Below are 57,671 nucleotides of genomic sequence, written 5' to 3' on the forward strand. Positions count from 1 at the left end.
ATCGGGATCCGCCCGGTCGACTTTATGCAGTATTCCGAAGCACAAATTAATGACCTGCTGGAGACGTCACGGGAAAAGAGTGTGGCCATAAAGCAGAGCGCCTCGGAGCAGGAACTGCCGGGATGGGCCAACAGCCTGTATGATGTGACTCCTGAGCTGGCCTCGCAAAAAAGTGATTAGATCTTAGAATTATTGATTTTTTGAATGACCGATTAATTCAATAACTCAACAACTCAAAAATTATACCAATGGCAACACCAATATCAGAAGATCAAATCGCGGAAGCTCTTTCCGATCTCGATGGATGGAGCCATGAGGACGACAAATTAAAAAAGAATTTTACATTTGATAATTTCCGGGACGCGATCGCTTTTATCAATCGCATCGCATTTGAAGCGGAGGAGCAGACACATCACCCGGAGCTTTTCAATGTTTACAACAGTGTTGGCATCGCACTGAGTACACATGATGCTGGTGGCAAAGTCACCGAAAAAGATCTGAAACTGGCAAAAACTATAGAGTCACTGTATAACGCGTAAAAGCACATGGATTACCTACACGATCTGAGCGTATTTCTTCCAGGGATAATTGTCGCATTGGCGGGATTAGTCGCCGTGCTGATCGATGCCTATAAAAATGATCATGAGGCTATATTTGGCCTGTCTGTTTTTTCAATACTGGCAGCACTGGTGGTCTCTGCCATAGACATGTTCGGACCTGCTGGAGAAGCGTTTTCCGGCATGATTGTCTACGGAGGAACAGCCGCGTTTGGTAATACCGTGGTGCTGCTGGGCACGCTGTTTTGCGTGTTGATATCCAAAGAATATCTGGAAGCGGTCGACCACAATTACGGGGAAGTGTATGCCCTTGTGCTTTTTGCGACCTCCGGCATGCTCGGGCTTGCCAGTGCCAATGATCTGATCATGATTTTTGTCGGATTAGAGACCATGTCGATCTGCCTCTATATTCTGGCCGGAATTATCAATGAAGAGAAAATGGGAGCTGAGGCAGCGCTCAAATATTTTCTGCTGGGGGCATTTTCTACCGGTTTTCTACTCTACGGAATGGCGCTTCTGTATGGCGCCACCGGCACGACCAATCTGCCAGGTATTGCGGGGGCGGCCAGCAGCGATCTTCTTTTCCTTGCCGGGGCGGGACTGTTGTTGGTAGGTTTCTTTTTCAAAATTTCTGCGGTGCCTTTTCACATGTGGACGCCCGACGTCTACCAGGGCACCCCAACCACACTCACGGCTTATTTTGCAACGGCTTCCAAGTCGGCAACGTTTGTAGCGCTGATACTGGTTCTTTCCCGGATGCTCCCGGATAGTGCGGCCAGCTGGTCGGAACTGATTTCTGTCATTGCCATCATAACGATGATTCTGGGAAATATTATTGCGCTGGTTCAGGACAACATCAAGAGGATGCTTGCGTACTCGAGTATCGCCCACGCGGGATATTTGATGGTGGGACTAGCAGCCGGCACGGCGGGGGGATACAGTGCGGTTTTGTACTACCTGCTGGCATATACACTGATGAACGTGGGAGCATTTGGAGTAGTGGCATTCTATGAGCGCCAAAAAGGATTGGATTTCAACGATATAAACAATTATGCGGGCCTGGGATTCAAACGTCCCGCCATGGGAGTCATGCTTTCTATCTTCCTTTTTTCACTTGCCGGAATTCCACCCTTTGTAGGATTTGTAGGCAAGTACCAGGTATTTGCCGCTGCTGTCAACGCTGACTTGATTGGCCTGGCAATTGTCGGGGTGCTGGCCAGTGCAGCCAGTATTTACTACTACTTGCGCCCGATGGTGTACCTGTACATGAGAGAGCCCCACAAGGATGTTCCGCTTGTTCAGGCCGGTTGGCTGTTTAAAGGCAGCCTGATTGTACTGGCTTTTCTCACCATCTATTTTGGAATTGCACCTGGAGGACTTTCAGAACTGTTGAGTTCCTATTATGCTGAAGACTGGGCCGCGTTTATACGATAAAGGCAGAGCCTTAGAAACCTCCTCTTTTTCTGTCTGTCATTATATTATATATTATCGAGGGATAAGTCGTGCAGCTACGCTTTACCGCATATCGATGTTACCTCTAGGATGTGGTTTATTCCACATATTGTAACACGGTTCTGCTTTTGTTTATCCTCTCAGCCACTGCCGCTTTCATTCCGTGGAAAAATCCGACCGACAATCATTTATAACGATAGACGAGTACCGGGTTCAGTATTTGAATTATTCAATATGATGTCACTAAAGCAGGCATCGCCATTGTAACTCCCAAATTGATTAAAACCCGGAAAAAAGGAGATATAGTGATATCTGCACAGATGGGCTGGGAGGAGATCGTCAATGCAGGAAGGTTTTCGTTACATAGTTGATATTCGAAAAAAGGTGGGTGTCAGCTATCCTGAAATATCGCAATTGTCTCTGCGCAGCAGACTTCACCGGAAGTCGACATTATGATGCCTGAATTACCGTCCCTTTACTGAGCCCTGAAATTGCCGGTTACATCCACTTTGACGGGGATTCCTTCTATTTCCGCAGGTAGCTGGTTTCTGATTCGCTCTTCATCGGCGCTTACAGATATAATGATACCGATGGTGTCCCCGTCAACCAGGCCGATGCCTACAGCAGTGACCCCGTCGATGGCCAGCCATTCTTTTTCATATTTTTGCTTTATATTACGGGCTTTTGGGTAGTCCGGCATGGGAATACGTACGAATGAAATTCAGTGTGCAGAATAATATAGCACATTTTCCAAAAAATCCGGGTAATCTGCGGAGGGAAGTGTCAGGGCAGCGTTACATCCAGGCTATTGAATACATTGTCAATTCGATTGATGATTGTGGAGGTATCGCTCCCGGCAAAGAGTAATCCTACAAGGTTATTTTCGTTGTCGAGGACCGCAGACCCGCTGTCTCCGCCCTGGCTCATTGAGCCGGCCACAAGCTGATCCACAAATGTGGCTACTTTGTTGGCCCCATAGTTGACACGGGCCGTCACATCCACCTGCTGGATGGTTCCAGTGGTGAATCCCGTGGTTCTACCACTCTTTTTAATCTCCATTCCCAGTTCAGCTTCCCGGGTGCCGGCAATCGTTCCGATCTGAAGTATTTCGTTCTCCAGGTCCGAGGGGGTCAGGGGCTCTGCTATAGCGGCATCCACCAGGTTTTCCGTTGTCTGCACCCGGTATGGACGCATACGCACCGAGCTGCCGATGGTTGAGGCGATGCTGTTCAGAACTGAAGCGATCATGTTGGAGGTAAAACAGCCTGGAGACGATCCATTTTCGCCCTCTCCGTCAAAGCTGATCGGCACAAATTCGCTCAACTTTGCTATCTGGTCCTGTGGATTTTGACCGCCGTCATACGGACCTGGTTGAAGAATCGCGTCCCCGATGTCGGCTTCATTGCTGTTTGCGAGCACGTGGTTGTTGGAAAGAATATAAATGGTATCGTCTTTTTTGACCAGGCAGCCCAGCGTGCCGGCCGTAATATCGAAATGCCCTATACTTACCCCACCGGGCGCAGGTCGGAATCTTCCCTTCGGATCCTGACGCGCCACGAAGGGACCTGACGGGAGCACGTCCGTCGGAATACCATGGATAGCCGCGGGAATCAGGTCTTTTTGGGTCAGTCTTTTCTTGGGCTTTTTTAGTTCCACTGAACAAATAATGCTGAGCTCCTCGGTCTGGCGACCGTTGGTCACTTTATACCCAATACCGGTCGCTACAACATTGGGTTTGCTCATCAGCTCAGAACGCCGACTGTTTAGCGTTTCACGAATATCCTCGAAACCTGAACCCATAGTACCTTTTGGTGGGAAAAAGATTAACCTGTCTCTATTGAAAGGTACTTAAGAAAACAATAATATTCATAACAAAGTTTTTTTAAGTATTTGTTTTGTATTGATTTATAAATAGTCCCTGCAAAAAGAATTGTACTAGTAAAAATGAGGTCAACCGGGCAGGATAAGATTGCAGGAACGTTCCGGCCCCTGAGCAGTATATATCGTTAGCTGCAGTCGGCAACGTATCTCCCTGTTCATCGGACCGAGATAGTGTTCAGTGTTTTCGGGGAGTGAAAAATTTGGATTTATGGGATTGGATTTCCCCCCAAAAAGCTCTATTTTTGCCTGCCTGTTCGTTAAAGCTGGCGCTATGTGGCAGCTTTTATGAATATGAATCGATCTTTGAAAGCAACAGTAACCTGCTGGTCGGCAAAAAGCCAGATCGGCTGTTTTCAATGAAAACAACCAAAGGAAAATAATCAATGAGCAGAGAATACTACGAACTAACCTATATTATAAATCCCGTACTGGAGGACGATCAATTTAGCGGGATCGTCAACAAGTTTACCGACTTTATTCGTGATAATGAGGGCGAAATCGATGAAGTCGATGAGTGGGGAATCCGAAAATTTGAGTACGAGATGGATGGTAAAAACAGCGGGTATTACGTTAATGCCTACTTTACCGCGCCCGGAACACTGATTGAGAAACTGGAAAGGCAGCTTCGCCTGGATGATAATGTGATACGGTATCTTACCTTGAAATATGACGCCAAGATGTTACGTCACCGCGATCAGCAGCGCAAGGGGACGGTTCCCAACGTATTTGCACATGAAGAAGAGGAAGAAGAGGAAAATTAACAAGAATTCAGTCACGGATACATCAAATTTCGCTGGAATGTGTTTGTGACCGCTTAAATACAAGATATCTACAATTATGATTAAGAATCCATCACATCCGAAGAAAGGCCAGATACGAACACGGGAATGCAAGTTTTCAAAAGCTGGTCTCGAATATATTGATTACAAAGATACGGAATTGCTACAGCGTTTTATGAATGACCAGGGCAAAATTCTGCCTCGTCGCGTGACGGGGACCAGTGCCAAGTATCAGCGCCAGTTGGCTACCGCCATCAAACGGGCCCGCTTTCTTGGGTTGATTCCATATGTAGCAGAGAACCTCAGATAAACAAAAGGATTTTTATCTATGCCTAAACAGATGAAGTTGATTTTAAAAGAAGATGTGGAGAAGCTGGGCGATGCCGGTGAGGTAGTGGAAGTAAAACCCGGGTACGGCCGAAATTATTTGATCCCACAGGGAAAAGCGGAAATCGCAACTCCGGGTGCGCTCAAGCAGCTGCAGCTGATCAAGGAAAAAGCCGAACGCCGTGCTGAACTCACAATCGAGAAGGCGCAGGAGATGGCTGAAAGGCTTGAAACGACATCAGTCACTATTCCTGTTACAGTAGGGGAAGACGAAAAGATCCACGGTTCCGTTACTACACAAGATGTCGCCGATGCACTGGCGGAACGCGATATTGAAATTGACAAGCGTAAGATATCGCTCGATCAGGACATCAAGACGCTTGGCGAATACACGGCTACCATAAACTTGATTAGTGAAATAAAGCCACAAATTAAGGTTTGGGTAGTCAAGGAGTAACATGTGGTGTTATAATTAATAACACTGATCTTGAATGACTACCATGAAAAACAGCTTACTTTCTTTTGCAATGGGGATCGCACTGCTGGTGTTGTCCCCATTTTGTGTTCAGGGGCAGATGCTCGACCCGGTCTCGTTCGAGGTGGTCCAGAGTCCTGAAACGGTAAAGGCCGGCGAGGTTTTCGAGGTCACCGTACAAACGAAAATCGAGGGAAACTGGCATCTCTACTCCATAAATAACGATCCGGATGCCGGACCCTATCCCACCCAGTTCTCCTCGGCCAACAGCGCGCTCGCGATAGCGGGAGAGGTCAGCGAGACGGAACCCTCGATCGAGTATGACCCCAATTTCGATACCGAACTTGGGTGGCATACCTCGGAAGCGACTTTCACCATCCCGCTGGCATTCAAGGAGGGGATCAGTGGTTCTTCCATGATAGACCTGGAGGTACTGTACCAGGTGTGTGACGACAAGGCATGCCTGCCGCCCAAGACGAAGTCGATTACACAGGGCATTTCAATAGCCGGAGTCGCATCTCAGCCCTACGATGGATTTGAGGAATCCGGGGAAACAGCAGAGCGTGCGGAGGAAGAAGCGGATTCCGAACCTGCCACAGGCAGTGGGGGAAAGGAGGGGGAGATTCAACCCGACACCAGCGGTTACACCGGTGGGGGATTTGTCTCTTTTCTGTGGATTGCACTGACTGCGGGATTTGCAGCCCTGTTGACGCCCTGCGTCTTCCCGATGATTCCCTTGACCGTCTCTTTTTTCTCCAAACAGAATGAAGGAAATAACAAGCGGGCGGTGGGACAGGCCTTGCTTTTTGGGATAGCGATTGTGGCCACTTTTACTTTACTGGGCGCACTGTTGTCGGTACTGATCGGGGCCTCCGGGGCAAACCAGTTTGCCGCAAATCCCTGGGTAAATCTTTTTATCGGTATTATACTCATCGTGTTTGCAATGAGCCTGCTCGGTATGTTTGAACTGCGCCTGCCCTACCAGCTTACCAACTGGCTCAATCAAAAGAGCAATGAAAGTTCGGGCATACTGGGTGTACTCTTTATGGCGCTGACGATCAGTGCGGTTTCATTTTCGTGCACCGCCCCGTTTGTGGGAGGAGTACTGGCCGCTACCACGGGCGGGGAGTGGTTCTACCCGATCATAGGGATGATGGGCTTCTCAGCAGCTTTTGCCTCCCCCTTTGTGCTTTTCGCACTTTTTCCCCGATGGCTTGAATCGCTCCCCCAAAGCGGTTCCTGGATGAACGTGGTAAAAGTGTTGCTCGGTTTTATAGAACTGGCTGCTGCGGTCAAGTTTATTTCTAATGCAGACCTGGTCTGGCAGTGGGGGCTTGTCTCGCGGCCGCTCGCTATTGCGGCATGGATTACGATATTTTTCCTTGCCGGGCTATATGTCATCGGAACCTATTCTTTAAAACATGAAAAAAAACCGGAACAGATCGGTACCGGCCGGTTGATGGTGGCGATTCCGTTATTCCTGTTCAGCTTTTATTTGATTCCGGGACTGCTCGGAGCCTCGCTTGGTATCTGGGACGCCTGGCTGCCCCCAAAACAGGCAACGGACGTAAGCGTGGTGAGTTCCATCGCACAGAGAGGAGGGGGGGGAGGCGGCATTGAATCGAATATGGAGGAGTGGTCCGACAGCTATGAAGCTTCCCTTGAAAAGGCCAAACAGACCGGGCAACCCATTTTCATCGATTTCACGGGGTATACCTGCACCAACTGCCGGGCCATGGAGACCAATGTCTTTCCGCTGAAAGAAATTCAAAAACGATTTGCAAAAATGGAAAAAGTTCGGCTTTATACGGATGATGGGACTGACGGGCCGGAAAACCAGCAATTTCAATTTAAATTGACGGGAACAGTTGCCCTGCCGACGTATGCCATAGTTGACCCCTACACAGGTAAAGTGCTGGATCAACTCATAGGCTACACTCAGAAAGACAAGTTCAGGCAATTCCTTGATGATGGGTTAAACCGATTCGACCCGGAATCAACCGGATCCACAGCCCTGGCTGACTAGTTGAATTGTAAATCCTTTTTAACATCTCAATTTATCTAAATTAGTAAGCTTGTTATTTTGACATTTAAATCAAAATGATCTATAATTTTGCATCTTTGTAAGCCCGTAAACTTTAAATTTAATAATATATAATTGGAGTAATCGTATGACATCGTCAATAGCTCTCTTACTGCTTCAAGCTGGAGCTGATCAAGGCTTTTTCAATGTAATTGTTCAAAGGTTCAACGAAGGTGGTACTTTCATGTGGCCGGTACTGGTCGCACTAATTTTGGGTTTGGCCATATTCCTTGAGCGCATTATTACTTTGAACCTCGCAGATATTGATACCCGAAAATTCATCGTTAATGTTCAGGAGGCACTACAAGAAGGTGGCGTTCCTGCCGCAAAAGAACTGTGTGCCGAAACCCGAGGCCCTATTGCTTCAGTATTCCAGGCAGGTTTGATGCGTGTCGATGAAGGAATCGAAGCTGCCGAAAAAGGTATTTCCGCCTATGGCTCTATCGAAATGAGTTTTCTGGAGCGTGGGCTTGTGTGGCTCTCACTGTTTATCGCAATTGCTCCGCTGCTCGGCTTTACCGGTACCGTTGTGGGTATGATTGAGGCGTTCGATGCCATTGAGCAGGCGGGCGACATCTCTCCGAGTTTGGTTGCCGGTGGTATTAAAACGGCACTGTTGACCACTGCTGCCGGCCTTATTGCAGGTATTATTCTGCAGGTGGGGTACAACTACTGCGTTTCAAAAATTGACCGTCTTATTGCAGAAATGGAAGAGAGTTCAATTACGCTTATTGACTCTATTGTTGCTCTGAAAGAAGGCGAGCAAATTATTGATACCAGTGGTGAAGGAACAGCTGACGCTGAATAATAATCTGCACCTTTAAAAGTTGAAGGAATAGAGATATGACTAGTGTAATAGGAATAGGAATCGCAATCGGGCTCATCGGTATTGGAGTTCTTGCGATGATAGTAGCCGGTATTAAAAGCTTGACCACAGGCAAGCAGGACGTTAAAAGAATTGTCACAATTCTTGTTCCCTTCGCTGTCTTCGGCATTGTGTTCGGAGTGGCAGGGGATCTGACCGATGCAGCAATTGGTACAATGCTGTTTATGCTTGCCGCCATGGTACTCTTCATGCTACTTACCGGGTTGCGTAGCACATTTAATTTATAAACTCAGCGGATAGCTATGATTAACAAGAAAAGACAACGGGAAGAGCCGGAACTTGGTGGTGCGGGAATGTCGGATATCGCTTTTCTTCTGCTGATATTTTTCCTGCTGGTAACCACGATCGATGTCGATACGGGTATCGGGCTTGTACTGCCTCCGGAACCGGAGCAGGATCAGGAACCGCCTCCCATTAAAGAGCGTAACATGCTCAAGATTCTGGTAAATGCCCAGGGAATGGTTCTACTCGATGAGGAACCGACCTCACTGCCAGAGGTGAAGGACCGGGTGAAGGAGTTTATTGACAATAACGGGCAGGACCCGGATTTGTCAGAATCTCCCGATAAGGCGATTGTCTCGATTAAAACGGACAGGCAAACCCCGTATTCGGTCTACATAGATATGCTTGACGAAGTCATGGGGGCTTATAAAGAGCTCAGGGACCTGGCTGCGCAAGATCGTTACGGAACCACCTATGACGCTCTCGAGGATGAGAGCGAGGCCAAACAGCAGATACGGGATCTGTATCCAAAGAAAATTTCAATCGCAGAGCCAGATCAAGGGTAAGGAAAATCTATTATGGCACATTTTCAGAAAAAATCTGCAAATACCAAGCAGGAGATACCTACATCGGCCATGCCGGACATCGTATTCATGTTGCTTATCTTTTTTATGGTGACTACGGTGTTGCGTGAGGTAACTCTGCAGGTTCAGGTAGATTTTACTCAGGCAGAGAATATTGAGAAAATCGAACAGAAACGACTGGTCAGTTATATCTACATAGGGCCGGAGAAACTGTCCGGAAACCGATTAGGTGAGACAAAAGTACAGATCGATGACTCCATTATTGAAGATTTGGGAGCTATCCGAAACCTCATGTACGATAAGCTGCAAGAGCAGCCCAGACTTATCGTATCTTTGCGGGTTGATGAAGATTCTGAATTCGGTATCGTCACCGATGTCGAGCAGGAGCTCAGGAAAGCAGGTACACTGCGTATCAACTACTCGACTCACCGGGAAGAATAAGAAGAATAAACTGATTAATACTAACTTTAAGTATAAAGGCAGTGCACAATTGTTGTGCCTGCCTTTTTTATTTTAAAAACTATTGCCAGTGGATAAGGAAAATTTCCGAAGTATCGAACAAATTGGACGGCACAGGTTAATCCGGGAACTCGCTGAACAGACTTCGTTCCGCAATGAAAGAGTGATCAAGGGTATCGGGGATGACGCAGCCGTACTGGAGCAGACGAGCAGCTACGCAGGACTACTTAGTTCCGAAACTTTTCTGGAGGGAGTCAACTTTGATCTTACCTATACCCCCCTGCACCACCTGGGATATAAAGTGATTACGGCCGCCGTAAGTGATATTTACGCGATGAATGGGATTCCGGAAGCCGTACTGGTGAACCTGGGATTACCCAACAAGCTTTCGGTGGACATGATTGATGAAATATACCGTGGAATGGATGCGGCTGCCCATGATTATGAGGTTGAAATAGCTGGCGGTGATCTGACCGCATCACACCAGATTTTGGCTCTTTCAATTACGGCTCACGGTCGCGCTGAAAAGGAAAATTTGATATATCGCTCTGGCGCCAGGATCGATCAGGCGGTGTGTGTCACCGGTGATCTGGGGGGAGCAATTGCCGGGCTCAGAATTTTGATGCGTGAAAAGAAATACTGGGAGGAGCACGGGCAAGATCAGTTTCAGCCGGATCTCGGGGATTATGAATATGTAGTAAAACGGCAGCTGGTTCCCGGTGCACGACGAGACTTCATTGATACCATTGCTGAGCTCAATCTACAACCCACGGCGATGATCGATCTTACCCAGGGGTTGGTAAGTGACCTTCATCAGCTGACGGAAGCCTCAAAAGTGGGGGCTCACATCTACCAGGCGGCCCTGCCAATTGCAATAGAAACGCGACATGTGGCAGATGAAATGAAGGAGGATGTGGACAAGTACGCACTATACGGAGGGGAAGACTTTGAACTGCTGTTTACAATACCGGAAGACCAAGTGGAACAGCTGGCCGCGGAATTCGAGGATTTTGTTGTGATCGGCAAAGTGACACGCAAAGAAGAGGGAGTAAAGATGCAACGGCAGGATGGAGAATTAATATCATTTGAGGAAGAATAGCACTAATTTAAAAATCATGGCTATCCCAATATACTAAACCGGCTGCCGTTATTGGTACCGCAGATGGAATTCAAGCATAATGACGGTACATAGAAACACTTAAAAGTGGTATATTGATTTAAATTTGCAGATCTAAAAATTGAGTAGTAGTAAATGTCTGATAATTCTGATAAAAAAAATAGTAGTCCAACCGACCTGAAGGATAAATTGAAGGGTAATAACAACTCTCCCAAATTTTCTATCTGGATATACCTGTTAGTACTGCTGGTACTGTTCGGCATCCAGTTTTATTTTATGAGTCCGCAGCCGGGAAGCCGGATTATTTACAGTGAGTTTCTCGAGTATGTCGAGAAGGGATATGTTGAAAAAATTACGATTACCAACGGTACCCAGATTAGGGGACAATACACGGAAAAAGCGATCCAGGACGGAATCGTAAATCCTCCCGAACAGGAGCAGGACTGGCAGCTGACGGGTGAAAGTGGACAACCCGCCTTTACTACCACCATGCTTGAGGGAGACCAGATCCGTTCGGTGCTGGATGCGAATAATGTAGAGTATGACGTCCGAATCGAAGAGGACTGGTTCAGCGGCATCCTGATCTGGTTGATTCCCATCGGTCTGGCGATAGCCTTCTGGATCTTTATTTTCCGGCGGATGAATCCTGGCCAGCAGGTACTGAATATCGGCAAAAACAAGGCCTCACTATACGATAAGCAGAGTGAGAACCAGGTCTCCTTCAAGGATGTAGCCGGTCTGCAGGAGGCTAAAGCTGAGGTGGAAGAAGTGGTGGAATTCCTGAAAAATCCCCAAAAGTTCACAAAACTTGGTGGCACTCTTCCCAAAGGGGTCTTGCTGGTCGGCCCTCCCGGTACCGGGAAAACACTTCTTGCCAAGGCAACAGCGGGTGAGGCAGATGTACCGTTCTTTAGCCTCAGCGGCTCTGATTTTGTTGAGATGTTCGTTGGAGTAGGTGCGGCCCGCGTGCGTGACCTGTTCAAGCAGGCCAAAGAAAAAGCGCCCTGCATCATCTTTATTGATGAAATTGATGCCATCGGCCGAAGCCGGGGTCGGGGCATGGCGATGGGTTCCAACGATGAGCGGGAAAACACCCTGAACCAGCTTCTGAGCGAGATGGACGGCTTTAATTCCGATAAAGGGGTGATTATCATGGCGGCGACCAACCGACCGGATGTGCTGGATACCGCATTGTTGCGACCCGGAAGATTTGACCGCCAAATCCTGATTGACAAACCGGATCTCAACGGTAGGGTGCAGGTTCTTGAAGTGCACTCCCGGAACCTGAAGCTATCGGACGATATCGACCTGAAACTGCTGGCATCCCAGACTCCAGGATTTGCAGGAGCTGAGCTGGCCAACCTCTGCAACGAAGCCGCACTCCTGGCGGCCCGAAGAGGCAAGGAATCGGTGGAGATGGTCGATTTTCAGGATTCCATTGAGCGTGTAATTGCAGGACTTGAGAAAAAGAACAAGTTGATCAGTCCCGAAGAACGCCGTATCGTGGCCTATCACGAAGCCGGACACGCCATCGTGGGCTGGTACCTCGAGCACACCGATCCGGTGCTGAAGGTGAGCATTGTGCCAAGAGGGCTTGCTGCCCTGGGTTATACCCTGCAGACTCCCCTGGAAGATCGCTACCTGATGACCACCGAGGAGCTGGACGACAAAATTTGTGCACTGCTCGGGGGACGTGTGGCTGAAGAGCTCACATTTGGAAAAATATCCACCGGGGCACAAAATGATCTCGAGCGGATTACCAATATGTCGTTTGCCATGGTAGCTGAGTACGGGATGAGCGAGGAGCTGGGGTATATATCGCTCAAGGATTCGCAAAATCCTGAAAACAGTTACGGGTTCAACAAAAAATATTCCGAGCAAACCGCAGAACGTATCGATGAGGCGGTTCACAAGATAATACGCACAAACTACGAGCGTACTAAGAAACTCTTGACAAAGCACAAGGACAAGCTGGAAAAAATGGCGAAAACGCTCCTTGACAAGGAGGTCCTCAACCACAACGATCTCCGGGAGCTGTTGGGTGAACGACCCCAGGGGCGCTATCCCGAAGGCATTTTTGATTCTGATGAATCACCGGAAAAGGTAAATGGCAAACCCGGAAATCGTTCTCTGACCCCGGGAACGGATTATTCGGCGCCGCCAGATTCGAAAGCTGATTCCGAAGAAGAATAAGTACAGTTCGTTTGTCACAAAAGAGGAACCGATCCTGGTTCCTCTTCTGTTGATATACCGCCTTTCTATGTGCACCGATCCTCCCAAATTTAGCTACTGTTGTTAACAATAAGTTAACATTCACGCCATTCTGTTAACATTACCGTAAAATTACAGTAACCAAACCGTAAAAATGAATTAATACTGTTGCAATGTGAGTGTGCTATCCTTCGGGTGCAATGAAAGTTGAACCTTCAACAAAATCAGCACACAAACGTGATCAATAATAAAAGAAGCACACTTATAAAGGTTTGGCCCCTTTTTATTGCATGTATCTTCATTTCTCAACTCAGTTTTGCGCAGACAAAAAAAACAGCTACCGGTAAAATATCCGGCAAGGTTGTCGATGCTCAATCTGGGGAGACAATAATTGGGGCGAATGTAGTTATTGCAGGAACCAGCCAGGGAGATGCCACTGACATCGATGGTACATACACCATTAGCGGGATCAAACCGGGTATATATTCAATTTCTATCTCATACATCTCTTACTCTAAAAAAACGGTAACAGGGGTGGAGGTTAGTGCCGGTGAAATAACCCGGCTTAACGCCGCCTTACAGCCAGAATCAGTTGAAATGGGAGAGGTTACCGTAACAGCCGAAGCCTCGGGAAGCAGTGAGGCAGGGCTGTTGTCAATACAGCGAAAGTCGGTTCCCATGCAAGATGGCATATCGTCTGAGCAGATTTCAAAGATCGGGGCAGGAGATGTGGGAGAAGCAATGAAAAGGGTGACCGGGGTGACAGTCCGGGAGGGTAAGAACATCTACGTAAGAGGACTTGGAAACCGCTACAGCAATATTCAGCTAAATGGCTCACAGGTGCCTTCAACAGATCCCAATAAAAAGGAGGCGCCAACTGATTTATTTGGCAGTGGACTGATTGAAAATATTATGGTTCAAAAAACCTATACCGCTGACCAAATGGCTGAATTTTCCGGGGGGTCGGTTAAAATTTTGACCAAACAGTTCCCCAGTGAGAGGAATTTTACCGTGGGCTATTCAACAAGTTATAACACCTTGTCAACGTTCGAAAATACATATACGAGTCCCGGCAGCTCGACCGATTTTTTGGGATATGATGACGGCAAACGGAGTCTGCCTTCCATCCTGAACAATCAACGGGCCAGTCAATCGAATGCAAATAGTATTATGCAGGACTTGCATAACGACTGGAACATCAGCAACAGTTCGCAGGTTATTCCCTCGCAAAGCTTTAGCGTAAATTACGCAAACCAGTTAAATCAGGATGCGATGCCCATCGGGATTGTGAGCAACTTCTCCTACAAGTTTGATCGTAGCCTGGAACCCGGTAAAACTGAAAAATTTGTTCAGGATTTTAGAGATGACGGTACTCCTAATTTCAACTCAAATTTTGACAAAAGCGAAGGGCTGGAAACGGCAGTGCTGAGCGGTATGCTTAATGTCTTCATTAAACCATCTCCGGTAACCAAGTTTGGGCTGAAGACGCTGTATTCCAATTCGGCAACAGATCGTAATACAATCGTTGAGGGAGATGCCTTGAACTTTACAACGCGCCAGACGGTCTCGGATTTTGACCGCCGCACCGTATTTTCAGCTACACTGGAAGGCGAGACTTATTTTAAAGATTTCCTGCGGTCAACGCTTGAAGGTCATATCGGGTACAACAAAGCTCAACGTGTTCGTCCGGATCGACGCAGTACGCAGTACAATGAAGTAGCTACTGGAGATTTCCAATTTAGTCCGTTTGGGGATAATAACGGTCATTTTTTCTCCAATCAGGACGACAATAACTACTCGGGTGAGCTTAAATACAAGCTCAACCCGGCGAAATTCCTGGATGTTTCAGCCGGCGGAAATGTGACACTCAAGGATCGTAGGTTTACCTCGCGCCGCATTGCCTATCGAGATGTACTCTCCCCTTATGTTCCTGATGATCTAGCTGGACAAAGTCCCGGTACTTTGTTCAAGGATGATAATGTACTAGAATACCTGGAGTTGACAGAGACCACCCAGTTTGATGCAGATTGGTATGATGGGACACAAAATCTTTACGCTGCCTTCATCAGTACCAAATGGCAGGCACTTGATAATCTTTCGTTTGAGGTTGGATTGCGAGCCGAGCAGTCTACCCAGACGATTGAGACCCCGGACGGTCTGAATGGGGAGTATGAAGAAGTGTCAAAAGTTGACAGTACCAACTTTTTACCCGCCGTTAACGTCACGTATGGTATTGCTGACAGAACCAACCTCCGGTTTGCTTATTCTCGGACCCTGGCGCGGCCTGAGTTTCGAGAGATCTCCAACTTTTCTTTCGCCGATTATCTGGGAGGCCAGCGTGTGTACGGGAATCCGAAGTTGACGCAAACCAATATCACCAACTATGATATACGCTTTGAGAAATATCCCAGGGGCGGACAAATGATTGCAGTGAGCCTTTTCTACAAACAGTTCGAAAAGCCTATAGAAAAGTTTTACCGGCTGACAGAAGCCAATGAAGTTAGGTTTGATAACGCCAAAGAAGCAGATCTTTACGGAATTGAAGTGGAGGGACGTAAAAATATCACTGATCATCTTCAATTCGTGGCCAACGCTTCATACATCTATTCAGAAACCCGAATGAGTGAAACTGAACAAAACAGAGTTGCCAACATTGAACGACCGATGGTAGGGCAATCTCCATACATTATTAATGCATCGGTTTTTTATTCCATGCCCGATTGGAGAACGGACGTCTCTGTGAGCTATAACACCTTCGGAGAACGGATCGTAACCGTCGGGAAACGTGCACAGCGCAACGACGAATACGAGCAACCGTTTCATGACCTGGCTGTTAAGATAGATCATTCTATAGGTCGGTATGGTCTTAGCCTGGAGGTGAACAACTTGCTGAATGATACACGTAAATATTCGCTCGGTGATGTTACAACTTTTAAGTACAGTCCGGGTATTACCTTCAAACTTGGAGCTACGCTGACACTCTAGCAGAAAATAATTGTTTCCTTATTTCCGCTTAACTTTTTGTTAATGAACATCTTTTATCATCAACCTTCACTCAAATCAATCCAATACTCTAATCAACAATCATATGATTAAGTTTAATTTTACTAAAGCCGCAAGTTTACTAATACTTGCCTTTGCCCTGACCTTTGCCGGTTGCGGTGACGACAACCCAACTGGTACCAACGGAAACGGCAATGGTAACGGTAACGGAGAGGAGGGCACACCTTCTATCAATTCCTTTGAACCTGCCTATGCCGATTTTGGCCAGGAGGTAACCATTACAGGCGAAAATTTTGCCTCTGCTGCTGATGAAAATACGGTTACTTTTGCAGATGGTGTAGAAGCTACCGTCGAGTCCGCTTCCTCAACTGAACTGACCGTGACCGTTCCTGAAGGAGCTGTAGATGGTCCCATTTCGGTAGAAACAAATGGGGAAACGGCTACTTCAAGTGCTTCCTTTGCCATTGTTCCTCAGCTATACCAGGATTTCCCGGGTAACAAAACGCTCATATATGGCGACGAAACCTGGTCTAATGACACTACAGTTGCAGGTCCCCACTTTGTGCTTCCGGGCGCAACGCTTACGGTAGAACCGGGAGTAATCGTTGAGTTTGAGTATCACAATAACAATGCGGATGACGTGGGAACCATTATTACCATACCAGGAGACCAATCCAACTACACGAATGAACGTCCCTCCGGCAGGTTAGTCGCCGATGGTGAACCGGATGCTCCAATTGTCTTTACCTCTACCAGGAAAGAAGTTGCGAGCTGGGGCGGAATTATCCTGGCTGGCGAAGCCAGCAACAATGTTCCCGGCGGACAGGGTGAAATTGAAGGTCTCTCAGAAGGTGTGCAGTTTGGGGCCGACATTGACGGGGGACAATCCTTTAAAGACGACGATGACAGCGGTGTATTGAGTTATGTCCAAATCAACTATTCAGGATACAGTATTGCCGCGGGCAGTGAGCTGCAGGCACTTACCACGTATTCTGTGGGCAGCGGAACCCAGATCGATCACATCAGCATTTTCAGATCAGTAGATGATGGCATTGAGCCTTTCGGAGGCACGCATGATATCAAATACCTCGTTGTAGTAGACGCCCAGGACGACACCTTTGACGGTGATCTGGGATGGACCGGAAGAGGCCAGTTTTGGTTGGGGCTCACCACCCCGGGAACGCCATCAAACCGTGGGTATGAAAATGATGGTTGTGCCGATACCGGAGATTGTGACGGTGGAAATGGGCCGACGGAATACAAGGTCTATAACACAACTGTTTGGGGTAATGACAATGCCAATGGTGAAACAATCTATGGCACGATGCTCCGAGAAGGTCTTACCGGATCGTACTCAAACACCATTATTGCCAACTATGGGAACGCGGTTGTACCCATTTATGTGGAAACGGATGGTACGGAAAACAATATCGGCAATACCTTAACATTCGGTGGTAACTTCTCCTACAATAATGCATCCAACGACTATTCTAACTTGCCCTATACGCAAGAAGATGTAGGTCTCACTGTCCTTGACAGTTCTCCATTCACCGACGCTGAAAACTTTGACTTTTCACTGGTAGAAGGCTCTGCACCTGCTACAGGCGGAGTCTCTGTTCCCAGTGACGATTTCTACACCCAGGTAGAATTCAGTGGTGCTGTTGGAGTTAAAGGTTCTGAACATGACTGGACCACTGGAGCCGACTGGATTAAATGGACCGAATAATTTCACAGACTTCCTACACGATACGTCTCACGTAAGTGTGAGGTGTGCTGATCACAAAAGGGGACTCCGGGGAACCGGGGTCCCTTTTAATTTGTCAGGTAAAATATGGAAGATTACGAGACTCAAATCCGGTATTTTCTGCATGCCCAGACGATGCCATTATTAAAACATTTTTGCCAGATATGATATTCCCAAGTTGCAACTTCAGCGTTCGGTGACCTGAAAATCTTGCAATTTCATTAATTTCATAATTTGTAGCCTTTTTTATAATGTATTTAACACTACAGTCGTATATTAAATCTATCGAAAACGAGAAGCCCAAAATCGATGAAAAACGCAGGACGAAGCTGACCGCAATCGCCGAGTATATCCGGGAAAAAAGGGATTCCGGTTCCCCGGCCAGGCTTACCTTTATTTGTACCCATAACAGCCGCCGCAGCCATCTATGCCAGATTTGGGCAGCGGTAATGGCCGAACACCTTGGAGTGAACGAAATCGAAACCTATTCGGGGGGGACCGAAGCAACGGCTTTTAATCCCCGTGCCGTTGCAGCCATAGAACGGGCCGGGTTTAAAGTGCAAGGTATGAATGGGGAAAATCCCCGGTATAATGTATTTTTCGACGAGGATAAGGAACCGCTGGTTTGTTTTTCTAAAACGTTTGATGATGATTATAATCCCCAGGAACATTTTGCAGCTGTTATGACCTGTACCGATGCCGATGAGAACTGCCCATTTATTCCGGGGGCAGAAAAGCGTTTCTCTATACCGTACGTCGATCCCAAAGAGTCGGACGGTACTGCTCGAGAGAAAGAAACCTATGATGAGCGTTGCCGGCAAATTGCAGTCGAAATGTATAACCTGATCTCTCAGGTTTGAATATTCCGCACAAATAATTACAAATAAAATGGTTGGAATACCGAAGTATACCGTTTGTTGCAGGTATGTGATAAAATAAGACGAGAGAATGCCGGGCATGTGAGTATATGCAGCTTTGGCTGAGAGGCAAAACAGCCCGATGCGATAACCTTCAATCAATATTTGGGTAGCAGGAACCCTGTATTTTGTAGAATCGTTATAGGTGGGCAATATTATAATCTGAAAAAAATAATCCATTGGTTTTTGTAAAAAGGAAAGCACACTTTAACGCCGCACACCGCCTTCACAATCCTGATAAGTCCAAAGAGTGGAACAAGCGGGTTTTCGGGAAGTGCAACCATCCAAACTGGCATGGGCACAACTACATCATTGAGGTAGTGGTGGCCGGAGAACCGGACACGGAAACCGGGTACGTAATCGATCTTTCAGAACTGAAAGAGATTATTGATCAACAGATTATTGAAAAGTGCGACCACAAAAACCTGAACCTGGATGTCGATTTTCTGGACGGTATTCTGCCGTCTACTGAAAATTTGGTGAAAGCTTTTTATAATGAGCTAAAAGAACCCATAGAAGAAACGTGTGTCGCGGGCGGCATTCTCTACGCTGTTATACTGCATGAGACCGAACGAAATTCCGCTAAATATTGTCCATATCTTCTGCAAAAGTAAGTTATCGATAAACGATTTTAACGAATTGTTATGAGCACAATTTCAACAAAACTGAAGCGCGTGTACGATCCCACATTTACAATATCTGAGGACTATAAAGCGAGTCTTCCGGATCTGCAAAATGGTCCCGCTTCCCTTATTGAAGGAGCAAATGTACCGATTCAACAGGTCGGTATCTCCAATTTTAAACTTCCGCTGAAGTATCCACGACCGGATGGCGAACTGATTACTCTTGAAACCTCGGTTGACGGCTATGTAGGTCTGGAAGCCGACAAGAAGGGGATTAATATGAGTCGCATTATCCGTTCGTTCTACAAGTATGAGAAGGATGTTTTTCATCTTGAGAAGCTAAAAGAGATATTGACAACCTATAAAGAGGACCTGGATACACAATCGGGGTATCTTCGCCTTTCATTTAACTATCCCATTATGCAGGAAAGCCTGCGTTCTGACCTGGAGGGCTACCAGTATTACAGCGTGGCACTGGAGGGAGCGCTGGACGGGAATAACAATTTTCGGATGTTCATGCATCTCGATTTTGAATACAGCAGCGCGTGCCCCTGCTCTTATGAGCTTTCGGAACATGCAAAAGAATCGCGCGATGTGGCTGCAATTCCCCACAGCCAGCGCAGCGTGGCCAGTCTTACCGTTGAACTTGATGAAGAACTGTTCGTTGAGGATCTGGTCAAGCGCTGCCGCGACGCACTGCAGACCGAAACACAGGTGATGGTAAAGCGGGAAGATGAGCAGGCGTTCGCTGAAATGAATGCGGCCTACCAAAAATTTGTAGAGGATGCCGCCCGCCTGATTTATGAGGAGCTGGATGATCACGAGAATATCCGGGATTTTGTAGTTCGCTGCGTGCATATGGAAAGCCTGCACAGCCACGATGCGGTCAGCCGAATTTGCAAAGGAGTTCCCGGCGGACTCCGGTGAGTGTTAAGTCGTGCATTGATTTCAAACCTGCCAGGTACAACAACCTGGCAGGTTTTTTTGTTCTCCTCGGATATGACGATTTCCCCCTGTTCTATATTGACAGAGCTACTAAGCTGACTACCCCGCAAATCGCCTAGGTGTAATAGGTTATCGGGATATATATTTTTAAGTATATCTTATTATCAATAATTAGGTATAATATTTAGTTGTTATTAATAATGGTAAAACTTACCATTTTAAACAGGAGGTCTTTGTCAGGCCTTAAATAGAATTTTGGGGTTACAACAAATTATCAGACAATGAACGTGAGTAACAGCGACGAGTATGAACTGCTCTCACCAATTCTAAAACGTCTGCTATCTATGCGCAAAAGCAAACAATGTCCGGAGTGCGGGCGAATAATGATGCGGATTCATCGCAAGTGGTGGCACCGGCTTGTAAGTAGGCTGATACATCCCGTCACGCGATGGAGGTGCTGCGGAAAGGAGTGGTTGGTGCTCTCAAAAAAATCCAAAGGCAAAAGGAAAAAGACTGTCTCTCCTGAAAAAAGACAGCCCCTGACCGATCTGGAAATAAGTCGTTTCCCCTAACTTTCCAGGGCATTTTTGACAAGTCGATCCTGCTCGGCCTGATGAATTTTCATCTGTCCGGCGGCGGGAGAGGCTGAAGCCTGCCGGCCTACATATCGAAGACTCTGGTTCTCCTCGAGTTGCTCCATAATCCGGGGAGCGATAAACATCCAGGCGCCCATGTTTTTAGGTTCTTCCTGGCACCAGACGATATCCTCCACATTTTCATATTCTTTCAGCGTACTGCTGACATCCTGGTCCGGGAATGGGTAGAACTGCTCCAGCCGGGCAATCGCAATATCCTCGATTTCATTCTCTTCACGGTATTTATATAGATCGTAGTACACTTTTCCGGAACAGATGACCAGCCTTTTGACGGTGGAGGTATCCCCGATTTCCTTGTCCGGAATGAACGGGCGGAACCGGCCGTTGACGAGGTCATCCGTTGACGAGGTAGCCATCGGGTGGCGCAGCAGGCTCTTGGGAGACATAATAATCAAAGGTTTCTTGTTTTCCTGCATCGCCTGCTTGCGAAGAATGTGGAAATACTGGGCCGGGGTGGTCAGGTTGGTAACCTGCATGTTGTCTTGCGCGCAAAGCTGAAGGAACCGCTCGAGGCGGCCAGAGGAGTGCTCGGGTCCCTGACCTTCATAACCGTGCGGTAGCGTCATTATCAGTGAGCTTTTTTGTCCCCATTTGGCCTCGCTGGCTGATACATACTGGTCTATCGGGATCTGGGCACCGTTTGCAAAATCGCCAAACTGGGCTTCCCAGATCACAAGTGCATCTTTTTTGGCAGCGCTGTATCCGAATTCAAAGCCCACGCAGGCAAATTCGCTCAACAGGCTGTTGTAGGGATAGAAGGTGGCCTGTCCCTCCTCAAGGTTGTTAAGGGGAATATATTTTTGATCTGTTTGGGTTCCATGCAGGATGGCGTGGCGGTGGGAAAATGTACCCCGTTCCGCATCCTGGCCGGTCAGCCTTACGGTGGTGCCGGTTTTGAGAAGAGAGCCGATCGCCAGCGCTTCAGCAAAGCCCCAGTCGATCTTGCTTTCGTTTTTTTCAACAATTTCAGCCCGTTTAGCCAGCTGTTTCAGCAGCTTTGGATTGGCGTCAAAATCTTTGGGAACCGTATTGAGCTTGAGGGCAATATCCTTGATCTCCTCCTCGGGGTAGGAGGTATTCGGAAATTCAGGCCAGTCTTTCTGCCTGGTCTCCCTGCGATTGATCATATCGTCGGTTACCTCCAGCGGAGAAGAGTTTTTGGCGTCCTCAAACGCCTCCTGCAGCAGCTGATCAAATTCTTCAAAGAGTTCCTCCGTCTCCTCTTCCGAGAGTTCCCCTTTGCGAAGCAGTTCTTCGGTGTAAATATCGCGTACGCTTGGGTGGTTGTCGATCTCTTTATACATGCCAGGTTGGGTAAAGGCGGGTTCATCGCCCTCGTTATGCCCGTGCTTGCGGTAACAAACAAGATCGATGACGACATCCTTGTTAAATTTTTGCCGGTATTCAAGTGCCATCTGAATGGAATGGACCGCCGCTTCCGGGTTATCCCCGTTAACGTGAAAAATCGGGGCCAAAATCATCTTGGCAAGATCAGAGGCGTATTCAGTGGAGCGCCCGTCTTTCGGCAGCGTGGTAAAGCCGATCTGGTTGTTAATGATAATATGGATTGTGCCCCCGGTTTTATAGGCCTCGAGCTGCGACATGTTAAGGGTTTCTGCAACTACGCCCTGCCCGGAAAAAGCTGCATCGCCGTGAATAAGCACGGGTACGATCCGGTTGTTGGGATCATCCTTGTCAAGATGATCCTGCGTGGCCCGCGCTGAGCCTTCCACCACCGGATTGACAGATTCAAGGTGACTGGGATTTGGCAGTAGTTCCAGCTGAATATTCCGGCCGGTCTCTGATTTATGCTCGCCGTTGGCTCCAAGGTGGTATTTTACGTCGCCGGATCCCTGGATGCTGTCGGGATCGAGATTTCCCTCAAAATCGGCAAATACCTTGCGATATGGCTTGTTCATGATATTCACCAAAATATTCAGGCGGCCCCGGTGTGCCATGCCCATGAATATTTTCTCAATTTCGTGGTCGCCGGCCTGCTCCAGCATAAAGTGCATCATCGGGATCAGCGTGTCGGCCCCCTCCAGCGAAAAGCGCTTGTGCCCGATATATTTTTTGTGCAGAAACTGCTCAAATGCCATCGCCTGGTTCAGCTTGTGCAGAATCTGTTTCTTGTCGTCTTTGTCGAGCTCCGGGGTGTTGGTGGTCGACTCCATCCGCTCGCGGAGCCACTTGCGCTCGTCGAGGTCGAGCAGGTGCATGAATTCGGCCCCGATTTTCCCGCAGTAGGTGTCGCGCAGCAGCTTGATAATAACGCGGAGCGGAGCCTTTTCATAACCGCCCAGCCCGGCACAGTAGAATTCACGGTCGAGATCCCAAAGCGTAAGCCCGTAGTAATCGAAATCGAGCTCGGGGCTGTGGCCGGGTTCGTCACTCAGCGGGTCGAGGTCTGCCAGCACGTGCCCGCGGGTCCGGTACATGTTAATGAGCCGCATTACGGCGATGGCCCGCTTGTTATCTTCGAGCGTGGCCCCGCGCCCGTCAAGCTGGCCCACGTAATTGTCTTCCCCAAAGGGAATAGGTTCATATGGAATCTCAAGATCGGCAAAAATCTGATCATAAAAATCCTCTTCACCGTTCAGCAGGGTATGCATCTTTTTGAGGAAGGCACCCGATTCAGCCCCCTGGATCACCCGGTGATCGTAGGTGGAGGTGACGGTCATTATTTTACTGATACCCAGCTGGTTGAGCACCTCCTGCGACATCGACTGGTATTCGGCTGGGTACTGAATGGCCCCGGTGGCGATGATGGTACCCTGGCTCTTCATTAATCGCGGGACCGATTGTACCGTGCCGATCATTCCGGGATTGGTGAGGGTAATGGTCGTTCCCTGGAAGTCTGAAATTTCCAGGTTGCCACTGCGCGCCTTGTCGATCAATTCTTTGTAGGCGTAGAGAAACTCCTTGAAATTCATCTTATCTACGCCCTTGATGTTGGGAACCAGCAGGTTCCGGGAACCATCCTTGTTTTGAACGTCGATCGCCAAACCCAGGTTAACCTGATCCGGTTTCACCTTGTAGGGACCGTCATCCCTGCGCAGGTAGGAGTTGTTCATGTTCGGGAATTCCTCGAGCGCGCGTACGATCGCCCATGCGATAAAATGGGTGAACGAGGCTTTCGGATCCCCCCGCTGCAGCAGGTGCCGGTTGATGATTGTCCGGTCTTCGATAAGCATTTTCATTGGCAGGGTGCGTACTGAGGTAGCCGTGGGTACCTCAAGACTCTCATCCATGTTTTCGGCGATCTTCTCGGAAATGCCCTTTATTTTTTCGAGGCTGGCACCCTTGGGAATATCTGCTTCCGCTTCTTGCTGGTCCTTCTTCGGCTTCTTTTTAACTTTTTGCTTTTTGGGAGCTTTTTTGGCTACAGCGGGCTCCCCGTTGGTCGGTACCGAAGGTTTCTCATCTCTCTTATCAGTCGTGGTATCCTCTTCGGTCTCATCAAAATATTGCTTCCAGTGATTCGGAACAGATGAGGGATCTTCCTTGTATTGATTGTAGAGTTCCTCGACAAGAGCAGAATTGGGACCAAATACAGCTTCTAAAGACTTCAAGGCGATGCGGATATATAAGTTCTAATTAATGTGTTAAATCGCTTATCGTATTAATAAACAGATAAAAAATTATTTAATTTAGGCAAGTTCAACAGCGGTTAAAATTAACCATTGTTTTGGTAAAATACGATCCTTGAAAAAGGTTTATTTTGATACGATAAAATCAGTATACTTTTAAAATAAATTAGAAAATTCCAACACGAACTATATAAAAAAGGTTTCTTTAAATGCCTGATACGAAAAAAAAGAAACAATCTGGAGCCGAAGAGGTCAACTGGGATCTTTCGGACCTCTACAACGCTATCGATGATCCCCAGCTGCAACAGGATATGCAGAAAGTGGTTGAGCTTGCGGACCGGTTTGCGAACACCTACAAGGGGAAGATCGCCCAGCTGCCTGCCGCCCAGCTGTGCTCCGCCCTTGAAGAGTACGAGGAAATTCTGGAACTCATGGGAAAGATCGGGTCTTTTGCCCACCTGACATGGACCACGAATACGGAAAAGGCTGAATATGGCAAGTTGATGCAGCAGACGAAAGAGCTTTCTTCCGACATCAGGCAGAAGCTGGTGTTTTTTGATGTGGAATGGCTGCAGATCGGGGAAGAGGAGGCTGAAAAACTGGTGGAGGCTCCGGAACTCTCGCACTACCGGCACTACCTGGAGAGTTCGCGCAGGTACAAAAAGCACGTGCTCGGAGAGAAAGAGGAGCAGGTGCTTTCCGCAAAAAATGTAACCGGCCGCAGCGCGTGGAATCGCTATTTCGAGGAAACCCTGGGGGCAGCGCGATTTGAGCTGGATGGTGAAGAGCTGACGCAGCAGGAGATGCTGAGCAAACTTCACGAGAGCGATCGCAATCTGCGGGAACGGGCTCATGCAGGCCTCACAAAGAAGTTCAGGGAACTGAGCAGAACGCTTACCTTTATTTTTAACACTCTGCTGGCCGACAAGCACACCAACGACAAGCTACGGAATTACGACAGCTGGATCTCTTCCCGTAATCTCGCGAATGAAATTGACGACCAGACCGTCGAAACGCTAATCGCAGCGGTGACTTCTAAATATTCACTGGTGCAGCGTTTTTACGAGCTGAAACGGAGCCTTCTGGGGTATGAGCAGTTGTTCGACTACGATCGCTACGCTCCGCTGCTTGAAAGCCAAAAGAAAGTGAAGTGGGATCGGGCCCGCCAGATGGTCACAGGGTCGTATTCGGAGTTTCATCCCGAGATGGGTACTATAGCCGACCAGTTTTTTGAGAAGCGCTGGATCGATGCCGCAATCAAACCGGGCAAGCGCGGTGGGGCCTATTCGGCCAGTACGGTGCCATCGGTCCATCCCTATGTGTTTATGAATTATGACGGCAAGCTCAGGGACGTGCAGACGCTGGCCCACGAGCTGGGCCACGGCGTCCACCAGTATCTCTCGCGGGAACAGGGGGCGCTCCAGGCCGGAACCCCGCTGACCACGGCGGAAACGGCCTCGGTATTCGGAGAGATGCTGGTGTTCCAGAATTTGAAGAAGCAGCTCAAAGATCCCAAAGAAAAGCTGGCCCTGTTGATCAGTAAAATTGATGACACCATCGCTACGGTTTTTCGCCAGGTTTCGATGAACCGGTTTGAACACGCCATCCATACCAAACGTCGGGAGGAGGGGGAGTTGACCACGGCCGAATTTTCAGAACTCTGGAGGGAACAACAGGAGGCGCTGTACGGCGATTCCGTCGCCCTCACGGAAAGTTATGACTTGTGGTGGTGCTACATTCCCCATTTTTTGCATACCCCGGGATATGTATACGCGTACGCATTCGGGGAACTGCTGGTACTGGCCCTTTATGAAGAGTACCGGCAGCGTAAAAATGGGTTTGCAGATCAGTATATTGAGATGCTCAGGGCCGGGGGTTCTGAGTGGCCGGAAGAGATCGTTGGCAAGGTAGGGCTGGATATCACGCAGCCGACCTTCTGGAACAAGGGACTGGAAGTCTTCAGGCAGATGATAGAAGAAGCGGAAGCTTTGGCGGAAGAAATTAATAAATCCAACTAATTCAAAGGAAATGGAATCATACGCAGAGGCACGCCAAAGAGATCGTTCTAACGCCGAAATTATGGGACAGAAGCGGCAGGAGAAGTCGCTCAGGGAATTTAAGCAGGTGTTGAACGACCTGATTTTTTTACTTCGGAATTCATCGGGTGTAGAGACCTGTTACCTGTACTGGGTGAATCGGTCACGAGAACAGTTTGTACTGGAAACCAAGGCGACGGTGCTTTCCAATGTGATGTTCCAGGATCGGGTGTCGTTTTACGACCATTTCCTGAACCAGTACAAGGACATTGCCGATCCGGTGAGTCTGCGGCTGGGTGAGCATATCGATCCCAATGAGTTGTTGCACTACTACAACCAGATTCCGATACGCCACATCACACTGTTGCCTTTTATAAACAACGGCGAAACGGTTGCCATTACGGTTATGGAATCGAGTGAAGATACCCTGGATGAGGAAAAGAGTGAGATCGTATACTCCTACTCCGATGCTCTCCGGAATGTGCTGAATACCTATCTCGAGATTAGTGATCTCTATGAAAGCCAGGAGGAGTGGGTTGATTATGAAAAAAGCCTGGAAAAACTTGATATACGGTCGCACCGCGGAGAGCTGGTCTACCAGATGGTCAGTGAAATGCAGAAGTATGTTCAAACCGGCGGTGTCTCTTTTGTCGGGCAGGGCATGCAGGGGTGGAACAACCTGCTTAATGCAGCCGGTGCCCGGGGCGCTCCTCCCGTGGGCATGCCGCTCAAGGAGGGCACTATGGCGTACGAGGCACTGCAGAAAGGTCAACCTGAATTTGCCATCCATTTTAATGACAACCCGAAGCGGATTTCGCCCCGCGAGCAGAATACGGAAGGGGCCACGCTGGCCGTTCCGCTGAAGTTCCACGACCATCGGCAGGGAGTGGTGCTGGTGTACGACAAAAACCCGCTGCTGTTTAAGGAATCGACCAAGCACAAGTTTATTAATTTTGTTCGCCAGGCCCAACTCAAAATTTTGGCCAACAATCCGAAGCTGGATAAAACGGCCCCGTTCCTGAATAACCAGTACCACGCCCTGCTGCCCGATATATGGGAGCGTGTGGTCGATTGTGAACTTGAAACAATTGCCGGCCACTCAACGCAATACCACACCTGGTTCGGATTGGTTACGATGGAAAATCTGCCCGCGCTTCGTACGCAGCTTCGTATCGAAGATCTCGAACACATGCAAAAAGACCTGGTGAGCTTGTTTAACCCCGTGCGGTACGGAAAATCGGGTTTTATCGGGTCCCACTCCGATTACGTTTACACCTTCCTGATCCAGAGCCGTGCGGAAGATGCGGCAAAAGAGTGGATTCAACTGCTGGAACAGCGACTGCAGGAGCCTGTGGAACTTACAAATGGCGTTCAGATCGAAACGTCGATCAAGGTTGGGTTTACTAAGCTGAATGCGGATCAGGAAGACAGCTACCAGGTCTTGAGCCAGGCAAAATCGGCACTTTCAGAAGCTATGAAGGGGAGCTCAGTATAAATGGGCAATTTTTATCTGCTGGTTGTTGACGGTTTGGGAGTCGGGGCCCAGGAGGATGCCGCGGAATATGGGGATGAATCTGCCAATACGCTGGTCCATGTCTGTGAACAGACAGGCTGCCGGCTTCCCAACTTCCAGAAACTGGGTCTCGGGAATATTGTTGATTTGAAGACCGTCGCCCCGAACGAAGCTCCCCTGGCTGCCACCGGAAAAATGCGTGAGGTTTCTGCAGGAAAAGATTCCACAACCGGACACTGGGAACTTGCGGGCCTCCGGCTTGACCGGCCATTTCCTACCTATCCGGAGGGATTTCCTGATGAAGTGATCGACTCTTTTTGCCGTCAGATCAACGTGGAGAAGGTCTTATGCAACCAGCCGCTCTCAGGTACAACAGCCATCGCCGAGTTTGGAGCAGAGCATCTGCAGACAGGATCTCCGGTCGTGTATACCTCCGCCGACAGCGTGTTTCAGGTGGCCGCCCATATAGAGCAGGTACCGCTGGAAAGATTATATGAATGGTGTCGACTTGCACGGAACCACGTGATGGTGGGTCAACACGGGGTAGGGCGGGTCATCGCACGGCCGTTCCGGGGACCGCCCGGAGCGTTTGAACGCATTTCTGAACAGCGGAAGGATTTTTCGCTCTCCCCTCCGGAGCATAACGTGGTTTACCAGCTCTATCGAAACGGGATTAAGACCTACGGCATCGGCAAGGTAATTGACCTGTTTGCCGGGGAAGGATTTACCCAGTACCGCAAAACCAGGGCAAATGCCGAGGGTATCTCGCAGATGCTGAGCCTGATGTCGGCTGCCGAAGATAGTTTCGTATTTGTCAACCTGATCGATACGGATCAAATTTACGGCCACCGGCTGGACCCCGACGGCTACGCCCGCAGCCTGCAGGAGATCGACCGGGCCATCCCCGCCATGGCCAATAAAATTAAGGATGATGATCTGCTGGTCATTACTGCTGATCACGGCAACGACCCCACGGCCCAAAGCACCGATCACAGCCGCGAATTTGTTCCACTGCTGGTCTTCCCGGGTGAAAATGCGAAACGACTGAATCTGGGAATCCGGGCCACCTTTGCTGATGTGGCAAGTTCAGTCGCAGAATATTTCGGATTGGAACAAAACTATCCCGGAAGTTCTTTTATTAAGGTGAAGTAATATTACAATGGATCGAAGAGGGCTTTGCAGAACCCTCAATTCCTCGTTTTGAGGGAGTTATATTCCCGTTTAAAAGATCAATAAGGTCTATGGTACAACCACTTCCCAGCGAAAGAGGAGGCGCTGCAAAGGTCCCTCAAAGATTATGGCTTCTTCAGGAAGATCTTGTTCAAGCCCGCGTATTGTGCGTTCACTAATTTTACTACATGGCGAGGGCAGCGTTGTAGTTGCAAAAAAATATCAGCCTGCACAACTGCCTGAGGAGGGGAAACAAATTATTGATTAGAATTCCTGGCTAGAAAATGATATATTATAGAGATTTGTTGACTAGCCTAAGCAACAAAATTTTAACGATCCCGTTATCATGACGTACAAAGAAGGTAACAGGCATACGAATTAAACATACTTGTTATTATTTCTTTATAGCATTTCTTCATTGAAATCATCACAAATGTTAATCCCAATTTAACCCAGCAAACACCGTGGCAAGAAGTTCAGGAATTTCTACCAGAGAGTCAGAGTCATTAGATCGCTATCTACAGGAAATCGGAAAAGAAAAACTCATTACCCCAGAAGATGAGGTAAGGCTTGCAAAAGAGATCCAGAAAGGGAGCCAAAAGGCGCTTGAAGAGCTTACAAAAGCGAATTTGCGTTTCGTGGTTTCTGTAGCCAAGCAGTATCAAAACCAGGGCCTTTCGTTGGGCGATCTTATCAACGAAGGGAATCTCGGACTGATCAAGGCAGCAAAACGTTTTGATGAGACCCGCGGTTTTAAGTTTATCTCATACGCTGTTTGGTGGATTCGCCAGTCTATCCTGCAGGCGCTGGCCGAGCAGAGCCGGATAGTACGCCTGCCGTTGAACCGGGTGGGAGCGTTAAACAAGATCGGTAAAGAACTTTCCAAGCTGGAGCAGGAGTATGAACGCGTACCTTCTGCCGCAGAGCTGGCCGAAAGTTTGGATATGACCGTATCGGAAGTTGCTGATACACTTAAGATTTCCGGCCGGCACCTATCGGTGGATGCCCCTTTCGCCCAGGGAGAAGACAACCGGCTGCTGGATGTACTGGAAAATGAGGAAACCCCTGACCCTGACAATGACTTGATGGGCGAATCGCTCAAAGTCGAAATTGAGCGGGCCCTTTCCAAACTGACAAACCGGGAAGCTGAAGTGATTCGGTTGTACTTTGGGATAGGCCGAGAGCATTCCCTTACGCTGGAAGAGATCGGAGAACGGTTTGATCTGACCCGCGAACGTGTGCGCCAAATTAAAGAGAAAGCCCTTCGAAAGCTTCGTCATCACAACCGAAGCGCCGCCTTACGGGCTTATCTCGGTTAACATGTTGTATGATTTCAAATGATGAAAGCCCCGGCTGTAAGGTCGGGGCTTTTTATTTTTAGGTTGTATAACGTTTGCAGGGCTGTTACGTTGTTAAACCACTATGAAACGATTTATCTGCATACTGACAGTTGTTGCTGCGGGTACCTGTGCCGCCGAAAGCCAGGTGCTGCCGTTTCGTTCTTATTCCATTGAAAACGGGCTGAGCGAAGCGGTCGTCAACGATATGCTCCAGGACAGCGACGGGTACATTTGGATTGCAACCGGGTACGGGCTGAACCGGTTTGACGGGATAAAGTTCGAAAATTATTACCAGGAAGACGGACTTGCCGGCAACAAAATCCAGTCGCTGCATGAGGATACCCGGGGGCGCATTTGGGTGGGCACCGAGTCCGGGATAAGCATCATCGAAGATGACAGCATCAGTACGGTTCCGGGCATGGAGCCGCTGGAGTCCACCACTGTACTCGAGGTTTTTGAGGATGAAAACGGAGATTACTGGTTCGCCACCGATGGCGATGGAATATGGCATCAAGAGGAATCCGGGAATCTCATTCAGTACACCACGGTCCACGGACTGGCGGGCAACCGTGTTCGGGATATCATCGAAGATAAAGAGGGCACTCTCTGGTTTGGGACGCGTGATGGGTTGACCAGCCTCAGCGGAGGGAATTTCAGGAGCTACAGGACCAGGCACGGATTGCCGGATGACAAGATCCGGGATCTTGAAACGGATCCCACCGGTGGATTTTGGATCGCCACGCGCGGTGGACTCAGCCATTTTCGACAGGGAGAGTTTACCAATTACACCGAGGCAGACGGCCTGGTGAACAACCGGATCCGCTCAATATCTCCCGATGCGAAAGGAGGACTTTGGCTGGGTACCGAGGAGGGCGCCAGCTATTACAACGGCGATTCGTTCCGGAACTATACGATTGATCATGGTCTTTCAAATAATATCATCTACTCTACACTCTACGATCGGGAAGAAAACATCTGGTTCGGAACGTTTGGAGGCGGAATAAACCTGTTTCTGGGAGAACAATACAGGAATTTTACTATCGAAGAGGGGTTGCCAAATAATGTAATCACTTCCATAACGCAGGAGCCGGGGGGCGCTTATTGGATAACCACATACGGCGGGGGAATTGTACGATATACCGATTCGGGCTTCGAAATCTTCAACCAGCGCGACGGCCTGGTGGATAACAAGGCCTATACCTCGATGGTCGACAGCAATGGGAGACTGTTTGTGGGTACCCGGTGGGGCATCAGCATTTATGACGGCGAAAAATTCCATAATTTTGATGAAACGGAGCTTCCCTACCGGAAGATACGTTCCATTGTTGAGCGGAGCAGGGGCGGTGAATACTGGATGGCCACCTATGGAGAGGGTGTACTCCGGTTCCGTGAGGGCGAGTTTACGCTCTACAAAGAGGAGGACGGGCTCGCTAATAATACCGTGCTTTCAGTCATTGAAGACCGTAACGGTCAGTTGTGGTTTGCTACATACGGGGGCGTAAGCCGTTATAGTAACGGCGAATTTACCAACTACAGCATCCGGGATGGACTGCCGAACAACGGGGTGCTGGATATCCTGGAGGATCGGGCCGGCCGGCTTTGGTTCGCGACGTTTGAAGGGATCGCCCGCTACAATCAGGATGGATCTTTTGAGGCGATCACCCCCCGGGATGGTCTGCCGGATGAGGTCTGCTACTTTATTATTGAGGATGACAAGGGAATCAAGTGGATCGGCACCAACAAGGGAGTCGTGAAGTTCGATTATGAACAGTACCAGTCGGGCAGCGGAGAAATAAGCGGGGCTTTTACACTAATTACGCAGGACCAGGGAATTGTTGCAAACGAAATGAATGCCGGTGCGGGATATACCGACAGCAGTGGCGATTTGTGGTTTGGTTCGGTAGGGGGACTTACCCGTTATACGCCCGGTACCGACGAACCCAAAAGAGTACCTCCCCGTGTCCACATTGAGGATGTCCAGGTTTCGGGAGAGTCTGTTGGGAAAAAGCACACAGTGCAGATCGAAAGCGATGACCAGAATGTGGTTATCAACTTTATAGGAATCAGTTTTACTGCCCCCGACCAGGTGCGTTATGAATACAGGCTGCGGGGTTCGGGAGAAGGCTGGCAGCAGACAAACCAGCGATTTGCCCACTATTCAGCACTACTTCCCGGCGAATACACGTTTCAGGTGCGGGCCCAAAGCAGTGACGGGATATGGAGCACGCAGGCCGCATCCCTTGATTTTACCGTGCAGGCACCGTTTTGGATGCGCTGGTGGTTTATTCTGCTGGTGGCGGCCGCGATCGGGGGCGTCATCTATTTTATTTATCACTACTACAAGGTCCGGAAGATGGTCGAGATGGAGCGAATGCGCGTACGCATAGCGAGCGACCTGCATGATGATGTGGGGTCCTCGCTCACCGAGATAGCTCTTCAAACCGATTTCCTGCAAACCACAGACCTGCAAGACGAAATAAAAAAGTCGCTTTCCCAGATCGGGGAACAGAGTAGAAAAATTGTGTCGAGTCTTGATGATATCGTTTGGTCCATTGACGCGCGCAACGACACGCTTGGTGATCTCACAGATCGCATGCAGGACTATGTCAACAGCGTGCTTCCGGGCAAGGAGATCTCGTACCGTTTCGAGGCGCTGGACATGGACAAAAAACTGACGGTACCGATGAAAGAAAATATTTATTTAATTTTTAAAGAAGCGATCAACAACATCGCCAAGCACGCGGAAGCCACCAAAGTGGAAATTGAGTTGCGCAACAAGAACGGGTCGATCGACATGTATGTTCATGACAACGGGAGCGGTATAAATGCAGAAGCGCGAAAGTCGGGTCACGGGCTCAGGAATATGAAGATGCGGGCACGGCGGATTGACGCGAACCTTGAGTTCGAAAATGAAAATGGATTTACCGTGTACCTGTCTGGGAAGCAGTGATATTCGAAAATAATGAGTACTTTAACTCGTGATGCATTACCAAGCAGCCTTGCTCTTTCACATGTCATTCGCTGTCAAGATACTGTTCTCCAAAACAACTTTTACGCGGCTCATAAAACAAGACATCTGATAACTGAGAAATGATATATTATGCCTTCAACAGTCGGAATAGTAGAAGACAACAAAAAGATAAGGGATCTGATTCAGCGTTATCTGGATATGCAGGATGAACTCTCCTGTCCGGTGGCGGTAGACACGGTGGAGGAGATGATGGAGTACCTGGAAGAGCACAAAAAGCCCAACGTGATTTTGATGGATATACAGCTTCCGGGCATGTCAGGTATTGAGGGAATCGGGCTGATCAAGGAGCAGTATCCCGAAATCGAAATTATCATGCTCACTGTCTACCACGATTCCCACAAAATATTTAACTCACTTTGCGCCGGCGCTTCGGGATATCTGCTCAAGCATACCTCGTTGCCGGAGATCAGGGACTCCATCCTGAACCTGCTGGACGGCGGGGCGCCGATGTCGCCGCAGATTGCTCGAAAAGTGATCAACCATTTCCAGGATCAGCAGCCCCGGAAGAATTCCGAGTCCGACCTGACACCCCGCGAGCATGACATCGTAAACGGGCTTGTGGATGGACTCAGTTACAAAATGATAGCCGATCGGTACGATATATCAATCGACACGGTACGGGCTCACATCCGCAACATTTACAAGAAGCTGCACGTAAATTCAAAAGCTGAGGTCATCGCAAAGTCCCTGAGAGGGGAGATCTGAAATCCAAGGGCAACGCAACAAAACGTTGTTGAAACGGTTGTTAATAATAGCAACAAAGAGTAACATGATAATGTTATTGAACAAATACCTGTAAATAGTGCATATTGAAACAGAAGTTAGCAAAAGCCGTTAATATGCCGATTCAGCTTAATAGCTACGTTGAGCAAACCGGCAAATGGAGAAAGCCATGAAATCCCGAATACCGTTTACACTGCTTATCGCTTCATTATTCTTTTTGACGGGCTGCTATACGCAACTTCAGTATTCACAGCGCATCCACAGGATTACGGATGAACCACAGAAGTCCGATACCTATACCTACGAGGGGGAGCAAACAGAGCCGCGGGCTGAAAGTGCACCCGGGACCGATGAAGATGAATTTTATTATGAAGAAGGGTATGAAGACGGCTACTACGACGGTACCGAAGATGCGTTCTACTACAAGGATTACAAGGCCGCCGAATGGTATGCCCGACATGGATTCGGAAGTTTCTACCATGATTATTACTTCCATCGGTATGGCTTTCCGCAGCGCAGCTTTTACAGCAGGTATCATTTCCATGATCCCTTCTTTTACGATTATTATCCCGGAACATTCGCCACCTTTAGTTTAAGCCTGCACTTTGGGCATTCGTTTGGGGCGTTTTATGGATATCCGCACCACTGGTACCGATATCGCGCGTTTCACTACTGGGATCCTTATTATGGCTACGGTTATCGACCTGTATTTGTGAACAACTACTTTTATTCGGGTTATGCCGGGTATGTTGGGGTAGGTAAAGACAAAAAAGACCGTACCTACGGCCGAAGAACAGTAACAGGCACCAACAGGGTGCGCTCCGGAGCATCATCGGATGCGGCGGTACGCTCCGCACGTACGGCCTCCGAGGTCAGGGAGAAGGGGCGAACCAACACTACGAGGTTGAGAACCCGAGACAACGGAAATACCGTACGAAGCCGGGGAACGGTCCGCACCCGCTCCAGTTCAGATACTCCCCGCGTACGCTCAACCGGTCGATCGAGTACCGGCAGGTCGAGCAGCGGCAGTACTACGCGTCGGTCAAGAGATAATGAGTCTAACCGTTCGGCGGTAGTAACAGGAACAGAGAACGATAATTCTCGAGCGCGACCTGACTACAGGGATTACAGCAAAATGGAAGAGATGAACCGGGAACGGATCCGGAACCGGATAAAAAACAGCCGGACCTCTCAATGGGGAATGGATAGAAATATCAGGGATCTGCTGGATTTAGATCGTCCAGATCGTTCCGGCAACCGTATTCGCATCAATTTTGATAACAGTAACCGGTCTTCCGGAAACTCCATTTATAACAGGAAGTCAAGGTCTTCATCCAGTAACAGTTCATCCGGAACCCGGGTCAGATCCCAATCCTCGTCCTCCTCCAGCCGTGGAAATGTGTCCTCTCCCAGAAGTCGCAGTTCCAGTGGTGACAACTCATCCAGCGGTTCTTCCAGCCGAAGGAGCAGGGGCAACTAAAGCGCTGTTGCAATCCAGTATTCATTCCAGTCAACGGAAACTGCAAGAATATTAAATATCAGGTACCCCGCGTATGTCCAGATACAAGAGAATACTACCCCTGCTGCTAAGCCTGTTTTTACCGGTTTCACTGCTGGCGCAAAGTGCGGAAGATGTCCTGCGCTATAGCCTCGAATATCCCTCCTACGACGCCCAAAGTTTGGTTATACCCGGTATCAGCGATAACGCCGGTTTCGGTAGTTTCCAGGAAAATCCTGCCGCTATGGGTCTGTTCGAAGATAGCTTTACCTCGTTCAGTATCAGCATGAGGAACGTAAATGAAAAAACCACGTTCCAGAATGATACATTTAGTTTTGATGATTCGCAGTCGAATGTAGGGGATTTCGGACTGGTCTACAAGATCCCAACCGTGCAGGGCAGTTTTGTAATTGGGGGCGGATACAGCCAGACCACCGACTTCAACCGCGCGATGGGAGTCAATCACCAGAATAGCAGGAGTTCTCTAAGCGATTTTTATAATATTACCAGCGACGATGCCCTCTACGATGCCGCCTTTAATGTATATGCACTTGACTGGGCGGATGTAGACAGTACTTATACGCAGTCCATATTCAGAATAGGATTTGCACCTGAAGACTGGCCCGGCGTGCAGCAAAATATGGAGCTGACGGAACGGGGACGGATGGGGGAGTATTCGGCGTTTTTTGCAACGGAGTTTCAAAAGAACCTGTACATCGGTGCCTCCCTTGGGATTCTGGTCGGGGAGTACCACTATGAACGACAGTTTTTGGAATCGGATCCCGACAATATCTATGATGGTTCTCTGATCGACAGTGACGGCGACGGGACCGGGGAAACCGACATTGATCGGATACTCAGTGTGGATACCATCGATTCGGAATTTACAGGGCTGTCGGCTCGAATCGGCTTGTTATACCAGGTCAATTCCTTCCTGAGCATAGGCGGCAGCTATGAAATTCCATCGCTGCTTTCATTTGACGAGGAATTTAATACGCAGTTAACCTCAACTTTTGACAACGGGGCTGGATTTGAAGAGGAGCTGCCCGGCGAATTTTCTTATAGAATCGAACGCCCGGCGCGTATCAATGCGGGCATTACCCTTACAGGTCTGAATGGGGTCAAGCTTTCACTTGCTGCTGAACAGGTCGATTATACGACTGCTGAACTGGATCTCGAGGGAGAGGACCTGGACTACCAGCAGCAGGAGAATGATTTTATTGACCAAAATTTCAGGGAAGTAACCAATCTGCGTGGAGCAATTGAATTTAATTTCAATGAGGGGTTCTCTCCCCGCTTCGGGTATGCATGGTTCCCCAGCCCCCGGCAGAACGGCGGCACGGAACGTCAATTTTTCAATGGTGGATTCAGTTCCAGGTTTTCTGAGAATTTCTGGTTTGATTTTGGAGTGCAGTACTCTATCTGGGAGGATCAAAACCAGTTATACAGCTATGACAACGGCAGTCGCATCGTTCCGGAAGTGGCCGAAGAAGAGATTCGGAGGCTCCATTTTATGGCAGGAATTCGAATCGGATTTAATTAGGCCCTAATTAGTGTTCAGTGCCCCACAAAAATTGTGAAAATCCCTAAGCGTAATCATGGCTCTTTGAGCAAGTCCTGACTATGACCGCTTTCCCGCGGAAGAGAAATTTTACGGGGCGGTTCTCCTTGAATCGCCCCGTTATCACCCGTTTTAATATTAAGGGCTCCAAACCGCTGTTTCTTCGCCTATTCTGCATCGAGAGCTTCCACCTTTTTCTTGGGATTGACGCTGAGAACCGGGGTTTTTACATGTCGTACAATGTTGGTGGTGGTACTGCCCATCATCAGGTAGTCGATACCTGTTCGGCCAACTGTTGCCATTACGATAAGATCTGCCGGTTTGTTCAGGTTGTAATTCAAAATGGTTTCGTGCGGTGTATCCTGCGAGACGATGACATTGATCTTAAGTCGATCGCTTATCTCGTGCAGCTCCTCTTTGGCCAAAATTTCCAGCCTTTTTTTACGGAGTGATATTTTCCCCTCATCCGGTTTTTCGTCATGCTGGGGATCATAGCTCATCACGTTCAGCAGTTCCACTTCGGCGTCCGCTGCTTCGGAAATCGACTGTACCAGCGGAAAGGCCGCGTGCGAATTGTCAGAAAAATCGGTCGTGGTCAGGATCTTCTTGATCGGTCCGATCTCAGACTCCTTGTCAATCACGAGCACGGGTACGTGAGAAATGCGCAACACTTTTTCCGCTACGGAGCCCAGGAAAAAACGGCTGAATCCCGTACGCCCGTGGGTACTCATTATAATCATGTCGTATGCTTTTCCCTCATCCGCAATAGCATGGGCGGCGTTGCCCACCGACACAATCGATTCATCAAGGTAGGCGGGATCCACCTGCTCGCGGGCCACCTCTTCCAGTCGTTCTTTCAGCGACATCTCTATCTCGTCGTAATCTTCGGTTGGGGTGGTGCCGTAGCCCAGCATATAGGGTCCTTCCATCTCGCTGATCGGAAGGTAGGCGTGAAACGGCGTGACCCGTCCGTCAAAAAGCTTGGCAAACTGTTGGGCGGCCGTTAGCGCGCGCGTGCTGAGATCTGAAAAATCAAGTGGAACAAGTATTTTTATGTTTTTCATCGTCTTTCCCGTTTTAGTTGTCGTTGATTGAATAAAATGGTTTCACAGCCATCCCTTTTTCCTGAAATAGACCATCATGACTATCGCCATGATAAACATGAGAAGCATCACCAGGGGGTAGCCCCAGTACCATTGCAATTCAGGCATGTTATAGGGACTTGCAGCCGGATCAAAATTCATCCCGTAGATGCCTGCAATAAACGTCAGCGGGATGAAGATGGTGGCAATGATGGTGAGCACTTTCATGACTTCATTCATCTTGTTGCTCACATGGCTCATGTAGATGTCGTGCATGCCGATTACCATATCGCGGTAGTTTTCTATATTGTCGATAATCTGTACCATGTGGTCATAGACATCTCGCAGAAAAAGCTTGGTGCGCTCCTCAATAAAGGGAGATTCATCACGAATCGTGGAGTTGAGCATATCCCTCAGCGGCCAGACCGACTTTCGAAAAAAGATGAGGTCCCGCCGGAGGGCATGGATTTGATGCAACGTTTCCTTGTCGGGATCGTCCAGCACCAGGTCCTCAAGGTGTTCAATACGGTCGGCCAGGTGTTCCAGAACGCTGAAATAATGGTCCACGACCGTATCAATCAGGGCATAGGCAAGGTAGTCCATCCCATGTTTCCGAATGCGCACATTGCCGTACATTAAACGATCCACTACCGGTTTGAAAAAGTCGTGGTCGGATTCCTGGAAAGAGAGCACGTAGTTGTCACTAAGTACGATACTGACCTGCTCAGATTCAATCTGGCCCCGTTCCTCTGACCAGGTGAGCATCCTGATCACAAAATAGATGTTGTGCTCATACAGCTCGGCCTTGGGTCGCTGAGTGGTGTTTACGATATCCTCCTGTACAAGGGGATGAAGGTCAAAGTAGGACCAGATCGAGGTAAGCTTTTCAATATCGTGAACCCCGCAAATTTTTATCCATGTTTTGGATGGATTTTCCAGGTAGGGCCGGCTCTCTTCTACATTCTCAATTGAAACCTGATCCATATGCTCTGCATCATAGTCGTAGATGGTGAGTTGAACATCATCCAGCCGCTGCTCCCCGATGTGCTCAATCGTACCGGGTGCAGATCCCGGCTTTTTCTGTTTTCGCTTCGAAAAAAGTTGTAATCTCCTGGAATTTTTAGTCATAGCTTTTTTGCCGGCGTGGATTCTGACGTATCACTAATCTGACGTATCACTAATATGATGATCCACGTAACGACAAACAAGCCCGGATAGATGAACATGTTATAAAGATGGGACCATACATAATGCCTGTTTTCAAAGGTAGGTATGAAAAGTCCTCTGTAATTATTCAGTCAGGGGTGAGAGCCATTGCCGGCAAATCAGGACCGTTGTTCTCTTCTCTTCAAGATCCAGTGAACCACCGGCGGGGCAAAGATGATGGCGATGAAGACGATGCCGGTAAACAGGTAGATGACGACTGCCAAAAGGATACAGACAACCAGTACCAGCAGGGAGATTGCGTTGGTTTTTTGCTGAATATCCATGATTCCGACTGGTAGTCTAACTTAAGTACGCAGAAAACGCAAGGAGTCTTACCCCATTTTGATGAGTTTATCGCAATAGCTGGGTGAATACCCCGTGTCCAATTATGCCGTTTCCAGCCGCAGCACCTCCAGCGGGGGACGTTGATACACGCTTCGGCTGTTGAGCATTCCGATAAGGATTGTAAGCCCCGCAATGGCAAGCGTGCCGATGATGATGACCCAGATATTGGGTATAAACGTGAGATCGAAATAAAAGTAACCGAGCAGCCATGTGGAAAGCACCGACAGGATGAGCCCCGTAAATGCTCCCAGCACTCCAAGAAAAAAGTATTCGATGGAAAGAATCTGGATGATCTGCTTTTTGCTGGCTCCCAGGGTGCGCAGCAGAACGCTTTCTTTAATGCGCTGAAGCCTGCTGATGGCTACCGAACTTGCAAGAACAATAAGGCCCGTAAGGATACTGAAGAGTGCCATAAACTGGATGGCGAATGAAATTTTATCAATAAACTCGTTGATCGTCTGCAGGATGAGCCCCACATCGATGGCTGAGACGTTGGGGTATTTTTGTACCACCTGCTGCTGAATTTGGGCCGACTCATCCCGGCCGGAAGTCCGGGTAACAATTACACCGATCTGCGGTGCCTGCTCCAGTACACCCTTGGGAAATACCATGAAAAAGTTGGGTTGTACGCGTTGGAAGTCAACCTCCCTTATGCTTGCGATGTAGGCTTTGACCGGCAGCCCCTGAACATTAAAGGTGAGCGTATCACCGATCCCGGCGTTCAGGTCTTCTGTAATTTCTTTTGCGGCGGAAACCGGTATCACGTCGGTTTCGGGGTCCACTTCGCCAATCCATTCTCCCTCCACGAGTGTTTCTGAGTCGAGCAGGGAATCGCGGTACGTGGAACGGTATTCCCGGTCGAGGGCCCAGCCCCGAATATTACTGGAGGTGTCTTCCCGGATCTCCTCGACAGTACGTCCCTGGTAGGAGGAGATCCTCATCGTTACGATAGGCACATTCTGTAAGATGGGAATTCCTTCTGCCTCCATAATTTGGCGTACGCCTTCGTTCTGGTCGGGCTGGATATCAAACAAGATCAGGTTGGGCGAATCATCACGGGTGGCAAAATTGAGTTCACTCATAAGCATATCCTGGCTGAAGTAGAGCGTGCTTATCAGCAGCATACCAAGACCGAGCGAGAGCAGGAGCGTAGCCGTTTGGTTATTCGGGCGATATAAGTTGGCCAGTCCCTGCCGCCACACATACGAGAATTCAGAGGGAAAATAACGTTTTACAAACCACATCAACCCACGGGCCACCAGCAGCAAAAGGCCAAAGGCCACAATCATGCCAATGGTAAAGACGCCCCCGACCATCCAGTCTTCGGTGATCAGGGTGGCATAACCGGCAACAGTGAGTACGATAATGCCGTAGATGCTCCATTTCGTTTTACGTCCCAGTAGGTTGGTAAGCGTTTCATTCATCGTACGCAAGGCGTAAAGCGGAGAGGCCTTGCGCAGCGAAAGCAGCGGCATCAGGGCGAAAACCAGTGCGACCCCTGTGCCGGTGAGCAATCCGAGAGCCACCGCAAGCCATGATATCGTCAGGTCGACATCAACCGGTAAAAAGTCACTGACAAGTTGAGGCAGCATATACTGGATACTCACACCGAGTACAGTGCCCGCCAGCGCGCCCGTCAGTCCCAGCACCAACGCCTGTATCAGGAATATGGTCATCGTTTGGTTGGAGGTGGCTCCAAAACAGCGCAGGACGGCGGCGGTGCTTATCTTTTGCTTGATATACAGGTGGATGGCACTGGCTACCCCGATGCCCCCCAGCAGCAGCGCAACAAACCCTACGAGGTTCAAAAACTTGGCCAGGTTGCCCACTGCCTCTCCCATCTCTTCACGCCGTTCGGCCACGTCATCGTACCGCAGGTCGTGTTCATCCATGAACGCCTTGGTATTCTCCCGCATCTGGGCCATGTCGCGGCCATCGTCAAACTTGAAGTACATCTTGTATTCCACAAAACTGCCGCGCTGAACCAAACCGGTGGAATCCACCATGGAGTAGGGAATAAAGATGCGGGGTCCCACCATGGAGACGGCCGCCGCTTCGCCGGGAACCTGTTCTATTCCACCTGAAATTTCAAAAGTTACATTACCGATTCGCACAGAATCTCCCACTTCGGTGCCGAACTGTACCATAAGGGCGTTATCCAGCAGTGCGGTATTATTCTGCCGGTAAGTGCGGACAGCCTCTGGTGGGTTTGTGAGGATCTCCCCGTAAAAGGGAAAATCTCCCTGTATGGCGCGAATCTGTGACAGGCGGGTACCCCCGCTTTCCGGAAGGTACGCCATCGAGTTAAATTCGATCATTTTTGACTGTTCGCCCCCGAGGGAATCGAAATAGGCCAGTTCCTCGTCGGAGAAGGGGCGTTCGGCCTCGATCTCAAGGTCTGCCCCCAGTAGCTCGCGCGACTGGTTGTCAATGGTATTGGTCAGGCTTTCCCGGAACGAGGTAATAGCCACCTGTGCCGCTACACCAATAATGATAGCCGAGATGTAGAGAAACAGCCGCTTTTTGTTGGAGCGGGCATCGCGCCACGCCATTTTCCATGTCCATGAAGACCAGAAGGGAGCCATCGGTTACGCCTCTTTAATGTTAACGGTAGCTGTTTCCCTGATCCATTCGTCCGAATCGATCTTTCCATTCTTAAGCTGTATGACGCGATCGCACTTGTGGGCCAACTCGAGATCGTGGGTTACAATGACCAGCGTGGTTCCGCTGGCCCTGTTCAGGTCAAAAATCAATTCTTCAATGGTTTCCCCGGTTTCCGCATCCAGGTTGCCGGTAGGCTCATCAGCAAAAAGGATCTGCGGTTTGTTGATAAAGGCCCGGGCAATGGCTACCCGCTGCTGCTCTCCCCCAGACAGCTGCGTGGGATAGTGGTGAAGGCGATCTCCCAGTCCCACTTCCTGTAATAATTCCCTCGCGTATCGATTCACTTCTTTGGTCGCTTCCCCCCTCAGCTCCAGCGGAACCATGACATTTTCGAGCGCCGTGAGCGTAGGAATAAGCTGGAATGTCTGGAAGACAAACCCCACAAAATCGTTACGGGCGGCCGCGCGTTCATCTTCACTCAGATCGCCAAGCCTTATACCGTTCAGGATGACTTCTCCACGGGTAGGCCGGTCGAGTCCGGCACATAATCCCAGCAGCGTGGTTTTTCCACTGCCGGACGGGCCCACAATGGAGCAGATCGTTCCTTCGGTGACAGTAAATGACACGGAATCCAAAACGGTCAGTTTTTTATCTCCGCTCGTAAATTGCTGCGTCAGATTGTTGATTTCAAGTATGTTTGGTGATTCCATGCCGGATATTATGGTTAAATTTGTACTTTGAATATAGTCTGTGGCTGTGAAACTCAATCAGTTACCGACCCGTGAAGCTGTTGGTTCATCAATTTGCAGGTGACAACTCCAGAGACCGTTTAGATCAAGAGTTGTTCGTGAATCGGTTCTCAACGCCACATCTGCTGGTTTTAAAATGCGTCGAAACCAACGCTGTTGCACCCGGAGATCTCGATAACGGTATAGCTGAGCGTCTGTGCTCAACTCTCTGCCACACTGTGTTATTGTTTCAAAATCAGTTGATATGTTAAGAGAACACTATTCGGGACATTCCCAAATGAGCCCGGTTAACTTATAACATGAATTTGTAGGAAATCTGAAAATCGATGGCGTTTAGCAATATTATTACGAATCTTCCATTTTTTAGTAGATCTTAAAAACCCACCTGCTTAGCAGCTGGTAATGTACTACATTCTGTTTGTGTAATTAAGATGGGTATAACTAAAAAACAGTGATCCTCCATTCCACCGGTAAACGGATTTATTGCTGCCTGCGTTAGTCCAATGAATACAGTCACAAAACAACCATGGAATTTATGAAGCACACGATTTTACTGACGATTATATCACTTTTTTTTACCTGTAATCCCGGATACTCTCAGGACGAGAGTGCCAATATTTTGTTTTTTGGGGATAGTATTACCGCCGGAAACGGGGTAGACCAGGATGAGGCCTTCCCGGCTCTTATACAGGAAAAGATCGATTCGCTCGGGTGGAACTTCGAGGTTCAGAACGGCGGGTTGAGCGGTGAAACTTCGGCGGGGGGACTGCGGCGTATTGACTGGATGCTGAGCAAGCCGGTGGATGTGTTTGTGCTGGAACTGGGAGGCAATGACGGTCTGCGCGGCATTGACGTGGGCTCCACCAAGGAGAACCTGCAAAAAATAATTGACAAGGTGCGCGAAAAATATCCGGGGGCGCAGATCATTTTGGCAGGCATGCAGGTGCCGCCGAACCTGGGACAGGAATACACGAACAGTTTCAGGCAGATGTACACGGATCTGGCTGAAACGAATAACATCCCCTTGATCCCTTTTATCCTGGAGGGAGCGGCACTCAACCCCGATTTGATGCAGGATGACGATATCCATCCGAATGCAGAGGGTCATAAAGTAGTGGCTGACAATGTGTGGGAGGTCCTGAAACCGGTTCTTCAGAAAGTGAGAAGCTGAGCTTTACGCGTTCTCCTCCCGGATAGACCCCGTGAAGCTGTTTGCAGGTGTATCAGAAAATCTTGAAAATCGGGGTAAAAACAACTCTACTGCAGAATACTGGAAAATTTAAATTCTTATTTTATCTTGATTTGGTCGTGCTTCTGACGAGCGTGCCCTCAAATAACGTTAATCAGCAATTTCCCGTACGTGATGAAATCTTTATATCTTCGATATTTTTCTGTTTTGTTACTCTTCCTGCTTGGTCCGGTATCTTCTGCGGATGGACAGCAGCTTGACTACCAACCCAAAGTGTTGCTGGTGACGGCCCACCCCGATGATGATGCCATATACGCGGCAACGGTTTTTAAAACCACGCACCTGCTGGATGGCGTGGCGGATCTGGCCATCATGACGAATGGAGAGGGCGGCTACCGCTATTCCACACTGGGGAACTATATTTACGGCAGGCAACTGGACAAAGAGGAGGTCGGCCGCGCCTATCTTCCCGGAATTCGTAAAAAAGAGGTGATGGCCGGTGGAGAGATCGTGGGGATTCGAAACTATTATTTTCTGGAGCAGAAAGACAAGGAGTATACCGAGGATGTTCAGGAGGCGCTCGATATGTGGGACGCATCCTGGATTGAACAGCGACTGCAGGAGATTCTCGAGGAAGAGCAGTATGATTTTGTGCTCACAATGCTGCCCCAGCCTGGCACGCATGGACATCACAAGGCGTCGGCCCTGCTTGCACTGCGTGCTGTTGAAAATATGGAACCGGCACGGCGACCGGTTATCCTCGGCACGACAATATTTCGGGAAACGGACGGGGAAACCGACTACGAGATGCTTGAAGGATTTCCGTTAACCCGTGTGAACCGCGATCATCCACCCCTGAAATTTGACCGAACGCAGACATTCGGCTTCGAGGATCGCCTGAACTACAATATTATCGCAAACTGGGTGATTGCGGAACATAAATCACAGGGAACCATGCAGCTGTTTATGAACGGGGTTAAGGTAGAGGCGTATCTTTTTTACGATATCAACAAGGATGCCGAATATGACAGGGCTAAAGCATTTTTTGAAGCCGTCAACGCCGCCGAGATGTATACCCTGGATCAGTAGCGGTAAACGGGTGACAATGCCCGCTGTCAAATATTTATTGATAACGGCTGTCTCATTTGACGGTGGTCCGTGATCTTACCAAAATTTCCACCAGGTGATATATCCTTTTAGACGATCTATGAAATAACGGCCGTGAAACCAGCCCAACAGCCCGCAAATGGCCAGAAATGTGAGGATCAGGATGTTGGTTAAATCCCCGACAAAGGATGTAATGGAATGGGAATATGAGAAGATATACAATCCCCCGACGCCGATTCCCGGGAACATCCAGAAACCGATAATCTGCACCAGGACGAACCCGATCAGTATCGCTTGCAGGCTGTGAACTGCGCGTTCGCCGGCGGTGGGTATGGGCTTGTGGGAGGTTTCATCAATCTCAATAAAATCATCTTCACCGGGCGTTCTCTGTTGATCCATTGATTTGTAAATGTAAATATGAGCGCATGAGCATGTTATGGAAGTGAACACCCACCAATGACTGTTGGGATCGTCAATTTGGTGGCTGTCAGAGTCCAGAAAATAAGGTCTGATTTCCTGAGATACATATATTTTTACGACCAGCGGGCCAGTTATCGAAACCGATACTTCTCCGGTTTAAAAATCATGCTAGTTATTGTGTGTACCTTCTGTGAAATCTTTATGCAAGTTCTCGTTGATACTTTAAACTGTTAGCCCGGATTTCTCACGAGTATGTTGGATAAAATCATGTAACTTCATGGATGACAATAACTTAAACTTATACCATTTTTTACTGCCAAATTATCATTACAGTCTGTGACAGGCTGCGAAAGTGGCCTTTCAGCTGCGTTGAAGGACAAATCACCTGCTCAACGTACCAACGTACGTCTGCGCGGTCATTTGCCCTTCGCCTTGCTGAAAAACAAATTTCTTGGTAAGAAATCCGGGTTAGCACGTTAAAAAATATAGACAAATATGAGTATAGATTTACGCAGCGATACGGTCACAAAACCGACGTCGGAGATGCTCCGGGTTATGATGAACGCCGAGGTGGGGGATGATGTATTCGGGGAGGACCCCACCGTAAATGCGCTGGAGGACAAAGTCGCCGAGTGTTTTGGCATGGAGGCCGGACTGTTTGTGCCCAGTGGAACGATGGGAAACCAGTTGTGTATCAAGGTGTTGACCCGTCCCGGGGATGAAGTGATGATCGAGGAAAAGGGGCATATTTTCAATTATGAAGGGAGCGCCGCTGCAATATTTTCTTCAGTTCAGCTGCATACTGTAAAAGGGCAGCGAGGTAAATTAAGCGCGGATCTTCTTTGGGACAGGCCCCGGGGGCAGTTTGACTGGGAACCCCGCACGAGGGTTATCTCCCTGGAAAACAGCACCAACAAGGGAGGAGGGGCCTGCTACACCCGGAAGGAGCTGAATGCCCTTCGGAAATTTGCTGACGAACATGATCTCAGGATACATCTTGACGGGGCCCGCCTCTGGAATGCGGTGATCGCGACCGGTATCGACCCCGCTTTTTTTGGCCGGGTGGCCGATACCATCAATGTGTGTTTTAGCAAGGGACTGGGTGCCCCCGTAGGCTCCATGATATTGTCTTCAAAAGAGCATATCCGGCGGGCCCGCCGGTTTCGGAAAGCGATGGGCGGAGGAATGCGCCAGGTCGGTATTCTGGCAGCTGCGGCCAACTACGCCATGGACCACCACTGGAGCAAGCTGGAGGAGGACCACCGGCGCGCAAAAGAGCTGGCATCGACGATCAATACCTGTGGCGGGCTTTCCATCGATCCTGATTCAGTAGAAACGAATATTGTAATCTTTGACCTGCTGGAAGAAAAGGCGGAAACAGCCCTGCAAAAACTCGGCCAGCACGGCGTACAGATGGTGCCCTTTGGTCCCCAAACAGTGCGTGCGACCCTGCATCACCAGGTGACCGACGATGATGTGGCTAACGTTCAGCAGGTGCTGAAACAACTGTTTGACTGATCTGCCGTGCCGGCCATCACGCACTTGACCCGCAGTTCCCTGGAAATCAGTTTTGCTAAACTGTGCCCTGTCAACGATGAAGATTCAGCTCTGCTGGAACGCAGATCACACTGATTGTTGCAGATCATCACGGAATAATCGCTATAACAGCATCTTTCCAGGCTGCCTGCGCAGATCGGTATAATCGTTGGTTTATCCGAGCTCGTTCAGAAACGACCCGAAATCCAGGATTTGACGTAACCCCAAGCTCCCCTATGTGTCGGTATTCACTGCCTTCTGCTATCTTTTAAAGCGGGATCAAACCTGTCCTGAATTTGACCTGCGTTTGATTTCGTCTTTGTAATATAGTGGCCGCCTCGCACAGACGCCGATAAAAAGTATTTTCAGGTGTTCAGGTTGCAACAACCGGTCATTCATCCATTCCAACTTTGTCGGTTCGAGCTGCTGGGCACCCGGAATATATTCTCCTGATGTGGTAAGTGGCTTCTATCAAATACTGGCAAAAACGGGCAATAAAAGCTGTGATAGGGGATTGGCACTTCAAAATTTCTACTCTTCTTGATGAAAGATCTTGGGCATATCGAAAATATATTACCGCAGATTTTCCGGTAAACACCGCACTTTTTTAAATCCCGAAAATAAAGGTAAAAGCCTACAGAACGATTTTATATGTAGGGAAATCCCTTACGCGTTTATAAGGGATTGACCCACAAGATGCAGAAATGTATTTTTAATAAAGTATATATCGGCTTTAGGAATGCATTGGGAACGTTTTAATAATATTATCATATACAGGCTAGCATAGTTTGCTGCTTATCAACATTGACAGGTGGATGAACTACGGTGAAACTTCTTTGGGATTATGGAAAACTACATACTGAATAAAGAGTTGAAGAGTCTACAGTTTACGGTATGGAATGAAGGGGTAAGAGAAGGACAGGCACATTTTGAGGGCAACTTGAAAGAAACCCTGGCCTATCTGCAGGAAAATTCAAATAAAGGTATGGAAGTTTCAGCATTTGACCCGGAGTATATGCATTCCCTGCAACCGGTACCTGCCATGCAATGGCTTATTTGGTATTACCGTACGGCCCTGACCTTTTTGGAGGAAAACGATTTTGAAACGGCTGAATTGATACCCTATCCCTCCAATTCCAGTTCTTAACCTGTTTACAAATTTGAAGAGTTGCGTCATAACGTCAATAAACCATCTTTTTTATGTCAACAGAGGAAATGTTCAAGGTTAAACAAGATTTAACTCCATTGGCAAATGCAAGCCTGATAAATCAAGGTTTTCTGCGAACCATCCTTGAAACACAATCTAAAATATTAGCCCATATTGAAGGCCGGGAACAAGAACAGGTCATTGAAGGGCTGTATGATCGTGTGAATGAAAATATATGTCACGCGGTGGAGCAGCACAGGGAAAAATTTCCGGAAGTATACTTGGATTGACTGCCGGCCGGGGAGCTGGAACCCGGTGGTATTCTGATTTTTGGGGCGCTTTATATTCATCGACTGTCGCTTTTTTTGGATACAACCCTTCGGAACCGGTGACTAGCTGCTTGTGATGAGCGGTACCGGTCCCGAATTTTCTGTCTGACCAGGCGAGGGGAGTACTCTTTCCAACGCGGTGTGCTTAAAATGTCGCAATCAGATTCATTCTCAAGTATTGGTTGCGTGGATGTCTGGCAATTTCCTGCATGCCAGGTGGTTCCCGGAAAGCCTTTTGACCTGAATGTGGTTAGCAGGCTTATTTTACCATTCTGTGAGAAAATTAAGGGGTACTGCTTCAAAAGTTATTTAAAAATATTATCTATCTTTAATTATTTGATATTTATAAATTTATAGCTAAAATTAGGAAAGCATTTGGGAGGAGACGTAATTCTGGTATCATCCTTTCAACAATCATATAGATTTGAATAGGTTTAAAATTGATATCAGGATAGAGAGAGAAATAGATTTACAGGCGTTGTGAAAGTAGTATCTGAGACATCGATCCATCTCTTCCTGAGCAGAAGACACATTTAATCATCTATAAGACAAAAAGAGGGATAAATCATGGAGACGACGTACATTTTGAACAAAGAACTGAAAAGCCTTCAATTTTCAGTATGGGACAAGGATAGTTACCGGGGACATTCGCATTTTGTTGGCGATGTGGTAGAGACTGCAAAGTTTCTTCGGGAGAACGAAACCGATGACATGGAGGTTTCAGCGCTCGACCTTGAGTACATGCATTCTCTTGAACCTATTCCTGCCGTAAAATGGTTGATCTGGTACTACCAGACAGCACTCACCATATTAGAGGAGAATGATTTTGACGAGGCGGTGCTGGTACCCTATCCAAGCAGTTCGCTGGAACTGGTGAGCTGAGCTACGGGGTAGCAGCAATCCCAAACGGGTAGCTCTATTCGGCTCCTGTTTCCGCCAGTTGTACTGATTGGCAGGAGACAGGAGCGCTTTTTAAGGTTCATTTTTTCTTCACTCAAAAAATGAACAGGGAAAGCTGATAAACGGAGTTGGACACAAGAGCGGGGACATTTCACCTCCTCCCGGAGGGAGATGATCGACTTCAGCCGTCCTAGCGTCGGTATGAGGGGTTACCGATCGCCAAGCGAACTCTTGCAGTCAGGAGAACACCTCCCCGGTACATTCCGTTAAAACACGGAATTCAGGTACCCTCCTCAAGGAAGGACGTTACATCAACGCTGTTTATCCCAAGTTGACATTAATAAAGAATAAAGATAGAGAATCAAGATCTTTCGGCATTAATGGCTTCTCGTCGGCGCTTGCTTATTCCCATTACAAAGATCGGGACGACGTAGAGGGTGAGGATGGAGCCAAAGAAGAGTCCCCCGATCACTGCGCGGGCCAGGGGCGTCCAGATTTCGGCACCGGTACCGATTCCCAGCGAAAGGGGGATCATCGAGCAGATGGTGGTCAGTGCGGTCAGCAGAATTGGGCGCATTCTGCGCTTGCAGGCCTCAATAACATTGTCGAATTCAGTGTCGGAATGGGCATTATTCTTGGTATACAGGTGCATGTAATCCACCAGCACAATTCCGTTGTTGACGATGATACCCACCAGCATAAACATGCCGATAAACGCAGTGGCGCTCAATGGGGTCAGCGACAGCCAGAGTCCCACAAGTGCTCCGAAAAAGGCCAGCGGAATAGAAAACCATATGACAAAAGGATCGCGGAAGTTTTCAAATAGCGAAGCCATGATCATGTAGGTTAGCGCAAGGGCAAAAAGAAGTGACCACATAACCTCGTTAGCCCCCTCGTCAGCATCGCTGGTGCCGCCGGTAAATTCGTACCGGTAACCTTCGGGAAGAACAACCTCCTGTTGAATCAGGTCGATGACCTGCTCCCGATACTGGTTTGGATTTCCGGCGACCTGGATGTTAACATCGAGCACCGTTTCTCGGTCGCGCCGGGATATCTCATTGACCCCCTCGGTGCTTTCAAAACGTCCCAGTCCGGCCACGGTCACGCGCTGGCTGTCGACTTGAATCAGCTCGAGGTCGAACAGCTCTTCACGACTGGTCAGCGCCGCTTTTTGAGCACGCACCTGAATGGGAACCTCCCGGCCTTTTTGTCGAAGATATCCTACCCTCGTGCCCTGCACCTGGGTTTTGAGCGAAGTGGCCACTTCATTCAGCGAGCTGCCCATGCGACTAATCCGCTGCCGGTCCACATGAAACTGCATTTCAGGCGTGGGATCGGTGCGGCCGTTATCGACAGAGATGACGCTGGAATCAGCAAGCATCTCCCTCTCAATTTTATCTGAAATCGCCTGCAAAATCTCAATATCAGGACCGACAAGACTCAGCTGTATTCCGCCGCCAAAACCGCCAAAGCCCCCTCCGCCACCGCGTATATTCAGCTCAACACCAGGAGCCGAAAGTTGCTGACGAAGGCGCGCTGAAAATTCATTCGTCGTTACCTCCCGCTCGCTTTCGTCAACCAGGTTGACCGTAATTTCTCCTATATTGGTGCGGCTGGTAAAACCACGCTGACCAATATTGGTGATAACCGTTTCAACTTCAGGATACTGTTCAATCTCTGTTCCAAAGCTTCGTATCACCTGTGCCGTGCGTACCAGTTTTGTACCCGATGGCAGCTCCACCGTCATGGAAACCTGGCCGGAATCAGACTCGGTAAAAAATTCAAATTCAAGGGTATTGTAGAGTGTATATGTTCCCCCCAACAGGGCGGCGACGAAAATGAGAACAATCCACTTCCGAAACATCAGCCAGCGCAGGGTACCGGCATACCAGTCTTCCAGCTTGTGAATACCCTTGAATGAACCACTGTGTCGCTTGAACTCCTCTTTATTCAAAAATAGCAGGGAGAGCACCGGAACAAGGATAATTGAGGCGATAAATGAGATAATAATGGCAATACTGATCGTGAGTGCAAACTGGGCAAAAAACTGACCCTGTACTCCTGAAATACCCACAATAGGTACAAAGACGCCCAGTGTGGTCAGGGTTGCGCCGAGCAGGGCCCCGATGACTTCATTGGTCCCCTCGAGGGCGGCCTGCATTTTGGGGAGATCCTCTTCCAGTTTTCGGGCAATGCTTTCGGAGACTACGATTGCGTTATCCACCAGCAGCCCCACGGCCAGTGCGAGCGCGGTGATTGTAAGGATATTGAGCGTAAGTCCGGCGGCGTACATGGCGGCAAAGCTGGCAGTAACAGAAACCGGGATCGTAGCTGCCACCACCAGTGAAATGCGCCACCCGCCCATAAAAATCAACAGCACAATAATAACAACGATCAGCGCCGCCAGGGCCGACTGGGTGAGATTGGAAATGGAGTTTTCAACATTTTCGCCGTCATTGGTGAGAACCTGGAGGTTTACGCCGGGAGGTAGGTTGGCGTTGATGGAGGGCAGTTCAGCCAGCACCGCGTTGGTGACATCCAGCGTGTTGGCGTCCGATTTTTTTTGGACTTCAACCGTGACGCTGTTTTTGCCGTTGATCTCGACCAGGGTGGTAACCTCGGCGTAACTGTCTTCAACTTCGGCCACATCCTTGATCCTTACCGGAATCCCGTTGTCGGAGATCTTGATGATGGTTTGTCCGATCTCCTCCACATTTTGGTACATTGATTCGGCAACCAGGCTAAAGTTGTTTTTGCCGGTGATGATATTTCCCATCGAAACCTGGGCGTTGTTAGACCGAAGTACGGATTCGATATCAGCAGGTACCAGCTGGTGCTGGGCGAGCGACATGGGGGAAACGTTGACATAGATCTGGCGCTGCAGTCCCCCGCGGGTATCGGCCGAGGCTACCCCCTCCAGGCGCTCGATACGGGGTTCAATAAACTCCACCCCCAGGCGGCGCAGCTCATCCAGTCCCTTGTTTTCGGTGTCAAGGCTGAGCCGCATAATCGGGAAGTTGTCGGGATCAAACTGGAAGATAACTGGTTCTGCAGCCTCTTCGGGCAGTTCATTCCGGATTCGGGCAATCGCTTCCCGCACTTTGAGCTCGGTATTGCGGATATTGATCCCGGTTTGGAGTTCCAGTATTATAAAAGCGCTTCCCTTGCTGATATTGGCCCTCATCTCATCAATCCCTTCAATTGAAGAGATGGCGCCCTCCAGCGGCTCCACAACCAGTTTTTGCATATCCTCGGGGGCCACATTGCTGTAGTTCGACTGCACCGCAAGGATCGGGATATTGAATGAGGGATAGAGGGTTACCTTAAGGTTGGAAAGCGAAAATACACCAAAGCCGATGACAACCAGGGTGATCATGATAACGGAGATGGGCCGGCGGAGAACCCGACCGGCGACAGTGAACTTTTTCATAATACGGTCTTCTTAGGTTTCATCGGTTTCCGTTAGGGGGTCGATTTTGTGTACGGCATCGAAGCCCAGCTTTTCTACCGTGCGGTTGATCAGCATGTAGAGGCAGGGTACGACAAAGAGCATCAGTACGGTCGACATCGTCAGCCCTCCAATTACGGTCCGGGCCATCGGACTCCAGGTTTCGGACCCCGAACCGAGCTCCAGGGCCAGCGGCACCATCGACAAAATAGTGGTAAAGGCAGTCATCAGGATCGGCCGCAAACGTCGCCCCGCGCCCTCGACGATGGCATCGTGGCGCGACATTTTCCTTGCCTGCAGGATTTTGATATAATCGATCATCACGATTCCGTTATTCACAACAATACCGGAGAGCAATATCAATCCCACCATCGACGTAACGCTGACAGAGGTGCCTGTCGCCCAGAGTACCAGCAGGACGCCCGTGAGTGCCAGCGGGATCGTCAAAATAATGATAAACGGTTCCACCAGGCTTTCAAACTGGGAGGCCATGACCATGTAGGTGAGGATACCCGCAATGATAAATGCAATCAGCAGGTAGTTAAATGAGTCTTGCTGTTCTTCGGCCGAACCCGCAATTTGGTAGCGATATCCCTCCGGCCAGTCAATAGTGTTGAGTTGTTCACGGGCGCGGTCAGAGGCGGTTTTCAGATCGATGCCGGAGAGATCCGCGGAGACTTCAGTGACACGCTCCTGGTTGACGCGAATGATATTTGTCGGCCCGCTGTACCGCTCAACACGCGCCAGGTTCGAAAGCGGAACCCAGTCGCCCGAAGGCGTTTCTACCTGGATATTGCGCAAGTCGCTGACAGAAGCCTTGTCGGTCTCTTCCAGCTGCACGCGTACTTCGAACTCGATACCCTGGTCAACGTAGGTTGTGGCCAGGTTGCCCTGCACTGCATCGCTGATAGCCGAGGCCACCTGCGAGGTGTTCATCCCTATACGCGAGATGCGCTCCCGGTCCATTGTGATGCGCAGTTCCGGGCGTCCCTGGTCGGCGGTACTGAATACATTTACAATCCCATCGATATTATCCAGCCTTGCTTTAACTCCATCGGCCAGCTCCTGTTTGGTGGAGGCCTCAAATCCATAGACCTGCACAATCAGTCCGTTTTCCGCTTCCGGGCTCAGCGGGTCTTGTTGCACTTCTTTAATTTCGGTGCCCGGTACGATTTCGAGAGCATCCAGAAGGCTGGAGGTTATTTCGGCCTCGGGGCGCTCCCGCTGTTCCTGGGGAATCAGTTCAATACGGACGGTGCCCTGGTAGCCCCCGGGGTTGTCGGCCCCTTCGATCCCCTCTTTATCTCCAAAATCCGAAACAACAAGCCGGGCTTCCGGCACTTCCCGGTCGATAATTGATTCGACTTGCGAGATCGAGCGTTCCAGCTCCAGCAGGCTGACCCCGGGCTCGCGCTGGACATCCAGAATAAACCGGTTGTCATCCACCTTCGGGAAAAACTCTCCGCCCAGGAGGCCAAATAGAGGAAGAGTAGCCAGGAAAAGGACAACGGCAGATACTATGACAAGCCCGCTGTGGTCAAGCAAACCGTCCAGGGTATTCTTGTAGGAATTTTCCAGCCGCTGCAGGTAATTGCTGATCGCCGGTCCCACTTTTTCTGAAAAGAATGAACCGGTTTTTTTACCGATAAACATGGCGCTGATGTACAGAGGGTATACCAGCGCACCCAGCAGCAGGAGGGGAGAAGCCGCAATTCGCTTGTAGATATTATCCCGGCTCCAGTCCAGCAGTTTTTTGAGATAGTTCCGGGTATCCCGATCATCTTCTTCATCGGTGTCGAGCAGCTGTGAGCTCATCATGGGGATGATGGAGAGCGCGACCAGGGACGAGACGGAGAGGGCAAACGAGATAGTAAGAGCCAGGTCTCTGAACAGGAAGCCGGCAATACCGGGAACGAAGAGGATCGGGATAAAGACCACGAGGGTCGTCAACGTTGATATGACCACCGGCACGGCTACCTCCTGGGCGCCAAATACTGAGGCTTCCTTGCGATTGTGTCCCTCCTCCTTAAACCGGAATATATTTTCGAGGACGACCACGGCATCATCCACCACCATGCCTACCGCGAGCGTTAGTCCCGACAGCGATATGATATTGAGGCTCAGGTCCGCCCAGTCCATGATGCTGAATGTGGAGATGATGGAGACGGGAATGGAGATCGCAATAATGAGGGCTGAGCGACCGCTGTGGAGGAAGGCAAGCAGGATAAGCACCACCAGGATTACGGCCTGCAGGCCGGTCCACAACAGGTTGTCAATCGACATTTCGATGAAGTTCGCCTCGTTGGTGAGCACGTCGATGTTGACGTCTCCGGGCAGAATCTCCTGCAGGTCATCGATGCTCTCCACCACGGCGTTGGCTGTAGTCACAACATTGGCATCGCTCTGGCGGTAAACATTGATGATGACCCCTTCATTGCGGTCGACATGCACATTGCCGATCGGCTGGGCCACCCCGTCTTCCACATCAGCAACATCTGCCAGCCGCAGCGGTTCGCCTTCACGTTCGGCGATAATCGTATTGCGGATCTGCTCCACGTTTTCAAACTCCCCGATGGTGCGAAGGGAGTAGATAGTTCGGCCCTCGACGAGTTCTCCGGCGGGAACCTGGATGTTTTCCTGCTGCAGTTTGCCGGCGATGGCTGAAATGCTGAGATTGTACGAGCGCATCTCCTCATTGCTGATATCAATATTTATCTGGCGTTCGTATCCCCCCGATGTTTCGCTTGACGCCACCCCTGGTATACGCTCCAGGCGCTGTTCCAGCTGCTGCTTTGCGATCGTGCGAATTTCGCGGGGACTCCGAATATCGGAGGTCAGGGTGAGCACGATGATCGGTTCCTGGTTGGGATCGTAGGAAAACACAATCGGCTGTTCGGCATCGTCGGGGATGGTACGGCGCACAAAATCGAGCTCTTTCCTTACATCCGATTCTGCGATATAGAGGTCGGTACCCCAGTCAAACTTCAGTTTAACCACCGACGCGCCCTGGTTCGAGATTGAACGGACCCTGCGCACGCCGCTGATACTTCCTACCGCTTCTTCTATTGGGCGGGTGATAAGGGTTTCTATATCGCCGGGCGCTACGCCCTCGTAGGTGGTATACACGGTAATCGTGGGGAAGGATACATCCGGGTATAGATTTAATCTCAGGTTGGAGAGCCCGAACAGACCAAAGCCAATGACAATAAGGCTGGTCATGAAAAAGGTGACCGGCCGCTCAACCGCTTTTCTGGCTAACGCTTTCATATTGTTGGATTGTGATTCTTGGCTGGAATTTTAGTGTGGCTGAGCTTTTCTTAATCTGTTTCTTGTGTTTCCGGTGTTTCAATGGGTATTGCTTCCGGATCCTCGAAGTCCTGCTGATCCGCAACCCGAACGCGGGTACTGTCATCCAGGCTGTTTTGCCCGGTAATCACTATTTCATCACCCGGCTGAATGCCTTCCAGTACCTCTATGCGGTCGCCCTGTTCAATTCCCAGTTTTAGTTCACTGCGGACTGCAAGCGTATCATTCCGAACAACAAATACAGAGTAACTGCGCTCCAGCTGAATGGTGTTCGACTCCGGTTCAATGAGGGTTTGTACATTTTCGACAAGGGCGGCCCGCGGTATGACGACCGCATTTTCATGAGTTTCAACGTTGATAGTGGCCTGAACCAGCACACCCTGGTATATATTCTGGCCCTGCTCGGTCAGGCTGATCACCACTTCCCCGAGTCCTGTTGAGGGATCCAGGCGGGGACTAATCTTGGAAACTCTCCCTTCTCCGGTCACATCCGGGTGATTTGAGACGCTAAATGTCACTGGCTGTCCTATCTTTACGTTGCGCCACTCTTCAAACGGGAGGTATACGCGACATTGATACCCGGTTAGGTTGGCAATCTCATAGGCTGTCTGCCCGGTTGTGGCAAGATCGCCTTCCGATATATTTCTCGTGAGTACGACGCCATAAACCGGAGATCGGATTTCCGTGTTCATCAGGTTTTCACGGCTCTGTGTCAGGTTGGCCCGTGAGGCTTCATACTGCGATCGGCTGTTTTGAAACGTTGCCCTGGCATTGTCAAATTCGGTGGAACTGATCAGCTCCTTTTTAAATAGTTCCTGCTGGCGCTGAAACTGCAGGCTGTCGCGTACATAGGCGGCCCGGCTCTGTTCCATCTGCGCTTTGGCCTGCTCAAACTGATCTCTGAACGGCACGTCATAAAT

44 protein-coding genes (2 of these 44 cut by a window edge) are annotated in these 57,671 nt (G+C 49.2%); 32 read left to right on the plus strand and 12 right to left on the minus strand.

Annotated elements, in window-relative coordinates:
* The 3 genes from ACG2E4_RS06200 to ACG2E4_RS06210 all read left to right on the plus strand — a co-directional run.
* Window positions 1–180 carry the 3' portion of a NuoM family protein gene (locus ACG2E4_RS06200; RefSeq protein ID WP_395258886.1) on the plus strand. The gene continues 1,425 nt to the left of window position 1, outside the view, so only the last 180 of its 1,605 coding nucleotides appear in the window; its start codon lies beyond the left edge, outside the window; the stop codon is at window positions 178–180.
* 68 nt (window positions 181–248) lie between these two features.
* The gene (locus ACG2E4_RS06205; protein WP_395258884.1) at window positions 249–539 is read left to right on the plus strand and encodes a 4a-hydroxytetrahydrobiopterin dehydratase; all 291 of its coding nucleotides are present in this window, start codon (window positions 249–251) and stop codon (window positions 537–539) included.
* A gap of 6 nt (window positions 540–545) precedes the next feature.
* On the plus strand, window positions 546–1,991 hold the full coding sequence (locus ACG2E4_RS06210; RefSeq protein ID WP_395258882.1) for an NADH-quinone oxidoreductase subunit N: 1,446 nt from the start codon (window positions 546–548) through the stop codon (window positions 1,989–1,991).
* Window positions 1,992–2,484: 493 nt separating this feature from the next.
* On the opposite strand, the gene ACG2E4_RS06215 is transcribed toward ACG2E4_RS06210, so the two are convergent.
* Together ACG2E4_RS06215 and ACG2E4_RS06220 are read right to left on the minus strand one after the other, a co-directional pair.
* Window positions 2,485–2,709 carry a hypothetical protein gene (locus ACG2E4_RS06215; RefSeq protein ID WP_395258880.1) on the minus strand — a complete coding sequence of 75 codons (225 nt, stop codon included), beginning with the start codon at window positions 2,707–2,709 and terminating at the stop codon, window positions 2,485–2,487.
* Window positions 2,710–2,792: 83 nt separating this feature from the next.
* The gene (locus ACG2E4_RS06220; RefSeq protein ID WP_395276015.1) at window positions 2,793–3,809 is read right to left on the minus strand and encodes a hypothetical protein; all 1,017 of its coding nucleotides are present in this window, start codon (window positions 3,807–3,809) and stop codon (window positions 2,793–2,795) included.
* A gap of 464 nt (window positions 3,810–4,273) precedes the next feature.
* Between ACG2E4_RS06220 and rpsF the strand changes: the two genes are divergently transcribed.
* The 15 genes from rpsF to folE2 all read left to right on the plus strand — a co-directional run bounded on the left by rpsF (window position 4,274) and on the right by folE2 (window position 20,247).
* A complete protein-coding gene (rpsF, locus tag ACG2E4_RS06225) occupies window positions 4,274–4,651 on the plus strand; it encodes a 30S ribosomal protein S6 (RefSeq protein ID WP_395258876.1) in 378 nt (125 codons plus the stop codon).
* Window positions 4,652–4,727: 76 nt separating this feature from the next.
* On the plus strand, window positions 4,728–4,979 hold the full coding sequence (gene rpsR / locus ACG2E4_RS06230) for a 30S ribosomal protein S18 (RefSeq protein ID WP_395258874.1): 252 nt from the start codon (window positions 4,728–4,730) through the stop codon (window positions 4,977–4,979).
* 18 nt (window positions 4,980–4,997) lie between these two features.
* Window positions 4,998–5,453, plus strand: a complete 456-nt coding sequence (gene rplI / locus ACG2E4_RS06235) for a 50S ribosomal protein L9 (RefSeq protein WP_395258872.1) — start codon at window positions 4,998–5,000, stop codon at window positions 5,451–5,453.
* Between the two features lie 34 nt (window positions 5,454–5,487).
* Entirely contained in the window at window positions 5,488–7,497 is a 2,010-nt protein-coding gene (locus ACG2E4_RS06240) for a cytochrome c biogenesis protein CcdA (RefSeq protein ID WP_395276016.1), read from the plus strand.
* Between the two features lie 145 nt (window positions 7,498–7,642).
* Entirely contained in the window at window positions 7,643–8,362 is a 720-nt protein-coding gene (locus tag ACG2E4_RS06245) for a MotA/TolQ/ExbB proton channel family protein (RefSeq protein ID WP_395258868.1), read from the plus strand.
* A gap of 35 nt (window positions 8,363–8,397) precedes the next feature.
* The gene (locus ACG2E4_RS06250) at window positions 8,398–8,667 is read left to right on the plus strand and encodes a hypothetical protein (RefSeq protein ID WP_395258866.1); all 270 of its coding nucleotides are present in this window, start codon (window positions 8,398–8,400) and stop codon (window positions 8,665–8,667) included.
* Window positions 8,668–8,682: 15 nt separating this feature from the next.
* Entirely contained in the window at window positions 8,683–9,228 is a 546-nt protein-coding gene (locus ACG2E4_RS06255; protein WP_395258865.1) for a biopolymer transporter ExbD, read from the plus strand.
* Window positions 9,229–9,240: 12 nt separating this feature from the next.
* Entirely contained in the window at window positions 9,241–9,687 is a 447-nt protein-coding gene (locus tag ACG2E4_RS06260; RefSeq protein ID WP_395258863.1) for an ExbD/TolR family protein, read from the plus strand.
* Between the two features lie 88 nt (window positions 9,688–9,775).
* A complete protein-coding gene (gene thiL / locus ACG2E4_RS06265) occupies window positions 9,776–10,804 on the plus strand; it encodes a thiamine-phosphate kinase (protein ID WP_395258861.1) in 1,029 nt (342 codons plus the stop codon).
* 153 nt (window positions 10,805–10,957) lie between these two features.
* Complete coding sequence (ftsH, locus tag ACG2E4_RS06270) at window positions 10,958–13,015, plus strand: ATP-dependent zinc metalloprotease FtsH (RefSeq protein WP_395276017.1); 2,058 nt, start codon at window positions 10,958–10,960, stop codon at window positions 13,013–13,015.
* A gap of 255 nt (window positions 13,016–13,270) precedes the next feature.
* A complete protein-coding gene (locus ACG2E4_RS06275) occupies window positions 13,271–16,018 on the plus strand; it encodes a TonB-dependent receptor domain-containing protein (RefSeq protein ID WP_395258857.1) in 2,748 nt (915 codons plus the stop codon).
* 103 nt (window positions 16,019–16,121) lie between these two features.
* Window positions 16,122–17,762: an IPT/TIG domain-containing protein gene (locus tag ACG2E4_RS06280; protein WP_395276018.1), complete on the plus strand. Its 1,641-nt coding sequence runs from the start codon at window positions 16,122–16,124 to the stop codon at window positions 17,760–17,762.
* A gap of 269 nt (window positions 17,763–18,031) precedes the next feature.
* Entirely contained in the window at window positions 18,032–18,640 is a 609-nt protein-coding gene (locus tag ACG2E4_RS06285) for a protein-tyrosine-phosphatase (protein WP_395276019.1), read from the plus strand.
* A 236-nt stretch (window positions 18,641–18,876) separates the two neighbouring features.
* Window positions 18,877–19,311, plus strand: a complete 435-nt coding sequence (locus ACG2E4_RS06290; protein ID WP_395258851.1) for a 6-pyruvoyl trahydropterin synthase family protein — start codon at window positions 18,877–18,879, stop codon at window positions 19,309–19,311.
* Window positions 19,312–19,341: 30 nt separating this feature from the next.
* The gene (gene folE2, locus ACG2E4_RS06295; protein ID WP_395276020.1) at window positions 19,342–20,247 is read left to right on the plus strand and encodes a GTP cyclohydrolase FolE2; all 906 of its coding nucleotides are present in this window, start codon (window positions 19,342–19,344) and stop codon (window positions 20,245–20,247) included.
* A gap of 586 nt (window positions 20,248–20,833) precedes the next feature.
* Here folE2 and ACG2E4_RS06300 read toward each other — a convergent pair.
* The gene (locus tag ACG2E4_RS06300) at window positions 20,834–24,493 is read right to left on the minus strand and encodes a multifunctional oxoglutarate decarboxylase/oxoglutarate dehydrogenase thiamine pyrophosphate-binding subunit/dihydrolipoyllysine-residue succinyltransferase subunit (RefSeq protein ID WP_395276021.1); all 3,660 of its coding nucleotides are present in this window, start codon (window positions 24,491–24,493) and stop codon (window positions 20,834–20,836) included.
* 227 nt (window positions 24,494–24,720) lie between these two features.
* Between ACG2E4_RS06300 and ACG2E4_RS06305 the strand changes: the two genes are divergently transcribed.
* The 8 genes from ACG2E4_RS06305 (at window position 24,721) to ACG2E4_RS06340 (ending at window position 37,365) form a co-directional block, all read left to right on the plus strand.
* On the plus strand, window positions 24,721–26,529 hold the full coding sequence (locus tag ACG2E4_RS06305) for a M3 family oligoendopeptidase (protein WP_395276022.1): 1,809 nt from the start codon (window positions 24,721–24,723) through the stop codon (window positions 26,527–26,529).
* Between the two features lie 10 nt (window positions 26,530–26,539).
* On the plus strand, window positions 26,540–28,042 hold the full coding sequence (locus ACG2E4_RS06310) for a GAF domain-containing protein (RefSeq protein ID WP_395276023.1): 1,503 nt from the start codon (window positions 26,540–26,542) through the stop codon (window positions 28,040–28,042).
* Window positions 28,043–29,212, plus strand: a complete 1,170-nt coding sequence (locus tag ACG2E4_RS06315) for a phosphopentomutase (protein ID WP_395276024.1) — start codon at window positions 28,043–28,045, stop codon at window positions 29,210–29,212.
* Between the two features lie 482 nt (window positions 29,213–29,694).
* Window positions 29,695–30,549, plus strand: coding sequence for an RNA polymerase sigma factor RpoD/SigA (locus tag ACG2E4_RS06320; RefSeq protein WP_395258839.1), 855 nt, complete (start codon window positions 29,695–29,697; stop codon window positions 30,547–30,549).
* A gap of 103 nt (window positions 30,550–30,652) precedes the next feature.
* Entirely contained in the window at window positions 30,653–33,520 is a 2,868-nt protein-coding gene (locus ACG2E4_RS06325; RefSeq protein WP_395276025.1) for a two-component regulator propeller domain-containing protein, read from the plus strand.
* Between the two features lie 150 nt (window positions 33,521–33,670).
* Window positions 33,671–34,306, plus strand: coding sequence for a response regulator (locus ACG2E4_RS06330; protein WP_395258835.1), 636 nt, complete (start codon window positions 33,671–33,673; stop codon window positions 34,304–34,306).
* 187 nt (window positions 34,307–34,493) lie between these two features.
* A complete protein-coding gene (locus ACG2E4_RS06335; protein WP_395258833.1) occupies window positions 34,494–35,804 on the plus strand; it encodes a hypothetical protein in 1,311 nt (436 codons plus the stop codon).
* Between the two features lie 73 nt (window positions 35,805–35,877).
* Complete coding sequence (locus ACG2E4_RS06340; protein WP_395258831.1) at window positions 35,878–37,365, plus strand: hypothetical protein; 1,488 nt, start codon at window positions 35,878–35,880, stop codon at window positions 37,363–37,365.
* A 185-nt stretch (window positions 37,366–37,550) separates the two neighbouring features.
* On the opposite strand, the gene ACG2E4_RS06345 is transcribed toward ACG2E4_RS06340, so the two are convergent.
* The 5 genes from ACG2E4_RS06345 to ACG2E4_RS06365 all read right to left on the minus strand — a co-directional run bounded on the left by ACG2E4_RS06345 (window position 37,551) and on the right by ACG2E4_RS06365 (window position 43,330).
* Complete coding sequence (locus tag ACG2E4_RS06345) at window positions 37,551–38,447, minus strand: universal stress protein (RefSeq protein ID WP_395258829.1); 897 nt, start codon at window positions 38,445–38,447, stop codon at window positions 37,551–37,553.
* Between the two features lie 42 nt (window positions 38,448–38,489).
* A complete protein-coding gene (corA, locus tag ACG2E4_RS06350; protein ID WP_395258827.1) occupies window positions 38,490–39,593 on the minus strand; it encodes a magnesium/cobalt transporter CorA in 1,104 nt (367 codons plus the stop codon).
* Between the two features lie 197 nt (window positions 39,594–39,790).
* Window positions 39,791–39,955, minus strand: a complete 165-nt coding sequence (locus ACG2E4_RS06355) for a hypothetical protein (RefSeq protein WP_395258825.1) — start codon at window positions 39,953–39,955, stop codon at window positions 39,791–39,793.
* 102 nt (window positions 39,956–40,057) lie between these two features.
* On the minus strand, window positions 40,058–42,601 hold the full coding sequence (locus ACG2E4_RS06360; protein ID WP_395276026.1) for an ABC transporter permease: 2,544 nt from the start codon (window positions 42,599–42,601) through the stop codon (window positions 40,058–40,060).
* Between the two features lie 3 nt (window positions 42,602–42,604).
* The gene (locus ACG2E4_RS06365; RefSeq protein ID WP_395276027.1) at window positions 42,605–43,330 is read right to left on the minus strand and encodes an ABC transporter ATP-binding protein; all 726 of its coding nucleotides are present in this window, start codon (window positions 43,328–43,330) and stop codon (window positions 42,605–42,607) included.
* 574 nt (window positions 43,331–43,904) lie between these two features.
* Between ACG2E4_RS06365 and ACG2E4_RS06370 the strand changes: the two genes are divergently transcribed.
* Window positions 43,905–44,540 (plus strand): arylesterase, encoded by a 636-nt coding sequence (locus ACG2E4_RS06370; protein ID WP_395276028.1) that lies wholly within the window; start codon window positions 43,905–43,907, stop codon window positions 44,538–44,540.
* A gap of 192 nt (window positions 44,541–44,732) precedes the next feature.
* A complete protein-coding gene (locus ACG2E4_RS06375) occupies window positions 44,733–45,647 on the plus strand; it encodes a PIG-L family deacetylase (RefSeq protein WP_395258817.1) in 915 nt (304 codons plus the stop codon).
* A 75-nt stretch (window positions 45,648–45,722) separates the two neighbouring features.
* Here the strand turns inward: ACG2E4_RS06375 and ACG2E4_RS06380 are convergent, their stop codons facing one another.
* Window positions 45,723–46,064, minus strand: a complete 342-nt coding sequence (locus tag ACG2E4_RS06380; RefSeq protein ID WP_395276029.1) for a hypothetical protein — start codon at window positions 46,062–46,064, stop codon at window positions 45,723–45,725.
* 516 nt (window positions 46,065–46,580) lie between these two features.
* Between ACG2E4_RS06380 and ACG2E4_RS06385 the strand changes: the two genes are divergently transcribed.
* From ACG2E4_RS06385 to ACG2E4_RS06400, 4 genes are all read left to right on the plus strand, one after another.
* On the plus strand, window positions 46,581–47,603 hold the full coding sequence (locus ACG2E4_RS06385; protein WP_395276030.1) for a threonine aldolase family protein: 1,023 nt from the start codon (window positions 46,581–46,583) through the stop codon (window positions 47,601–47,603).
* A gap of 862 nt (window positions 47,604–48,465) precedes the next feature.
* The gene (locus ACG2E4_RS06390) at window positions 48,466–48,768 is read left to right on the plus strand and encodes a hypothetical protein (RefSeq protein WP_395276031.1); all 303 of its coding nucleotides are present in this window, start codon (window positions 48,466–48,468) and stop codon (window positions 48,766–48,768) included.
* A 53-nt stretch (window positions 48,769–48,821) separates the two neighbouring features.
* Window positions 48,822–49,058, plus strand: a complete 237-nt coding sequence (locus tag ACG2E4_RS06395; protein WP_395258808.1) for a hypothetical protein — start codon at window positions 48,822–48,824, stop codon at window positions 49,056–49,058.
* Between the two features lie 606 nt (window positions 49,059–49,664).
* The gene (locus ACG2E4_RS06400; RefSeq protein WP_395276032.1) at window positions 49,665–49,979 is read left to right on the plus strand and encodes a hypothetical protein; all 315 of its coding nucleotides are present in this window, start codon (window positions 49,665–49,667) and stop codon (window positions 49,977–49,979) included.
* 379 nt (window positions 49,980–50,358) lie between these two features.
* On the opposite strand, the gene ACG2E4_RS06405 is transcribed toward ACG2E4_RS06400, so the two are convergent.
* The 3 genes in view from ACG2E4_RS06405 to ACG2E4_RS06415 are tightly spaced (at most 50 nt apart) and all read right to left on the minus strand, a layout consistent with a single transcriptional unit that may run on beyond the window.
* Window positions 50,359–53,427 (minus strand): efflux RND transporter permease subunit, encoded by a 3,069-nt coding sequence (locus tag ACG2E4_RS06405; RefSeq protein ID WP_395276033.1) that lies wholly within the window; start codon window positions 53,425–53,427, stop codon window positions 50,359–50,361.
* 12 nt (window positions 53,428–53,439) lie between these two features.
* A complete protein-coding gene (locus tag ACG2E4_RS06410; RefSeq protein ID WP_395276034.1) occupies window positions 53,440–56,712 on the minus strand; it encodes an efflux RND transporter permease subunit in 3,273 nt (1,090 codons plus the stop codon).
* A gap of 50 nt (window positions 56,713–56,762) precedes the next feature.
* Window positions 56,763–57,671, minus strand: partial view of an efflux RND transporter periplasmic adaptor subunit gene (locus ACG2E4_RS06415; RefSeq protein WP_395276035.1) — the 3' portion only. It continues 297 nt past the right edge of the window; 909 of the gene's 1,206 nt are visible here — the last part of the coding sequence; its start codon lies off the right edge, out of view; its stop codon occupies window positions 56,763–56,765.

Source organism: Halalkalibaculum sp. DA384, from assembly GCF_043951955.1.
GTDB lineage: Bacteria > Bacteroidota > Rhodothermia > Balneolales > Balneolaceae > JAMQKA01.

Coding starts and splice junctions, on each gene's coding strand:
- ACG2E4_RS06205 (WP_395258884.1), top strand. CDS start 249: ATGGCAACACCAATATCAGAAGATCAAATCGCGGAAGCTCTTTCCGAT.
- ACG2E4_RS06210 (WP_395258882.1), top strand. CDS start 546: ATGGATTACCTACACGATCTGAGCGTATTTCTTCCAGGGATAATTGTC.
- ACG2E4_RS06215 (WP_395258880.1), bottom strand. CDS start 2,709: ATGCCGGACTACCCAAAAGCCCGTAATATAAAGCAAAAATATGAAAAA.
- ACG2E4_RS06220 (WP_395276015.1), bottom strand. CDS start 3,809: ATGGGTTCAGGTTTCGAGGATATTCGTGAAACGCTAAACAGTCGGCGT.
- rpsF (WP_395258876.1), top strand. CDS start 4,274: ATGAGCAGAGAATACTACGAACTAACCTATATTATAAATCCCGTACTG.
- rpsR (WP_395258874.1), top strand. CDS start 4,728: ATGATTAAGAATCCATCACATCCGAAGAAAGGCCAGATACGAACACGG.
- rplI (WP_395258872.1), top strand. CDS start 4,998: ATGCCTAAACAGATGAAGTTGATTTTAAAAGAAGATGTGGAGAAGCTG.
- ACG2E4_RS06240 (WP_395276016.1), top strand. CDS start 5,488: ATGACTACCATGAAAAACAGCTTACTTTCTTTTGCAATGGGGATCGCA.
- ACG2E4_RS06245 (WP_395258868.1), top strand. CDS start 7,643: ATGACATCGTCAATAGCTCTCTTACTGCTTCAAGCTGGAGCTGATCAA.
- ACG2E4_RS06250 (WP_395258866.1), top strand. CDS start 8,398: ATGACTAGTGTAATAGGAATAGGAATCGCAATCGGGCTCATCGGTATT.
- ACG2E4_RS06255 (WP_395258865.1), top strand. CDS start 8,683: ATGATTAACAAGAAAAGACAACGGGAAGAGCCGGAACTTGGTGGTGCG.
- ACG2E4_RS06260 (WP_395258863.1), top strand. CDS start 9,241: ATGGCACATTTTCAGAAAAAATCTGCAAATACCAAGCAGGAGATACCT.
- ftsH (WP_395276017.1), top strand. CDS start 10,958: ATGTCTGATAATTCTGATAAAAAAAATAGTAGTCCAACCGACCTGAAG.
- ACG2E4_RS06280 (WP_395276018.1), top strand. CDS start 16,122: ATGATTAAGTTTAATTTTACTAAAGCCGCAAGTTTACTAATACTTGCC.
- ACG2E4_RS06285 (WP_395276019.1), top strand. CDS start 18,032: ATGTATTTAACACTACAGTCGTATATTAAATCTATCGAAAACGAGAAG.
- folE2 (WP_395276020.1), top strand. CDS start 19,342: ATGAGCACAATTTCAACAAAACTGAAGCGCGTGTACGATCCCACATTT.
- ACG2E4_RS06305 (WP_395276022.1), top strand. CDS start 24,721: ATGCCTGATACGAAAAAAAAGAAACAATCTGGAGCCGAAGAGGTCAAC.
- ACG2E4_RS06310 (WP_395276023.1), top strand. CDS start 26,540: ATGGAATCATACGCAGAGGCACGCCAAAGAGATCGTTCTAACGCCGAA.
- ACG2E4_RS06315 (WP_395276024.1), top strand. CDS start 28,043: ATGGGCAATTTTTATCTGCTGGTTGTTGACGGTTTGGGAGTCGGGGCC.
- ACG2E4_RS06325 (WP_395276025.1), top strand. CDS start 30,653: ATGAAACGATTTATCTGCATACTGACAGTTGTTGCTGCGGGTACCTGT.
- ACG2E4_RS06330 (WP_395258835.1), top strand. CDS start 33,671: ATGCCTTCAACAGTCGGAATAGTAGAAGACAACAAAAAGATAAGGGAT.
- ACG2E4_RS06335 (WP_395258833.1), top strand. CDS start 34,494: ATGAAATCCCGAATACCGTTTACACTGCTTATCGCTTCATTATTCTTT.
- ACG2E4_RS06340 (WP_395258831.1), top strand. CDS start 35,878: ATGTCCAGATACAAGAGAATACTACCCCTGCTGCTAAGCCTGTTTTTA.
- ACG2E4_RS06345 (WP_395258829.1), bottom strand. CDS start 38,447: ATGAAAAACATAAAAATACTTGTTCCACTTGATTTTTCAGATCTCAGC.
- corA (WP_395258827.1), bottom strand. CDS start 39,593: ATGACTAAAAATTCCAGGAGATTACAACTTTTTTCGAAGCGAAAACAG.
- ACG2E4_RS06355 (WP_395258825.1), bottom strand. CDS start 39,955: ATGGATATTCAGCAAAAAACCAACGCAATCTCCCTGCTGGTACTGGTT.
- ACG2E4_RS06360 (WP_395276026.1), bottom strand. CDS start 42,601: ATGGCTCCCTTCTGGTCTTCATGGACATGGAAAATGGCGTGGCGCGAT.
- ACG2E4_RS06365 (WP_395276027.1), bottom strand. CDS start 43,330: ATGGAATCACCAAACATACTTGAAATCAACAATCTGACGCAGCAATTT.
- ACG2E4_RS06370 (WP_395276028.1), top strand. CDS start 43,905: ATGAAGCACACGATTTTACTGACGATTATATCACTTTTTTTTACCTGT.
- ACG2E4_RS06375 (WP_395258817.1), top strand. CDS start 44,733: ATGAAATCTTTATATCTTCGATATTTTTCTGTTTTGTTACTCTTCCTG.
- ACG2E4_RS06380 (WP_395276029.1), bottom strand. CDS start 46,064: ATGGATCAACAGAGAACGCCCGGTGAAGATGATTTTATTGAGATTGAT.
- ACG2E4_RS06385 (WP_395276030.1), top strand. CDS start 46,581: ATGAGTATAGATTTACGCAGCGATACGGTCACAAAACCGACGTCGGAG.
- ACG2E4_RS06390 (WP_395276031.1), top strand. CDS start 48,466: ATGGAAAACTACATACTGAATAAAGAGTTGAAGAGTCTACAGTTTACG.
- ACG2E4_RS06395 (WP_395258808.1), top strand. CDS start 48,822: ATGTCAACAGAGGAAATGTTCAAGGTTAAACAAGATTTAACTCCATTG.
- ACG2E4_RS06400 (WP_395276032.1), top strand. CDS start 49,665: ATGGAGACGACGTACATTTTGAACAAAGAACTGAAAAGCCTTCAATTT.
- ACG2E4_RS06405 (WP_395276033.1), bottom strand. CDS start 53,427: ATGAAAAAGTTCACTGTCGCCGGTCGGGTTCTCCGCCGGCCCATCTCC.
- ACG2E4_RS06410 (WP_395276034.1), bottom strand. CDS start 56,712: ATGAAAGCGTTAGCCAGAAAAGCGGTTGAGCGGCCGGTCACCTTTTTC.